At 64.3% G+C, this 57,671-nt stretch carries 44 protein-coding genes, 2 tRNA genes and 2 pseudogenes (1 of these 48 running past the window's edge); 24 read left to right on the top strand and 24 right to left on the bottom strand.

Features of this window, described 5'->3' with window-relative positions; genetic code table 11:
* The 4 genes in view from ACIPPQ_RS19690 to ACIPPQ_RS19675 are tightly spaced (at most 37 nt apart) and all read left to right on the top strand, a layout consistent with a single transcriptional unit that may run on beyond the window.
* Positions 1–430, top strand: the end of a protein-coding gene (locus ACIPPQ_RS19690) for a hypothetical protein (protein ID WP_446545750.1). 722 nt of this gene lie to the left of the window's left edge; 430 of the gene's 1,152 nt are visible here — the last part of the coding sequence; the start codon falls outside the window, past its left edge; its stop codon occupies positions 428–430.
* Between the two features lie 26 nt (positions 431–456).
* Entirely contained in the window at positions 457–1,311 is an 855-nt protein-coding gene (locus tag ACIPPQ_RS19685) for a hypothetical protein (RefSeq protein WP_446545749.1), read from the top strand.
* Positions 1,311–3,230 carry a TonB-dependent receptor domain-containing protein gene (locus ACIPPQ_RS19680; protein WP_446545748.1) on the top strand — a complete coding sequence of 640 codons (1,920 nt, stop codon included), beginning with the start codon at positions 1,311–1,313 and terminating at the stop codon, positions 3,228–3,230. The genes ACIPPQ_RS19685 and ACIPPQ_RS19680 overlap by 1 nt, the downstream gene beginning before the upstream one ends.
* Positions 3,231–3,267: 37 nt before the next feature.
* Positions 3,268–3,930, top strand: coding sequence for a hypothetical protein (locus ACIPPQ_RS19675; protein WP_446545747.1), 663 nt, complete (start codon positions 3,268–3,270; stop codon positions 3,928–3,930).
* 68 nt (positions 3,931–3,998) lie between these two features.
* On the opposite strand, the gene ACIPPQ_RS19670 is transcribed toward ACIPPQ_RS19675, so the two are convergent.
* Entirely contained in the window at positions 3,999–5,411 is a 1,413-nt protein-coding gene (locus ACIPPQ_RS19670) for a sulfotransferase (RefSeq protein WP_446545746.1), read from the bottom strand.
* Between the two features lie 542 nt (positions 5,412–5,953).
* Here ACIPPQ_RS19670 and ACIPPQ_RS19665 point away from each other — a divergent pair.
* Positions 5,954–19,924, top strand: coding sequence for an autotransporter-associated beta strand repeat-containing protein (locus tag ACIPPQ_RS19665; RefSeq protein WP_446545745.1), 13,971 nt, complete (start codon positions 5,954–5,956; stop codon positions 19,922–19,924).
* A gap of 76 nt (positions 19,925–20,000) precedes the next feature.
* On the opposite strand, the gene ACIPPQ_RS19660 is transcribed toward ACIPPQ_RS19665, so the two are convergent.
* Positions 20,001–20,657, bottom strand: a complete 657-nt coding sequence (locus ACIPPQ_RS19660; RefSeq protein WP_446545744.1) for an autotransporter outer membrane beta-barrel domain-containing protein — start codon at positions 20,655–20,657, stop codon at positions 20,001–20,003.
* A gap of 35 nt (positions 20,658–20,692) precedes the next feature.
* Here ACIPPQ_RS19660 and ACIPPQ_RS19655 point away from each other — a divergent pair, with 35 nt between their 5' ends.
* Positions 20,693–21,208: a hypothetical protein gene (locus ACIPPQ_RS19655; RefSeq protein ID WP_446545743.1), complete on the top strand. Its 516-nt coding sequence runs from the start codon at positions 20,693–20,695 to the stop codon at positions 21,206–21,208.
* Between the two features lie 47 nt (positions 21,209–21,255).
* On the opposite strand, the pseudogene ACIPPQ_RS19650 reads toward ACIPPQ_RS19655, so the two are convergent.
* Both ACIPPQ_RS19650 and ACIPPQ_RS19645 read right to left on the bottom strand, forming a co-directional pair.
* Positions 21,256–21,489: pseudogene (locus ACIPPQ_RS19650) on the bottom strand (DUF4087 domain-containing protein); the annotation flags it as partial.
* A 242-nt stretch (positions 21,490–21,731) separates the two neighbouring features.
* Positions 21,732–22,358 (bottom strand): hypothetical protein, encoded by a 627-nt coding sequence (locus ACIPPQ_RS19645; protein WP_446545742.1) that lies wholly within the window; start codon positions 22,356–22,358, stop codon positions 21,732–21,734.
* A gap of 63 nt (positions 22,359–22,421) precedes the next feature.
* Between ACIPPQ_RS19645 and ACIPPQ_RS19640 the strand changes: the two genes are divergently transcribed.
* The 4 genes from ACIPPQ_RS19640 to ACIPPQ_RS19625 all read left to right on the top strand — a co-directional run bounded on the left by ACIPPQ_RS19640 (position 22,422) and on the right by ACIPPQ_RS19625 (position 29,644).
* Positions 22,422–22,883, top strand: a complete 462-nt coding sequence (locus ACIPPQ_RS19640; protein ID WP_446545741.1) for a hypothetical protein — start codon at positions 22,422–22,424, stop codon at positions 22,881–22,883.
* Positions 22,884–23,202: 319 nt separating this feature from the next.
* Positions 23,203–26,256, top strand: a complete 3,054-nt coding sequence (locus tag ACIPPQ_RS19635; protein WP_446545740.1) for a CHAT domain-containing protein — start codon at positions 23,203–23,205, stop codon at positions 26,254–26,256.
* A gap of 268 nt (positions 26,257–26,524) precedes the next feature.
* Positions 26,525–28,009 (top strand): GGDEF domain-containing protein, encoded by a 1,485-nt coding sequence (locus tag ACIPPQ_RS19630; protein ID WP_446545739.1) that lies wholly within the window; start codon positions 26,525–26,527, stop codon positions 28,007–28,009.
* A gap of 375 nt (positions 28,010–28,384) precedes the next feature.
* A complete protein-coding gene (locus ACIPPQ_RS19625; protein ID WP_446545738.1) occupies positions 28,385–29,644 on the top strand; it encodes a sel1 repeat family protein in 1,260 nt (419 codons plus the stop codon).
* Positions 29,645–29,705: 61 nt separating this feature from the next.
* Here ACIPPQ_RS19625 and ACIPPQ_RS19620 read toward each other — a convergent pair whose 3' ends face one another.
* On the bottom strand, positions 29,706–30,185 hold the full coding sequence (locus ACIPPQ_RS19620) for a hypothetical protein (RefSeq protein WP_446545737.1): 480 nt from the start codon (positions 30,183–30,185) through the stop codon (positions 29,706–29,708).
* A 65-nt stretch (positions 30,186–30,250) separates the two neighbouring features.
* Between ACIPPQ_RS19620 and ACIPPQ_RS19615 the strand changes: the two genes are divergently transcribed.
* A complete protein-coding gene (locus ACIPPQ_RS19615) occupies positions 30,251–30,613 on the top strand; it encodes a hypothetical protein (RefSeq protein ID WP_446545736.1) in 363 nt (120 codons plus the stop codon).
* 227 nt (positions 30,614–30,840) lie between these two features.
* Here ACIPPQ_RS19615 and ACIPPQ_RS19610 read toward each other — a convergent pair whose 3' ends face one another.
* The 5 genes from ACIPPQ_RS19610 to ACIPPQ_RS19590 all read right to left on the bottom strand — a co-directional run bounded on the left by ACIPPQ_RS19610 (position 30,841) and on the right by ACIPPQ_RS19590 (position 35,696).
* Positions 30,841–31,875: a DUF6882 domain-containing protein gene (locus tag ACIPPQ_RS19610; RefSeq protein ID WP_446545735.1), complete on the bottom strand. Its 1,035-nt coding sequence runs from the start codon at positions 31,873–31,875 to the stop codon at positions 30,841–30,843.
* A gap of 114 nt (positions 31,876–31,989) precedes the next feature.
* On the bottom strand, positions 31,990–32,544 hold the full coding sequence (locus ACIPPQ_RS19605) for a hypothetical protein (protein ID WP_446545734.1): 555 nt from the start codon (positions 32,542–32,544) through the stop codon (positions 31,990–31,992).
* Positions 32,545–33,031: 487 nt separating this feature from the next.
* Entirely contained in the window at positions 33,032–33,238 is a 207-nt protein-coding gene (locus ACIPPQ_RS19600; protein WP_446545733.1) for a hypothetical protein, read from the bottom strand.
* Between the two features lie 154 nt (positions 33,239–33,392).
* Positions 33,393–34,319 (bottom strand): hypothetical protein, encoded by a 927-nt coding sequence (locus ACIPPQ_RS19595; RefSeq protein ID WP_446545732.1) that lies wholly within the window; start codon positions 34,317–34,319, stop codon positions 33,393–33,395.
* A 102-nt stretch (positions 34,320–34,421) separates the two neighbouring features.
* Positions 34,422–35,696 (bottom strand): S8 family serine peptidase, encoded by a 1,275-nt coding sequence (locus tag ACIPPQ_RS19590; RefSeq protein WP_446545731.1) that lies wholly within the window; start codon positions 35,694–35,696, stop codon positions 34,422–34,424.
* A 98-nt stretch (positions 35,697–35,794) separates the two neighbouring features.
* Here ACIPPQ_RS19590 and ACIPPQ_RS19585 point away from each other — a divergent pair, with 98 nt between their 5' ends.
* Genes ACIPPQ_RS19585 through ACIPPQ_RS19575 form a run of 3 tightly spaced genes read left to right on the top strand, consistent with a single transcriptional unit; the run spans position 35,795 to position 37,172 of the window.
* Positions 35,795–36,283, top strand: a complete 489-nt coding sequence (locus ACIPPQ_RS19585) for an RNA polymerase sigma factor (protein WP_446545730.1) — start codon at positions 35,795–35,797, stop codon at positions 36,281–36,283.
* Positions 36,280–36,975, top strand: a complete 696-nt coding sequence (locus ACIPPQ_RS19580) for an anti-sigma factor family protein (RefSeq protein WP_446545729.1) — start codon at positions 36,280–36,282, stop codon at positions 36,973–36,975. Before ACIPPQ_RS19585 ends, ACIPPQ_RS19580 begins: the two co-directional genes overlap by 4 nt.
* 11 nt (positions 36,976–36,986) lie before the next feature.
* On the top strand, positions 36,987–37,172 hold the full coding sequence (locus tag ACIPPQ_RS19575; protein WP_446545728.1) for a MaoC/PaaZ C-terminal domain-containing protein: 186 nt from the start codon (positions 36,987–36,989) through the stop codon (positions 37,170–37,172).
* Here the strand turns inward: ACIPPQ_RS19575 and ACIPPQ_RS19570 are convergent.
* Both ACIPPQ_RS19570 and ACIPPQ_RS19565 read right to left on the bottom strand, forming a co-directional pair.
* Positions 37,099–37,347, bottom strand: coding sequence for an Arm DNA-binding domain-containing protein (locus ACIPPQ_RS19570; protein ID WP_446545727.1), 249 nt, complete (start codon positions 37,345–37,347; stop codon positions 37,099–37,101). The two genes, ACIPPQ_RS19575 and ACIPPQ_RS19570, sit on opposite strands and share 74 nt — an antisense overlap.
* 160 nt (positions 37,348–37,507) lie before the next feature.
* Positions 37,508–37,598, bottom strand: a tRNA-Ser gene (locus ACIPPQ_RS19565).
* Positions 37,599–37,728: 130 nt separating this feature from the next.
* Between ACIPPQ_RS19565 and ACIPPQ_RS19560 the strand changes: the two genes are divergently transcribed.
* Complete coding sequence (locus ACIPPQ_RS19560; RefSeq protein WP_446545726.1) at positions 37,729–38,676, top strand: peptidylprolyl isomerase; 948 nt, start codon at positions 37,729–37,731, stop codon at positions 38,674–38,676.
* A 3-nt stretch (positions 38,677–38,679) separates the two neighbouring features.
* On the top strand, positions 38,680–38,994 hold the full coding sequence (locus ACIPPQ_RS19555; protein ID WP_446545725.1) for a DUF1905 domain-containing protein: 315 nt from the start codon (positions 38,680–38,682) through the stop codon (positions 38,992–38,994).
* Here the strand turns inward: ACIPPQ_RS19555 and ACIPPQ_RS19550 are convergent.
* Positions 38,984–39,112, bottom strand: coding sequence for a hypothetical protein (locus ACIPPQ_RS19550; protein ID WP_446545724.1), 129 nt, complete (start codon positions 39,110–39,112; stop codon positions 38,984–38,986). The genes ACIPPQ_RS19555 and ACIPPQ_RS19550 overlap by 11 nt on opposite strands.
* Before the next feature lie 116 nt (positions 39,113–39,228).
* Between ACIPPQ_RS19550 and ACIPPQ_RS19545 the strand changes: the two genes are divergently transcribed.
* Together ACIPPQ_RS19545 and ACIPPQ_RS19540 are read left to right on the top strand one after the other, a co-directional pair.
* Positions 39,229–39,303, top strand: a tRNA-Thr gene (locus tag ACIPPQ_RS19545).
* Between the two features lie 112 nt (positions 39,304–39,415).
* Entirely contained in the window at positions 39,416–40,501 is a 1,086-nt protein-coding gene (locus ACIPPQ_RS19540; protein WP_446545723.1) for an AI-2E family transporter, read from the top strand.
* 7 nt (positions 40,502–40,508) lie between these two features.
* On the opposite strand, the gene ACIPPQ_RS19535 is transcribed toward ACIPPQ_RS19540, so the two are convergent.
* Positions 40,509–41,387 (bottom strand): LysR substrate-binding domain-containing protein, encoded by an 879-nt coding sequence (locus ACIPPQ_RS19535; RefSeq protein ID WP_327452810.1) that lies wholly within the window; start codon positions 41,385–41,387, stop codon positions 40,509–40,511.
* A 144-nt stretch (positions 41,388–41,531) separates the two neighbouring features.
* Here ACIPPQ_RS19535 and ACIPPQ_RS19530 point away from each other — a divergent pair, with 144 nt between their 5' ends.
* Positions 41,532–43,853, top strand: a complete 2,322-nt coding sequence (locus ACIPPQ_RS19530) for a CDC48 family AAA ATPase (protein ID WP_446545722.1) — start codon at positions 41,532–41,534, stop codon at positions 43,851–43,853.
* Positions 43,854–43,865: 12 nt separating this feature from the next.
* Here the strand turns inward: ACIPPQ_RS19530 and ACIPPQ_RS19525 are convergent, their stop codons facing one another.
* Complete coding sequence (locus tag ACIPPQ_RS19525) at positions 43,866–45,167, bottom strand: MFS transporter (RefSeq protein ID WP_446545721.1); 1,302 nt, start codon at positions 45,165–45,167, stop codon at positions 43,866–43,868.
* Between the two features lie 148 nt (positions 45,168–45,315).
* On the opposite strand from ACIPPQ_RS19525, the gene ACIPPQ_RS19520 reads away from it, so the two are divergent.
* A complete protein-coding gene (locus tag ACIPPQ_RS19520; protein WP_446545720.1) occupies positions 45,316–45,954 on the top strand; it encodes a class I SAM-dependent methyltransferase in 639 nt (212 codons plus the stop codon).
* Here the strand turns inward: ACIPPQ_RS19520 and ACIPPQ_RS19515 are convergent.
* Positions 45,951–47,141, bottom strand: a complete 1,191-nt coding sequence (locus tag ACIPPQ_RS19515; protein ID WP_446545719.1) for a phospholipase D-like domain-containing protein — start codon at positions 47,139–47,141, stop codon at positions 45,951–45,953. The genes ACIPPQ_RS19520 and ACIPPQ_RS19515 overlap by 4 nt on opposite strands.
* A 155-nt stretch (positions 47,142–47,296) precedes the next feature.
* Between ACIPPQ_RS19515 and rpoZ the strand changes: the two genes are divergently transcribed.
* On the top strand, positions 47,297–47,641 hold the full coding sequence (rpoZ, locus tag ACIPPQ_RS19510; RefSeq protein ID WP_446545718.1) for a DNA-directed RNA polymerase subunit omega: 345 nt from the start codon (positions 47,297–47,299) through the stop codon (positions 47,639–47,641).
* A gap of 53 nt (positions 47,642–47,694) precedes the next feature.
* Here rpoZ and ACIPPQ_RS19505 read toward each other — a convergent pair whose 3' ends face one another.
* From ACIPPQ_RS19505 to ACIPPQ_RS19470, 8 genes are all read right to left on the bottom strand, one after another.
* Positions 47,695–48,300, bottom strand: a complete 606-nt coding sequence (locus tag ACIPPQ_RS19505) for a DUF3800 domain-containing protein (protein ID WP_446545717.1) — start codon at positions 48,298–48,300, stop codon at positions 47,695–47,697.
* A 9-nt stretch (positions 48,301–48,309) separates the two neighbouring features.
* Positions 48,310–48,795 carry a hypothetical protein gene (locus ACIPPQ_RS19500; RefSeq protein ID WP_446545716.1) on the bottom strand — a complete coding sequence of 162 codons (486 nt, stop codon included), beginning with the start codon at positions 48,793–48,795 and terminating at the stop codon, positions 48,310–48,312.
* A 38-nt stretch (positions 48,796–48,833) separates the two neighbouring features.
* Positions 48,834–49,220, bottom strand: a complete 387-nt coding sequence (locus ACIPPQ_RS19495; RefSeq protein ID WP_446545715.1) for a hypothetical protein — start codon at positions 49,218–49,220, stop codon at positions 48,834–48,836.
* Between the two features lie 61 nt (positions 49,221–49,281).
* The gene (ftsH, locus tag ACIPPQ_RS19490) at positions 49,282–51,225 is read right to left on the bottom strand and encodes an ATP-dependent zinc metalloprotease FtsH (protein WP_446545714.1); all 1,944 of its coding nucleotides are present in this window, start codon (positions 51,223–51,225) and stop codon (positions 49,282–49,284) included.
* 81 nt (positions 51,226–51,306) lie between these two features.
* The gene (tilS, locus tag ACIPPQ_RS19485) at positions 51,307–52,311 is read right to left on the bottom strand and encodes a tRNA lysidine(34) synthetase TilS (RefSeq protein ID WP_446545713.1); all 1,005 of its coding nucleotides are present in this window, start codon (positions 52,309–52,311) and stop codon (positions 51,307–51,309) included.
* The gene (locus tag ACIPPQ_RS19480; RefSeq protein WP_446545712.1) at positions 52,265–53,212 is read right to left on the bottom strand and encodes a tetratricopeptide repeat protein; all 948 of its coding nucleotides are present in this window, start codon (positions 53,210–53,212) and stop codon (positions 52,265–52,267) included. The genes tilS and ACIPPQ_RS19480 overlap by 47 nt, the downstream gene beginning before the upstream one ends.
* Positions 53,213–53,326: 114 nt before the next feature.
* Entirely contained in the window at positions 53,327–54,199 is an 873-nt protein-coding gene (locus ACIPPQ_RS19475) for a helix-turn-helix domain-containing protein (protein WP_446545711.1), read from the bottom strand.
* Positions 54,200–54,414: 215 nt separating this feature from the next.
* On the bottom strand, positions 54,415–55,794 hold the full coding sequence (locus ACIPPQ_RS19470) for an ISL3 family transposase (RefSeq protein WP_446545710.1): 1,380 nt from the start codon (positions 55,792–55,794) through the stop codon (positions 54,415–54,417).
* A gap of 106 nt (positions 55,795–55,900) precedes the next feature.
* Here ACIPPQ_RS19470 and ACIPPQ_RS19465 point away from each other — a divergent pair.
* From ACIPPQ_RS19465 to ACIPPQ_RS19455, 3 genes and pseudogenes are all read left to right on the top strand, one after another.
* Positions 55,901–56,117: pseudogene (locus tag ACIPPQ_RS19465) on the top strand (transposase); the annotation flags it as partial.
* A gap of 202 nt (positions 56,118–56,319) precedes the next feature.
* Positions 56,320–57,021 (top strand): hypothetical protein, encoded by a 702-nt coding sequence (locus ACIPPQ_RS19460; RefSeq protein ID WP_446545709.1) that lies wholly within the window; start codon positions 56,320–56,322, stop codon positions 57,019–57,021.
* Positions 57,022–57,102: 81 nt separating this feature from the next.
* The gene (locus ACIPPQ_RS19455; RefSeq protein ID WP_446545708.1) at positions 57,103–57,243 is read left to right on the top strand and encodes a hypothetical protein; all 141 of its coding nucleotides are present in this window, start codon (positions 57,103–57,105) and stop codon (positions 57,241–57,243) included.
* Positions 57,244–57,671 lie beyond the last annotated feature (428 nt).

Here is a 57,671-nt window from a genome sequence, read left to right as displayed (position 1 = left end):
GACCGGTGCGCGCGAAAACGGCACCATCGTGATGTGGACGTCGAGCGCGGTGCGTATGCCCGGCATGGCGCTCCCCGACTATCTCGAACAATCCGACATCGCACGGCTCGTCCAGCAGCGCATCCTTCTCGCCCCGGAAACCACCGAATGCGTCATCCCGGCGGCGGTCGGCAAAGCCTCGGAATCGGCAATGCTGATGATGACCGCCTATGGCCCAGAGGCCAACTATGGATCGCCGCGCGACGTGCCTGCGGGCTGGGCCGTCAAGCTGCGCACCAAGGCGACGCACATGGGGATGCTCGGCGTCGACCTCGCGTCGCTGACGGGCGGAGTCACCGCCGATGACGACGCACCCGCCGATGCCAAGCCGAAAAAGAAGCGCGGCCTGCTGCGCGGAATCGTCGGCGGCGCACTCGGCGCGCCCGGCTGATAGCTCCTTACGGAAAGCCAGATATCATGAAAAAATCCCTGTCGAAGCTTGCCATGCTCGGGCTCTTATTCGCCGCGCCCGCGATCCCCGCGGCGATGGCCGCACCCGGCGACAGTCGCGCGCCGAAGAAGCTGATGGCGCGTTGGACCGCCGGCACGCCGGATCCGGGTGCCGGTCTTCCCGGCTGGTATTCCAAGTCGCCCGACGTCCATGTCCACCAGCCGAACAATCTTGCGCGGATCCCGGTTGCCGAAATCGATTTGCTCCGTCGCCGCGCGATGGTCGCATTCGATGCGCTGATGCAGCAGCCGTCGCTGCGCGACGTGCGCGGGACGAGCCTTCAGGCCGATATCAATATTTCGGTGGTGCCGACGCTCGATGGCGTGCGGCTGGTCGGCGCGACCTTCAGCATCAGGGCCAAGAGCGTCGTCGAGGGCAGGCCGAAAACGGTCTTGCGCGATGGGCGCTATATCGACCCGTCCGAGGAAGGCGCCGTGCTGAATGTCTTTCTCAACCCCTATGACATGATGGCGCGCCGCCGGGTGCAGGCCGAGGGCGTCCAGGGCGGCGGGCTCCAGATCCGCACCGGTTCGGCCTATGGCCTCTATGTCGCTGATCGCCTCCCGGCATATGACGCCAATTCCGAACATGCCTGGGGCCCGCGGCCGCTCGCGCTGGAACTGCAACATGATCGCAGCTGGTATCAGCCGGGCGCGGCGGGGGTACATCCGCTCCTCGTCCATATGTCGAGCTACTCGCACGAAAATGACGACCTGCGCAGCGACCGCTTGGACCCCGAACGCCCGGCCGCGCGTCTTGCCGCGGCGATGTTCATGACCGACTGGGAAGATGTCCGGCGCCGTATGAAGGCGGTGGTATGATGCGGCGCTTTTCCTGCACCGTGATCGCGTTGGCGTTCGCCGCTATGCCGGCTGCCGCCCTTGCCCAGCGCGCCGACGACAATGCGACGACGAGCGCCGAGGATGCCTTCGGCACGTCGATCGGCGGCGAACAGATCGGCATCTATAACCCCAATTATGTCCGCGGCTTCTCGGCAGCCGAGGCGGGCAATATCCGCCTCGACGGTCTCTATATCGACCAGCAGGCAAGCTTCACCGACCGGGTGATCGCGGGCCTCCAGATGCGCGTCGGATTGTCGGCGCAGGGTTATCCCTTTCCGGCGCCCACCGGCATTGCCGATTACGACCTGCGCAAACCCGGCATGAAGCGGCTGCTGAGCGTCAGCGGGCGCGTCGGTCCGTTCGGGACCAAGGTGCTCGAACTCGACGGACAGCTGCCCGTCACCGACCGGCTTTCGATCGGTGCGGGCTACGGCATCTTTTCTGATCGCAACCATACGGGCGGCAGCGCCGACTTTCGCACCATGGCGCTCATCGCGCGCTGGGAGCCCGTCGACGGCGTCGAGATTACGCCCTTCTGGAGCCGCATCGGTATCCATGACGAAGAACTGCCGCCGCTGTTGCTCACCGCCGGCGACCATCTGCCACCGCGGATCGAGCGCGTGAAGCGGCTCGGCCAGAAATGGGCGGCCAACGAGGGCGAAACGATTAATGCCGGGATCGCGACGACGACAAGGCACGGCGACTGGACGCTGAAGGCCGGGGCGTTCCGTTCGATCCTCGACCTTGACCGCCAGCATACGCAGCTGTTCCTCAACGTGCGGCCCGATGGCGCCGCTGACGAGGTGGTGATCGCCGAACCGGGCCGGCGATCTGCATCGACCAGCGGCGAGGTTCGCCTGTCGCGCCGGATCGAAGACGGGCCGCGCCTGCACATGCTGCACCTGTCGTTGAAAGGGCGCGACCGGTCGCGCACCTATGGCGGCGGCCGCGAAATATTCGTCGGCAATCATCCGATCGAGGACCCGGTGATTTTTCCCGAACCCGTGTCGGTCTTTGGCCCCAAAACGCGCGACACCGTCCGTCAATGGACAGTGGGGGTCGCTTATGAAGGGCGCTGGAAGAATGTCGGCGAGGTCAGCGTCGGATTGCAGAAGACCGATTACCGCAAGCGTGTGTTCGGTCCGGGCGTGCCGGTCGTCACGACGAAGGACGCGCCGCTGCTGCTGAATGCGACCGCTGCCGTCCACGCCTCGCCGTCGCTCGCTTTCTATGGCGGCTATACACAGGGACTGGAAGAGAGCCCGGTCGCCCCCGGACACGCGGTGAACCGCGACGAGGCGCCGCCCGCGATCCGGACACGGCAGGTCGATGCCGGCCTTCGCTGGTCGATCACGCCCGCCATCCGCCTCGTCGCGGGCGTGTTCGAAGTGCGCAAGCCCTTTTACTCGCTCGACACGGCGCGGGTCTTTCGCCAGCTCGGCAACGTCCGCCATCGCGGCGCCGAATTCTCGCTTTCGGGCCAGGTCGCACCGGGGCTGACGGCGATCGCGGGCACTGCATTGATCGACGCCACCCTGTCGGGCGATGCGGTCGACAGCGGCCTCGTCGGCAAGAAGCCAGTCGCAAGCTTTGGCCGCCTGTCGACCGCGGTGCTCGATTACCGGCCCACTTTCGCGCCCGCCGTCTCGGTCGACGTCGTTGTCGAGAGCACGTCGGATCGGGTCGCGAGTGTCGACGGCAAGCTCGTCATCCCCGCGCGCGCGATCGCGTCGGTCGGCGGCCGCTATCGGTTCAAGCTTGGCAAGGCACCCGCGACGCTCCGCGTGCAACTTGCGAATATCGCCAACAAATTCGGTTGGGCCAATGGGTCATCGGGAATTTACCTCTACAATTTCCCGCGCCGGCTGACCGCGACGCTCACCACCGATTTCGGCTGACCGGCCGCGATCAAGGCCATCAGTATCAGGAGCTTTTATGCGACATGCGTTTCGTACGGCCGCTGCCGTCATCGCGCTGCTGGGCGTCGCCCATGAAGCGCACGCCCAGGGGCTTTTCAAGCGACTGGCCGACCGCGCGATCGAGGAGGCCGAACAGCAGACGCAGACAATCGTCAGGGAAACGATCGCCGACGGCCTCCGCGGAGGGAACCGCAAGGAATCCGAAGCCGACGAAACGCCGTCTCGAGAGGAAAGCGATGGGACCCCCGACGCCGAGGTATCGCCAGCGGCGGCCCCGCCGAAGGCGCCGGCTTACATCGACGGCCTGAAAGCGCCCGCGGAGGTCGAAGCGAAAAAGGCGGCCTACAACAAGTTCGGCGAAGTCAGCTGCAGCGATTGCGAAGGCGGGATCGACTTCGATGGCCGTCCCAAATTCCCTTACGACCAGTTCAGCGGGCAATATGGCGAGCGGGCGAAACGCGCCGGCAGCTGGTCTATCGGGCATGTGCATCGCTGGCAGGGCAAGGCGTCGACCGGCACGCTGACGGTCTTGCGCGAAGAAAATGTCGACGGGTTCCGTTGCCGCAGACTCGAATATCGGCTGATGAAAGGCTCCGCCTCGGCGAGCCGCCCCGGCCTCATCTGCTGGGGACTGGCGAACCGGTCGTCGGAGATCGAGAACTGGCACGAGATCTATTGAACTCGCAAACTATTCGGATGCCGTGCCGTCCAAAGGCGGGCGGACAGCTTTCCGCCGGAGGCGGCGATTCATTTTCCGGCGTCGAGCGCGGCTTCTAACGGCCCCAGCCACCGCCGATAGGCATGCGAGCGGTCCTTCTCGTGCTGAATGGGGCGCCGAACCTGCTGGGCGCTCGGGGTGTAGATGGCACGCGAATTCTCTTCGGGCCTGAAGCAGGAGGGCGAGAAAGACAGCTGCAAGAAGCCGAGCAGGGTCCGGATTTCCTCCTCTGCATCCGCGACAAGCCGCGCATGGTCGAGGCGGTGCAAGCTGCCGGGCGCCACGCCCTGTACCATTTGCATCATCTCCAGATAGTGTCGATGATATCGACCCAATTCCTCGAGCGTGTTCGGAAAGTCGGTGTGGCGATTGAAATAGGTCGCGTAAGCCGAAAAACAGCAGGCCAGCGGGTCGCGCCGTACATCGATGATCCGCGCGCCCGGAAGGATTCGCCGGATAAGCGCGACAAAGCGCCAGTTGGCCGGCATTTTATCGGTGAAATAGGAGCGATCGGTGCGGCGATAGCGCTTCGCTCTCCCTAGATAGTCGGCACCGAGCTGCGCGGCTTCGGCGTGCGTCAGTGTCTCCAGCCGGCGGACAAAGGCTTCGGGGGAAGCGAAGGCACCGATCGAGGCGGCGACTTCCGGCAAGGCGAACAATTCGCCCGCGCCCTCGACTTCGGGATGGCTGGCGAGGATTTGTTCGACAAGCGTCGACCCGGAGCGCGGCATGCCCACGATGAAGATTGCGTTATCCGCTTGCGGGGAAGCGGCAGCCGTTGCGGCGAACAAGGACGGCCGCGCTGCGCAGTGAGCCTCGACGAATGCCGCGAGCCCCGCTCCGTCGTGGGGGGCGAGCGCGCCACGCAGGGTGTTGGCTTCGGAAAATTTCTCGAAGGACTTGTCGAACGCAGCGCGCGCGCCGTGGGCGCGACCGAGCGCGAACAGCAGCTGGACCTTGTGATAGGGGTCGCCCGCGATGGTGAGGCCGGCTTCCATCGCCGCGATATCGGCCTCGTCGAACGGTCCGATCGGCAAATTGGCAAGCCCCAGCCACGCGGGGCCGAAGCCGGGTGCGAGATCGACGGTCTTCCGAAAGGCGGTCGCGGCATCGCCCACATCGCCGACGGCGGCGAGGTCGCTGGCGAAATTCGCCCACAGGAGCGGCACATCGGGGGCCATGGCGACGAGTGTCCGGTGGAGCTCGATCGCTTCGGCCGCGCGGCGCTCGGCGGACAAGATGCCGGCCTTGATCGATAGCGGCCAGACCTTCGCCGGCTGACGGCCCATTTCATGGTCGAGATGGGCCAGCGCTTCGTCGACACGGCCGGTGGCGCAGAGGAACGACGCAAGCGCGGCATGGGCATGGGCTGCTTCGGGATGCTCGACCACCGCGATACGGAGGTCCCTTTCATTTGGCGGGGAAGCGGAATTTGCGCTCATCGACGGAATGCGGGTCAACATGGTGTCGGGTTTCTACCGATGGGCATGCGGGCTGTGCAAGCGTCGCGCGTCCGGCGAAGGGTTCGGGACGGGGGGGGCGCCGATGTTACCCCAATCTCAGCTTTCCGTATCGATACCGTAACATGCCTCCCTTTACTGGTATCCGGTAACTGTTTGATAATAATTCATTCCGTAGTCGACGGCCCGCGCCATCTTTTCCGGCCTTGCCGGGCGGCTGGGTTGGCTTGGTCTTCCGCAGGGACGCGCTTCGGCGACGGAAGGTCGGTGGTGGGACACGGGGTGCGGGCGTTCCTATTCGGCGCCGGGCACACCGAAAGGAAAGGCGAGGCGCGCGTCCTGCGGGCCATGCCGTAACCGCCGGGGGGGCGTATGATCAGCGATGGTGCGTTTCATTCTGTGCTCCGCGCGCCCGACTTCGCAGCCGTTGCATCCGGCCCCGGATGGGCAGCGGCCTTTACCATCAGACAATCCGTCCTCCGTGACCCGCTCACGAACCCCGAACCGTGCCCGAAGGAAATATCATGACGATCGACCGCGCCTCTGCCGCCCGTACCAGCAAGGGCCCGTCGCTGTCGCGCCGCCTGTTGTGCGGAGCTTCACTTGCCGCGGTGCTCGCGTGCGCGCCGATGCCTGCGCAGGCCGACGATCGTTACTGGGATGCGAACGGCACTGCTGTCGGGTCGGGCGGTACCGGCACCTGGAACCTTGGCAACCTCAACTGGAGTCCCAATGGCGACGGCGTAAGCGGTCCCTTCGTCGAGCCGTGGAACAATGGCGATATCGACAATGCGACCTTCGGCGGCACCCCGGGCACGGTGACCGTCGCGGTTCCGGTCACGGTCGGTAACATCACTTTCAATTCGGCGGGTTATGTCCTGAACGGCAGCACGCTGACGCTGAGCGGACCGGCGCCGACGATCACGACCAATTTCAACAACGCCAACGCTACGATCAATTCGGCGATTACCGGTTCCGCAGGCCTGATCAAGGCGGGCAACGGCGGGTTGATACTGAACGGCACCAACAGTTTCACAGGCGGCATCACGATCAACGCCGGCAGCATCTACGCGGCCAGCGACGCTGCGCTCGGTGCATCGAGCAACAATATCGTTACCGCCGCGGGCGCGACGGTCCGACTGTCGATAGCGGGCGCTTCGACGAGCCGCGCGGTTGCGATCGGCGATGGCGGCACGCTGATTCTCGAGGGGAGCGGCGCGGGTTCGGCGCTGATCTCGGGCAACGGCAGGGTTTCGGTGGCGGCCAGCGGCGTCACGATGAGCAACGACCTCAGCACTTACACCGGCCAGACCATCTTTACGGGTTGCAACGGCACCTGCTCGGCGCGCTTCACCTCGCTCCGCAACCTTGGAGAGGCGAGCGCGCTTGGCGCCCCCGTCACGGTGGCCGACGGCACGATCATCTTCAACCAGCAGAGCCAGTACAGCGACAGCCTGATATACCTTGGCGACGGCGACAGCTCGAACCGCAACTGGGACATCAATGGCAATGGTGCGATCATCCGCAACCAAGGCACGGGCACGCTTTCGATCACCGGCGATATCGATGTTTCGGCCGGCGCCACTTTCATTGCCGATACCGCCAATGTGGAACTGCTGGGCGTCCTGAGTGGTGGTGCTTACGGTTTCAACGGGGCGGCCGGAAGTAGCGTCACGTTGGGCAACGCCAACACATTTACCGGACAGGCGACGATCGCCGGGCTGGTGAAGGCGGCGGTCCTCGCCGACACGGGCGCCGTCAGCTCGCTCGGCGCGGGATCGACCATCGGTCTCAGCATCGGCGCGCTGAACTATGTCGGAACGGGCAACAGCAGCAACCGCAGCTGGGTGGTCCACGGCACGTCGGGTATCCAGAACGACGGGACCGGGGCACTTGATTTAAGCGGCAATGCATCGTTCGTCGCGGGTGGTATCGCCGACAGCCTGACGCTCGGCGGCAGCTTTACCGGCGAGAGCCGGTTCTCGGGGGTGATTTCGGGCGCCGGAAACCTCAACTCGAACGGCAGCGGCACTTGGATCATGGGTGGCGCCAATAGTTTTACGGGCAATGTCACCGTTACGTCGGGCACGTTGAAAGTGGGGAATGCCGCGGCCTTTGGACCCGCGAACGGCCTGATCGTCAATGGCGGCACGCTCGACCTTGGCGGTTTCGACCTCGTCGCGCCGTCGCTGACCGGCACGGGCGGTACGGTCGCACTCGGTGCGCAGACCCTGACCGTCGATGCAAAGACCGCGCAGGTCTTTGGCGGCAGCATCACCGGAACCGGCGGATTGCGCAAAAACGGCGTGGGATCGCTGACGCTGACGGGGGCGAACAGCTATACCGGCGCCACCACGATCGGCGGCGGCCGGCTGACGCTCGATTTCTCGGGTGCCGGCGGTCCCGTGGGCGACATCATCTCGGCATCGTCGCCGCTCGTTCTGTCAGGCGGCACGCTGGAGGTCACAGGCGCGGCGGGCGAGACCAACAGTCAGGGTTTCAGCGGCCTGACGGTCAATGCCGGCAGCAACACCGTTCGCGCCGTCAGCGGCGCAGGCGGGATCGTCAACCTCAATCTCGGCGCGATCACGCGCGCGGGTGGGCTGGTCAATTTCGTCCTCCCGACGGACGGCGCGATCACGACGAGCAATGCCGACGGCGTGCTTGGCGGCTGGGCGACAATAAACGGGTCCGACTATGCCAAGGTTGTCGGCGGCGGCATTCTCGCCTTCGACGACAGCGATTATACGACCAAGGATGACGCCTCGACCTGGGCGGACGGCGATATCATCAGCGATACCGCCAATGCGGCGAATACCCCCTTCTTCGGCACCGTGAACGGCAATGTCCAGCTCGGTGGCTTGCGTTATACTGCCGCCGCCGGATCGAACGTCGCGATCGGCGCTGCAAATACGCTGGGCATCGACGGCACGATCATCGTCGGGCCCAGCACGCTTGCCACGAACCAGAGCATCACCGGCGGTTCGCTGACCGGAAGCACAGGCGGTGGCACGCTTGGCGTCCAGCATAATGGCACGGGCATGCTCACGATCGGCTCGACGATCGTCAATAACGGCGGGGCGACGGCTTTTGCCAAGAGCGGCGGCGGTACCGTCCGCCTGACCGGCGCCAACAACTATACCGGCGGAACGACGCTGAGCGGCGGCCGGCTGGAGGTCACGCAACTCGCCAGCGGCGGCGCCGCGAGCAGCATCGGCGCGTCGAGCGCCGACGCCGCGAACCTCGTCCTCGAAAGCGGCACGCTGGCCTATACGGGCGGCGTCGACGCCGCCACCGATCGCGGCATTACGCTCGTCAACGGCGGTGCCGAGCGCGCGATCCAGGTCGACGCCGGACGAACCGTCGAATTTTCGGGGTTGGTGACCAGCCCCGACGATGCGGGGCTGACCAAGACCGGCGCGGGCACATTGGTCCTGTCGAACGCCGCGAACGATTATACCGGCGTCACGACGATCACCCAATCGTCGGCCGCCGGCAACAGCACGCTGTCGGTCAACACGCTATCCGACGGCGGCATCGCGAGCGGGATCGGCGCGGCGAGCAGCGATTCGGCGAATCTCGTCATGGGCAATGGTGCGCGGCTGCAATATACCGGCGGGACGGTCGCCATCGACCGCGGCTTTACGCTGGCGGCCGGGCAGGGTGGCATCGATGTCGCCAATGCGGGCACGACGCTGACGATCGGCGGCATCGCGACAGGCGCGGGGTCCTTCTTCAAGGATGGTGCGGGAACGCTCGTCCTCAGCGGCACGAACAACTATGCCGGCGATACGACCGTCAATGCCGGCACCCTGCGCGCGGGGTCGGCGCGAGCCTTTGGCGCCGGCGGCCGCTTCATGACCGTGAACAGCGGCGCCACGCTCGACCTCGGCGGGTTCAACATCGGGGTAGCGGCGGTTATCGGCGGCGGGCTGATCGATCTGGGAGGGCGGACGCTGACGACGGGCGGCGGCGGCGGTCTCTTCACGGGCCGGATTACCGGCACCGGCGGCTATACGCGGACCGGAGGTTTCACCCAAACGTTCAGCGGCTGCAACAACGACTATACCGGTGTCACGACGATCGGCGGCGCACTTTCGATCGACTGCATCGCCAATGGCGGGCAGGTGAGCGGTATCGGTGCGTCCTCGGCAGCGGCGTCGAACCTCGCCTTCGCTAACGGCACGCTTGTCTATACGGGCGCCAGCGTTTCGACCGATCGCGGCTTCGCGATGTCGGGCAACGGCAACCTCAACGTCTTCAACGCGGGGACGACGCTTGAATTTTCGGGCAATATTACCGGTGCCGGGCAGCTCAACAAGGATGGCGCGGGAACGCTGCTTTTGTCGGGGATCAACAGCTCGACCAACCTGCTGCGTGTCATAAACGGCACGGTGCGGGTGGGGTCGACGACCGCTTTGGGCAGCGGCGGGGTGTCGCTCGACAACACCGCCGGGGTTCTGCTCGACCTCGACGGCTATAACAACAATGTCCTCTATCTGACCGGCGGCGGCGCGTCGGGCGGAAACATCGCGCTCGACGGCGCGACGCTGACGCTCAATGCCGGCGGCAGCGCGGCGGCCAATTACGGCGGCGCAATCTCGGGAAGCGGCGGCCTGATCAAGAACGGCGCCAACTTCCAGCAGCTGTCGGGCTGTGCGAGCAGCTACGGCGGGCCGACCGTCATCAATGGCGGCACGCTCGCGGTCGACTGCCTCGGCGACGGTGGCGGGAATAGTTCGATCGGTTCCTCCTCCTCGGCGGCGAGCAACCTCGTGCTGAGCGGCGGGACGTTGCGATATGTCGGGGCAGGCGGGGCCACGAACCGAGAATTCACGCTCGGCGCCTCGGCCGCGAGCAAGCTCGATGCCTCGGGCACGGGCGCGATCGCCTTCACCCATGCCGGCCCCCTGACCTTTGCGAGCGCGAATACGGCGCAGACGCTGACGCTGGGCGGCACGAGCACGGCGAACAACATTCTCGCCGCACAGGTCACCAACAACGGCACCGGGGTCACGCGCCTGACCAAGACCGACGCCGGCACATGGATTCTCACCAATCCGGGCAGCACCTATACGGGCATCACGACGATCAGCGGCGGTGTCCTCGGCGTCGACAACCTCGCCGACGGCGGTATCGCGAGCAGCATCGGCGCCTCGTCCGCCGCCGCCGCGAACCTCGTCATCGGCAATGGCTCGACGCTGCGCTACACCGGTGCGGGCGACAGCACGAACCGCCTGTTCACTCTGTCGCAGGGCGTCACCTTCATCGAATCGTCGGGCACGGGCGCGATCGTCTTCACCGACACCGGGCCGGTCACGCTCGCGAACAACAACCAGGCGCGCACGATCGCGCTCGGCGGGACCAATCTGGGTAACAACACGCTGGCGGGCTCGATCGGCAATGCGGGCACGGGCGTCACCACGCTCGCGAAGAACGACAGCGGCAATTGGGTGCTGACCGGCAATAACAGCTATACCGGGTCGACGAACGTCAATGGCGGCACGCTGTTCATCGGCGGCGGCGGCACGACGGGGTCGATTGCCAGCGCGATCGTCAACAATTTCGGCACGCTCGGCTTCAACCGCAGCGACCTTCTTTCCTATGGAGGGCAGATCGGCGGCACCGGATCGGTGCGTCAGGCGGGGACCGGCACGACGGTCCTGACCGGCACGAACCTCTACACCGGCGGTACGACGATCGAAGCGGGCACGCTCCAGCTCGGCGACGGCGGCGCGACGGGCAGCATCGTCGGCGACATCGTCGACAACGGCCTGCTCGTCTTCAATCGCTCGAACCTCGTCACCTTTGCCGGAACCATCTCGGGCAGCGGGGCGGTGCGGCAAATCGGCAGCGGCACCACGGTGCTGAGCGGCATCAACAGCTACGCTGGCGGCACGTCGATTCTTGGCGGCACATTGCAGGTTTCGGCCGATGCGAATCTTGGTGCAGCAGCCGGCGGGCTCGACTTTTCCGGCGGCACGCTGCGCACGACGGCATCCTTTGCAAGCGCACGGAACAGCAGCCTGACCGGCGCCGGGACGATCCTGACCGACACCGGAACGACCTTTTCGCTCAATGGCATGATTTCGGGGGCGGGCGGCCTCACCAAGTCGGGCGCGGGCGTTCTGACGCTGACCGGCGCCAACAGCTATGCCGGCGCGACCGCCGTGAACGCCGGTACCCTGCTGGTCAACGGCAACCAGTCGGCGGCGACGGGCCTTTTGACCGTCGCTTCGGGGGCGACGCTGGGCGGCAGCGGGACGATCGGCGGCAGTGTCAATGTGCTAAGCGGCGGCATCCTTGCGCCGGGCAACAGCCCGGGTACGCTCAATATCGACGGCGACCTGGCGCTAGCGGGCGGTTCGGTCCTGAACTTCGAATTCGGTCAGGCCGATGTCGCGGGCGGTCCGCTCAACGACTTGATCAACGTCGGGGGCGACCTGACGCTCGACGGCACGATCAACGTCAATGTTTCGGCCGGCGGCAACTTCGGCGGCGGCCTTTATCGCGTGTTCAACTATGGCGGCGCGCTCATCGACAACGGGCTCGCGCTGGGTTCGATGCCGCCCGGTAGCAATGTCACCGTGCAGACGTCGGTCGCGGGCCAGGTCAACCTGATCAACTCCGAAGGCCTGTCCTTAAGCTTCTGGGACGGTGCGGCCGGGCCCAAGTTCAACGACGCGGTCGACGGCGGCAGCGGCATCTGGCATCTGGGGGGCGCCGACAATAATTGGACGGGCGCCGATGGCAGCATCAACGCGGCGTTTGCCGACGGCACCTTTGCGATTTTCGCCGGCGCGCCGGGCACGGTCACGGTCGACAACAGCGGCGGCGCGGTTACCGCGACGGGAATGCAGTTCGCGGCGGGCGGTTATGTGATCGACGGCGCGCCGCTGACGTTGGTCGGACCGGAATCGCTGATCCGCGTCGGTGACGGTACCGCCGCGGGCGCGGGTTTCACCGCGACGATCAGCGCCGACCTCATCGGCGCGTCGCAGCTGGTCAAGACCGATGCCGGCACGCTCGTGCTGACCGGCGCCAACAGCTACACCGGCGGCACGCTGATCAGCGGCGGCGTGCTTTCGGTCGCCAACGACAGCTTCCTCGGTGATGCTGCGGGCGCGATCACGCTCGACGGCGGCACCTTGCGTATGACGGGCGCCAATTCGGTTAATGCCCACGCATACATTCTGGGGGCGAACGGCGGTGCGATCGACATTGCAAATGCCGCAACGTCCAACGGCGTCCTCAATGCCATGACAGGTAGCGGGGGATTTACGAAACTCGGCGCCGGTTCGCTCGCGCTCAATGGTGAGAATAGCTATACCGGCGGTACGACGATCGAGGCCGGTACGCTGCAGATCGGCGGTCTTGGCGGCACGACCGGCTCGATCGTCGGCGACGTGGTCAACAATGCCCGCTTGGTCTTCAACCGCTCGAATGCCTACACTTATGCGGGCTCAATCACCGGCACGGGCAGCGTTCAGGTAGCAAGCACTGGCGTAACCACGCTGACCGGCGACAGCAACTATGGCGGCGGAACGCTCATCAACGGCACGGGCGGCGAGCTTCGTATCGTCGGCGGGGCGAATGTCACGTCCGGGGGCGCCACGACGATGGGGCGCTCGACGCTGAGCGTCGACGGCGCGAACTCGGTCTTCAGCACGACCGCCTTCGGCGGGAACAATATTCCCTTTGCGGGTTCGGCTATCGTGAACGTGACGAACGGCGGTACGCTCCGGATCAGGGCGGGCGATCTGGATCTGCGTACCCTTGCTGCCACGACGCAAATCAACATTACGGGTGCGAACTCGCTGGCCGATGTGTCGGGCGGCATTCGGGGCAGCACAAGCTTCAACGCGCCCCTCAGCATGACGATCGGCGCGGGCGGGACGCTGCGCACCGGGGGAGCGAGCCAGATCGGTACCCCGACTAGCAGCACCAATCCCATCGTCGTCGCGATCACCGGCGCGGGCTCCAACTGGACGAGCGCCGGTTCGCTGCTGATGACCGCCGGCGATTTCACGGTCAATCAGAACGGTGCAGCGACCTTCGCGTCTGCGACCTTCGGCACGGCGCCACAGGCGGCCAGCCTGACGGTGTCGGGCGCGGGCTCCCGTTTCGCCACGACGGGCGATCTCGTTATCGGTAGCGGTACCGGCACCGCGGTTCTGACGGTCGCTGATGGTGGCCGGGTGATCGCCGGGTCTAGCCTCCAGATTGCAGCGCAGGGCGGTTCGGCCGGCACCGTCAATATTGGCGGCGTCGAAGGCGGCGCGGCTGCGGCCGTCGGCTTCATTGATGGCAACATTAATTTTGGCCTCGGCGCGAGCGAACTGAACTTCAACCACACCGAGACCGACTATCTCTTCGCCAACAGCATGACAGGCCTTGGTACGATCAACCATGTGGCGGGGACCACTCGCCTTACCGGCGACAGCTCGGCCCTGATCAGCACGACGTCGGTCGCGGGCGGCACGCTGCTCGTCGACGGCATTTTGGGGGCCGGAGTGAGCCTCGTCAGCGTGGCGACGGGCGGTACGCTGGGCGGCACGGGTGCGATCGGCGGCGATGTCGATATCTTTGATGGCAATCTCAATCCCGGCGACGTCGGCGGGGTGCCGGGCAGGCTGACAATCGCAGGCGACCTATACCTCGCACCGGAGGCGACGCTTAACGTCGACTTCGGCCAGGCAAATGTCGTCGGGGGCGCCTTCAACGACCTGATCGACGTGGGCGGGGACCTCGTTCTCGACGGAACGCTCAATGTCCAGGAAACCCCCGGAGGCAGTTTCGAACCGGGCGTTTATCGCATCATCAACTATGGTGGATCGCTGACCGACAACGGATTGACGGTCAATGCGGGCTATTTCGTGCAGACCTCGGTCGCGAACCAGATCAACCTGGTCAACACCACGGGCCTCACCATGCGCTTCTGGGACGGCGCCAACGGGGGCAAGAATGACGGCGTCATCACCGGCGGCGAGGGTTTGTGGCAGGCAAGCGCCGGCAACGACAACTGGACCGAGTTCGACGGATCGGCAAACGCGCCCTTCACCGACGCGGCCTTTGCGGTCTTCTCGGGCGTCGGCGGGACAGTAACCGTCGACGCTTCGCTCGGCGCGGTCACGGCTTCGGGGATGCAGTTCGCCGGCGACGGCTATCTTGTCGCGGGCGACGATATCGCGTTCGTCGATGCGGCGGCGATCATTCGCGTTGGCGACGGCACGATCGGCGGCGCAGGCTATGCCGCAACGATCGCGTCGAACCTGACCGGCATCGGCGATGTCATCAAGACCGACCTTGGCACGCTGGTGTTGACCGGCGCGAACAGCTTTACCGGCGAAACCAATGTCCGCGGCGGCGAACTGCGGCTCGGCGACGGCGGCGCGCTGACCAATGCGGACGGAATGATCGGCCGCGAAAGCGGCGAGCGGGGCATTGTCACCGTTACCGGTACCGATGGAAGCGGTAACGCCTCGACCTGGACCAACATGGGCATCCTTCGCGTCGGCCGCCTGGGCACCGGCACGCTCAACATCCTCGATGGCGGTCTCGTGACCGTCGCTGACATCACCTATGTCGGCGACGTCGAGGGCAGTCAGGGGATTGTCACCGTTTCGGGGCAGGACGCCAATGGCAATGCGTCGACATGGACCGGGGCGAGCGACATCGTTATCGGCGAATTCGGCAGCGGCACGCTGAACATCACGTCCGGTGGTCAGGTCAGCAACCAGTCGGGCTGGATCGGCTCCAGCGCTGGCAGTCAAGGCATCGTCACCGTCTCGGGCATCGGCGCCAACGGCGTCGCCTCGACCTGGACGAACAACGGCGATCTGCTCGTCGGCAATGATAGTAACGGGACGCTGAACATCGCCGATGGCGGTAAGGTCGTCAGCGTCGGGGGCCACATCGGTGCCAATAGCGACGGCGTCGGGCAGATGCTCGTCAGCGGTACCGGCTCGCTGTGGGAAAACAGCGGACGGATCAACGTCGGCCTGTTCGGTACCGGGACGCTGCGCATCGAAAATGGTGCGAGCGTGGCGAGCAATGACGGCGTTGTTGGCGCTTCGGGGCATGGCGATGTTGTCGTATCCGGTGCGGGTTCGACGTGGATCAACACCCAGCAACTGAATATCGGCAGCTTCGGCACCGGCACCTTGCGCATCGAAAACGGCGCGAACGTGATCAGCAATCAGGGCTATATCGGCGCGAACAACACCGGCAGCGCCGTTGTGACCGGCGCCGGATCGAACTGGCTGGTCACCGACTTCACCATGACCGTCGGCAATGACGGCGACGGTTCGCTGACGATCGAAGATGGCGGGCGAGTCCGAGCCGAAGGGGGTTTCTCCCTCGGCGTGGCGGCCGGCGCTACATCGACGGTGACTTTGCTCGGCACCTCCGGCCGCCGTGGCGTTCTGGAAACCAGCCGGATCGTTGGCGGCCTCGGGATCGTCGACTTCTCGCTCGATGGCGGCATACTGCGTGCGACCGCCGACAACGACTTCTTCTTTGTCGATTTTGATACGCGCGACATCGCGCTTGGCGCGAATGGCGGGATCATCGATACCGACGGCCATGACATCGGCATCTCGCCGCGCTTCGTGGGTGCAGGCGGGCTGACCAAGGAAGGCCTCGGCACGCTGACTCTGACCGGTGCCAACAGCTATGCGGGCACAACCCTGGTCAACGCGGGGACCTTGCTGGTCAATGGCGATCAATCCGCGGCGAGGGGGGGGATGACCGTCTTCTCGGGCGCGACGCTCGGCGGCACCGGCACCATTGGCGGTAATGTCGCCTTGCTCGACGGCGCGATCCTTGCGCCGGGCGAAAGCCCCGGCACGCTGACGATCAACGGCAATCTGTCGCTCGCCGGCGGTTCGATCCTGAACTACGAATTCGGGCAGGCCGATGTCCCAGGCGGCGCGCTCAACGATCTGGTCGATGTCGGCGGCGACCTGACGCTCGACGGGACGATCAATGTGACGGTCCCGACGGGGGGCAGCTTCGGCCCCGGCATCTATCGCGTGATCAACTATGGCGGCACGCTGATCGACAATGGATTGACGCTGGGGACGATCCCCGGCGGCACCGGCGGTATTTCGGTCCAGACCGGAATCGCGGGTCAGGTGAACCTTGTCAATTCGTTGGGACTGGCGCTCAGCTTCTGGGACGGCGCGGCCGGCCCCAAGCATGACGGCTCACTCAACGGCGGCGACGGCGTGTGGCGCGTTGCGGGCGCCCTCAACAACTGGACCGACGCCAATGGCTCGATCAACGCCGATTATGCGCAGGACAGTTTTGCGGTCTTCGCCGCGGCTCCCGGCACCGTCACGATCGACAACAGCGGCGGCAATGTCCTCGCCTCGGGCATGCAGTTCGCCAGCGACGGCTATGTCATTACGGGTGACGCGCTGACGCTAACGGGCGCGCAGGCGATCGTTCAGGTCGGCGATGGCAGCGCCGCAGGCGCAGGCTATACTGCGACCATCGATGCGGAGATCGCCGGCACGGCGCAACTGCTGAAGACCGATACGGGCACGCTCGTCCTGACCGGCGTCAACAGCTACAGCGGCGGCACGCTGATCAACGGCGGCACCGTCCGGATCGGCAGCGATGCCAATCTGGGTGATGCGGCCGGGGGCCTGTCGATCGGCGGCGGCGCGCTCCACACCACCACCGATATTGTCTCGGGCCGTACCGTCACGCTGATCGGCGCCGGCGTGTTCCGCAGTGATGCGGGCACAACGCTGACGCTGACCGGGCGGGTCGGCGGCGCGGGCGGTCTGGTCAAAGCGGGCGCGGGCACGCTTGCGCTTGGCGGTACCGGGTCTTTCACGGGTGCGACGACCGTGGAAGCGGGCAGCTTGTTCGTCAACGGCGACTATTCGGCAGCGACGGGCGCGACCAGTGTCGCCGCGGCCGCGACGCTGGGCGGCACGGGGACGATCGGCGGCAATGTCGACTTTGCCAGCGGAGCCAGGCTGGCGCCAGGCGCGGGCGGCACGGGTACACTGACAATCAACGGCAATCTGTCGCTCGCGGCAGGGACGCAGCTCGATTTCGAATTCGGGCAGGCGGGTGTCGCAGGCGGCGCGCTCAACGACCTCGTCAACGTGGGAGGCAACCTTGTCCTCGACGGCGTGCTCAACGTCAGTGTCCCGACGGGTGGCGCGTTCGACGTCGGCATCTATCGCATGTTCAACTATGGCGGCACGCTGACGAACAACGGCGTGACGTTCGGCACCATGCCGACGGGCGCCAACGCTGCCATCCAGACCTCGGTCGCAGGGCAGGTCAATCTGGTCAATTCGGGTGGCCTCACGCTGAACTTCTGGGACGGCGCGGCCGGCCCGAAGGTCGATGGCGTGATCAACGGCGGCAACGGCGTGTGGCAGAGCAGCGCGGGCAACACCAACTGGACCGACGCGACGGGCAATCTTAGTGCGCCCTATGCCAATGGCGCCTTTGCGATCTTCGGCGGCACGGCGGGTACGGTCACGGTCGATAACGCACCGGGCGCCGTAACGGCCACCGGGATGCAGTTCGCGACGAACGGCTATGTCATCACCGGCGACGGCATCACCCTCGACGGGGTGCAAGCGGCGATCCGCGTCGGCGACGGCAGCACGGCGGGCGCGGGCTTTACCGCGACGGTCAATTCGGCGCTCACCGGCACGGCACAGGTGGTCAAGACCGACACGGGGACGCTCGTCCTCGGCGGCACGAACAGCTACACCGGCGGCACCCAGATCGTCGGCGGCGCGCTCCGCATTTCGAACGACGCCAACCTTGGTGCGGCGAGCGGCGACGTGACGCTCGATGGCGGCACACTCGAAACGACCGCAAACCTCGCCAGCGCGCGCGGCTTCGTCGTCTCCGGCGGTGGCACGATTTCGGCCGCGGTCGATACGGTCTTTACCTACAACGGGCTCTTCTCGGGCGTGGGCGGGCTGACTAAGGATGGCGCGGGCACCTTGCTCATTGCCGCCGACAACAGCGGTTTCGGCGGCAGTACGACGGTCGCCGGCGGCACACTGGCGGTGCAGGGAAGTCTTGGCGGTGCAGTCACCGTCGGCGCGGCAGGCCGTCTCGAAGGCGCCGGCCGCGTCGGCAGCCTCGCGAACGCGGGCGTCGTCGCACCGGGCAGCGGGATCGGCTCGCTGACGGTCGCGGGCGACTATGCCGGCAATGGCGGCGTGCTGGAGATCGAAGCCGCACTCGGCGGCGACGCCTCGGCGGCCGACCGTTTGATCGTGAACGGCGCCACGTCTGGCAATACGCGAGTCACGGTGATCAACCGCGGCGGCTTGGGCGACCAGACGGTGGAGGGGATCAAGATTGTCGACGTCGCGGGCGCTTCGAACGGCATCTTTACGCTCGAGGGCGACTATCTGTTCGACGGCGAGCAGGCCGTCGTCCTCGGCGCCTATGGCTATCGTCTCTACAAGAATGGCGTTTCGACGCCGCAGGACGGCGACTGGTATCTCCGTTCCGCGCTTCTTGCCGGCGAAAATCCGCAAGGTCCGCTCTATCAGCCGGGCGTGCCCGTGTACGAAGCCTATGTCGGGGCGTTGCAGTCGCTGAACCGGCTGCCGACCCTGCAACAGCGTGTCGGCAACCGCTCGTGGGCGGCGTCGCCGATTGCCGGTGCGGGTCTGTGGGGCCGGTTCGAATCGGAACGCCAGCGTCCGGCGGCACTTGTTTCGACAAGCGGCGCCGACCGCAATGCCGATCAGTGGCAGGCGCAACTCGGGCTTGATGCGGTGCTGGCAGAGCGGGGCGACGGCGCCACGCTCGTCGGTGGGCTGACCGCGCATTATGGCAAGGCGGACAGCAATATCGCGTCGGTCTTCGGCAATGGCACGATCGACACGCAGGGCTATGGCGTCGGCGCGACGATGACCTGGTACGGGCCGCAGGGCTTTTATGTCGACGGACAGGTCAAGCTTAGCTGGTTCGACAGCGATCTCGAATCGAACATCCTCGGATCGCTCGCGCGCGGCAACAAGGGCGACGGACAGGCGTTCAGCCTTGAACTCGGCAAACAGACCCCGGTCGGCCGCAACCTCAGTATCACGCCGCAGGTCCAGATGAGCTATGCCAAGGTCGATTTCAATCGCTTCGCCGATCAGTCGGCGGCCGCGGTTTCGGTGGCGAAAGGCGAAAGCCTGAAGACGCGCTGGGGGCTGGCGATCGATCATCAGACGAGCTGGAAGGGCCGCGCGGGCGACACCCGCCGTACGCGCCTCTACACCGTGATGAACCTCGGTTACGAATGGCTCGATGGCGCGGTTGCTGATGTGTCGGGAACGCCGATCGCGAATCGCGATCATCGCCTGTCGGCCGAACTCGGACTCGGCGGCAGCTACAGCTGGGGCAACGACCGCTTCACCCTCTATACCGAGCTGTCCGGCGATACCGCCGTCGCCAACTTCGGTGCAGGCTACAACCTCAAGGGCACCGCAGGCTTCCGCGTGCGGTTCTAAGCTGCGTCGGACACAAGCGAGCGCTCCGGATATTCCGGAGCGCTCGCCTTATGGTGGTTGATGCCGGGAAGACGGCCTAGAAGTGCAATCGCACCCCGGCCGTGCCCTTGAGGTCGTAGCTGCTCCCCAGGTCCTTCAATGAGGATCCGGCCAAAACCTGACTGTAAAGCGTCAGCCGGTCGCTGAATTCCAGGCTGCCGCCAAGTGCGGCATCGCCGCGCAGCCGATCGTTCGCATTGCGGATCGATGCACCCGATACGCTGACGCGCGCGCCGTCGAGCCACTCATGATCGAGACGAAGCAGCCCGTAGAGATGGGCGCGGCGGTTCGACCCGCCGTCGTTCCACGCCCGGTCATGCGCGATCGCAACGCCCCAGTGCGTCGTCAGGCTGTCGCCGTTGCGCGAGGATACCGACGCACCGGCAGGATCATCGAACCCGTCGAACGCGATCGCCTGGTAGGACATCCGGATATGCGGTGTGATCGTCACGTCGCCGCCCTCGGGCACGCGCTTGCCCGCCTCCAGGCTGACGGCGCGCCCGCGTCCCTCATTGCCGTCGGCCAGCGTGCCGAGCACGGCGGAACGGAGCCGCGTGTCGAACCAGCTCTGTTGCGCCTGCGCGTTGGCATAGAAGCCATCGGTCGTGGTGAAGGTCAGCGCCGCGCCGACGCCATAGCCCTTCGCATCGATCCGGTCGTCGCCGAAGGTCGAGCGTCGCCGCGGCATCGTCATACGATCCGGTCCTCGACGCGATGGTGCGCGATATCATGGCGCGGCAGAAGTTGCTCGCGGCCGAGCAGGCACGCGCCGCCGCGATCGACGAGAAGATGGCGCGCGACCCCGCGTTCGGGCGAATGCATCTCGGTGCATGGGATTTCTTTCAGGCTGACCCAGGAGCGAAACCGGGTGAAACCTGCACGGCGGTCTGGATGAAACAGGGCGAGTTGGTCACCATCTCGGGCCCTGGACCCGATTATGACGGAGGCATGCTGACCTTCTCGAGCAACGATATCCCGCACCCCGCCGACATGCAGACGATCACGGTCACGATGAAACAATCGCGCTATCCCGCCCAGACGGTGAAGGCGGTCAACTATACGACGCCCGGTCAGGCATTCGGTGCCATTTCGCTGACCGTGCGCGACATCGACAAGGCGATCGATACGATGCTCGATGTCGAGCAGTTCGAGATACTGATCGACGGCAAGCGCCTTTCCGATATCGGGTGGAGCGGTGGAAACGGCGCGCGCGATCGGCTGCGCGAATGCGTTCATCCCGGTTAGCAAGACCAGCCTGTCGCCGGAGTGAAGCCGGCACAGGCAGCACAGGCCTACATCTTGGGCAACTGCTTGTCGGCCCGGCACGTCTTGAGCGGTAGCGGGGACCCCGAGGCTATGCGGACGACCCGCCGGCTTTTCTTGTCCACCTGCATGTCGAGGCAGGTACAGGAGTAACCGTATCGGCGGCGATCGGCGACCGAGCTTCCACGCCCTATGGCCGGCAGCCGTGCCTCATCCGCGTCCGATATCTGGTAACCACCTTGCTCGCCAACTATCCATCGCCCGTCGCGATCGAAAAATAGCTATTGCCCGGCGACGGATTGGAGAGCCAGCCGCATCGCTTCTGGGTAGTTTCCGGCCGCGCCGCTGCCGGCAAAACGGGGCCGAGGCAGAGGACAGAGACTATGCAGGCGGTCAAGGGGAGTGTGATTTTCATAACGACGGTCTTTCGTATGCGGGTTCGTCCTGCGTGAATTATCGGTTCATTCCGCGGCCGAAAAGGCAATGCGTTCAATCGGCGCCTTAGTTACCGCTGACTTTCCGCCGTTTCGCCAGCTTCCATCGGCTGGTAGCTTTCGAGCGTATAGCCTTGGGACGTGTTGATGATGAGCATCCGCCCGCGGCATTTATAGTCATGTTCTTCCCAACTCGCCCGCCATTCGATTTGGCCGAGATCCGGGCGTGGCCTGCCGTTCGAATACCACACCCGCGCTCCATAGTGCGCACTGGCCTTGCCCGATCGCTCGATGCCATCCGTCCTCCGTTCGATCGTGACGATACGACGATTGCCTTCGGCATCTCTGCTGAGCGGTGCTTCACTCTTGCTGTCTTGGGCGGCGCTGTCCTCGAGATAGGCGAGGCAGGCGTCGAAGCTCTCCATCGTCTGCTGCCGTTCGGGCGACGAGACGGTGCCGCTCGCCGCAACCATTGAAGCGCTGCACAGCAGCATGGCCGCGAAGCTACCGGTCAGCATATGGGTCTTGGGCATAATTATTTCCTCATCGGGCCGGCCGATCAGAATCACCGGTAGGCCGTGCTTTTTTCCGGAATACCGGTAAGAGAATGCTATCCCAGCCTTTCTGGATGCAATGTGATGACCGTCACTGAGCCCGCGCTCGAGACCGTTCATGGCTATGGAGAAGGTATGTGGCATCGCTCGCCGGCGTTTCGCAGGACCCTGAAACCCGTCGCCGGTCAAGGCAAAGAAGTTGTCCCGATGATCTGGAATCTTGCATCGTTCACCGCAATCGCTCTGGCAGGCCTTGCCGGTCCGCAAGACCCGGTCCCGGGCGTTTCGGGCGCTGACACGCCCGACCGGATTTCCTATGCGGGAACCGGCAATGGCTGGACCGGCGGACGCACCGAATGGTGGATCGATCGGTCGGGGCGCGGATCCTATCGAACGACGATCCGACAGCCGATGGATGGCAGTTTTGACGCCGGACCGCGGGGTTTCGAGCGCATCCGGGCGATATTGCAGCCGCTCGAGAGCATGCGCGAACTGCCTTGCGACGGCGCAGTCACCGACCAGGGGGGCGGCGTGCTCAACTGGCGACGAGCCGGTAGGGAAACGATATTACGCTTCGATTTCGGCTGCAATTTCAGGCAGCCTGACGCCGCTCGCGAGCGACTCGGCGAGGCGAGCGAACAGGTGAAGGATTGGGCACGGTCGAAATGACGGGTGGTTCACCGTGCTAGCGGTTTGACGGGCACAATCTGACTTTTTTCTTCTGGGCATCGTCGCAGTTTGGCTTGGCACTGCCTCGCAAAACAATGTCCGCTTATGCCGACGCGAAGCCGAAAGCCGTCAGGCAGCAAGCGGCCAGTATCGGATACGGGCAGTGCTGGGCCGCAATCGGCCACTTTCAGCTAAGCCTCAGCGGCCTGCGGAGCGATTCCAAAATTTGACCGGTGCATGTTCGCAGATTATTCCGCCATTAGGGCAGCGGGGGAAAATCTTGCTCGTACTTCGACATAACCGATGTTTGGCGGTTCTCTTGGTCGGCATCGTGACAATGCTTTTCAGCGAGGCTGCGCTCGCAGCACTCTCTGATCCGGTCCCTAGTGATCATTCCCGCTCACCGCTGCTGTCCCATGCGATCGTTGTGGAGAGCGTGAACGCGCGCGTCGCAGCCGCTGAATCAGCCCTGCGTGACGCGCGCTTCGAGGATTGCGTGGTCGCGGCATCGGAAGCGCAGGAACTGGCCCATTCCTACACCGGCTTCCTCAGCGATGGATCGCAGCGTGCCCTTGCCCTGATCGCCGATTGCGCCGAGCGTCGCGGCAACAAGGAAGAGCTTTCCCAAGCCCTTACACGGCGGCTCGTCGCCGAGGGCGGCGAGTTCGGAGAAACCGGACCCCGAGCGCTGCAAGACCTGCGCGTACTGGCCCTTTTTCACACCCTGCACGGCAATAAAGCCGAGGCGCCGCAGTGGCAGGCATTGTACGTCGAGCGCCTGGAAAAGAGTGTCGGCTCCTATGATCCACGCTACCCCACGGCGCTGTTCTTCCTCGATCTGGCTCAGCCGCAGCCGCAGGCCGCAAATGACCGCCTTGCGATAGCGGCGGCCAGTGTCGAGCGCGCCCGCGAGGCGCTGCGCATCGAGAAAGCCATATTCGGTTCGCGTCATCCGGTTTTCGCCGACGGCCTTGCATGGCTTGCCAGTCGGCACGAAGAATGGCTTCAGGCGCGCGGCCGGGCCGAGGATCTTACACCGGGCGAAGAGAAACGGCTTGGGAGGCAAGCGGACAGCTTGTACCGCGACGCGTTCCAGGCAACCCGGCGTGCGCGAGGCGATCAGGCCGCCGAAACGCTCGCGCTCGCCTCGACCCTCTCCGAACGAGCGGCTCCCGCCAAGCGGGTGAAGCTGCTGGAGTATGTTGCGGTTCATGCAGCGCGCAAAGACGGTCCGAACCATCCCGCCGCGCTGGTGGCGGCGTTCGATCACGCAATGGCACGTAAGGAGGAAGCCCAGAAACGCGACGCCCTGGAAGCGATAGCCGAGCGGGCGATCGGGCTCGAAGATACCGGGTCGCCGAACGGATTTTACATGTTCAAGGTCCTCGTCTCCAGATTCGAACTGTGGGACATGGACCAGAAGGAACGCGCACCCGAATGGACGGATCGGATGGACCGGTTGTTCACCGCCGTCTCGCGCCTCTCGGCTAAGGCAGAGGGGTATTCGAACATTCCCTTTCTGCAGCGGCAGCTGCGTTATCGATTGCGGAACGACAGGCTGAAACCCACGGCTGGCGAAACGGCGCGGCAGCTCTATGAGGCGGCTGAGACGAAACGCCGGCAGGAGGGTGAACTGACAGGCACCGAGGGCCAGGAGAACGACGCGGAACTCGCTCCAACCTATCGACTCGTTGCCCAATCCCTCCTGAAGAACCGAGGACAGGCGGATCCGGTCAAAGCCGATGCCGATCTTGCCTTCGCCGCGCTTCAGGCGTCGCTCGTCAGCTCCGCCAGTAAAGCGCAGGCTATCGCCGCGGGGCGAAATGCCGCCGGATCGATGTCCGACGATCTCGGACAACTGGTTCGCCGACGCGAACTTCTTCGCGAGGAAATCCAGACGCTGAGCCGACGCTTTGCCGAAAGCGCGAGATTGCCAGGCGGGCCCGCGTTCGACAGTGATCGCTTCATCATCGTGCGGGCCGAGCTCGAGGCTATAAACCAAAGGCTGCGAAGCGAGTTTCCCGCCTATTTTTCGTTCATCCAGCCGGCGGCACTGCCGATCGCCGATACGATGCGGCTGCTGGCGCCCGACGAGGCTTTGGTGATGTTGGTGCCCGACGGGCGGCAGACTCATGTTTTCGCGGTCAACCACGAGGGCTATGAGTGGGTGGCGGCGACCCACACTTCGCCGGGACTGGAACTTCAGATACAGCGGCTCCTCTGGGACCTGGGCGCCGGGGTCGCCGTCGATCCGCAAACCGAAATTCACTGGGCCAATGAAGACGGCGATCGCTTTCCCTATCATCGGGGCATCGCCTGGCAACTCTATCGCGAGCTCATTGAGCCGGTGTCCACCATTCTGCAGAACCGCAAGCATATTTTCTTCGTTCAGGGCGGTGAGCTCAGCAGCCTGCCGATGTCCGTGCTCGTGACACGCGCGCCCGCAGGCGATGACGCCGACCCCGAGGCACTTCGAAACACCGCTTGGCTTGTCGACGACTATGCGATCAGCATCCTGCCGTCGGTTCAATCGCTCGCCCTGATCCGCGACGCTGCGCCGGGTGCGGATAGTACCAAACGGCAAAGGTTCATCGGCTTCGGCGATCCCCTGTTGCAGGGGCGGTCACTGGCGCGGGGCAAGGAGCGTATGCGATCCCCGCCGGCGCAGGCCGTCTTCCGTACACCGACGCATGGCTCATTTCGCTCCCAAGACGCCGAGGTCGACATCACGCGTCTGCGCTCGATGAATCGCCTCCCGGGAACGGCTCGCGAGCTGAATGACATTTCGAAGATATTCGGTCCTCGCGCGTCTGAACTGTTTCTCGCCGGCGCTGCGACCGAAGCCAAGGTGAAGCAGACCGCATTCAACGATGCGTCGGTGATCGCATTTGCAACGCACGGCATCCTCGCGGGGGAAATTCGCGGGGCGACCGAGCCGGGGCTCGTAATGACACCCCCCGCAGAGCCGTCGATTGCCGATGACGGCTATTTGTCGTCTTCGGAGATCTCGGCGCTACGAATGAAGGCGGACTGGGTCATTTTGTCCGCCTGCAATACCGCCGGGAGCGATGGTCTGGAAGGTGCGCCGGGTCTCTCCGGCTTGGCGCGGTCGTTCCTTTATGCCGGTGCCAGCTCGCTGCTGGTTTCGCATTGGCCGGTAAGGGATGATGTAGCTGCGCGGCTGACGGTGGACGCCATCCGGCGCCAACGGGAGACACCCTCCGGCAGCGCGGCCGACGCGGTGAGGGCGTCCATGCTGACGATCAGAAACGACCGGAGCCGCGATGCCAACCCGGACACCTTCGCCCACCCTAATGCCTGGGCGCCATTTTCGCTCGTCGGCGATTTGCGAATCTCCTCCAAACAGCACTAGCCCGATCGGGATATGTTCCACGGTGCTCTGACTTGCGTTCAGTCATCGCCGCGCAGCGCCGGATTGTCCGCTTTCGACAGATATGTCCCGTAAGCGGACCGTCCGAGACCGGCCATATCGAGCCGCGGGCGGCTGAATGATGGAACCACGGCGCCGAGTTTTAACCTTCTTGCTTCTAGATTGCAGCCACCGCTTATGCATGTGGCGGATATTGATCTATAAACGGCGGCCTCAATCGGGCGCGGTTTGAAAGCAGCGACGCAGGTCTATGGTGGACGATACCGATTCATTGTACGGAGCGCAGCGAAGAATCTGGCGGGCATATCCGGAAATTCTTCTGCCGCTTTCCTTCGTTGCCCTGCATGCGCTCGCCATTGCCGTCAGCGGCAACAAGGCTTGGCTGGCGTCGCTGCTTATCTTGATACTTGCGCCCCTACTGGCGGCCTCCGCCTGCTTCTACCGTGCCCGGCGCGGCGCCTTTGCGGATGGCTGGATTGCGCTGGGCGTCGCGATGCTGCTCTGGGCCGGAGGAATGGTCGGCAACTTGATCGCGGGCTTTCTTCTCGATAGCTGGTCGGGAGCCGCTGGCGTCAGCATGCTCTTCTTCATCCTCTACGGCGTGCCGATAATCTTCATCGTAGCCACCCCGGATCATGAAACTTGGCAAATCCGGCTGATGGATGGCGCGCTCGCGGTAGCTCTCGGTTATCTTTTCTTCCGTCACACATTCGCTTTTGCAACGCTGGCGGACACGAGCGACACCAACCTGCTCGCGTTGCGCCTGATGTTCGACATCGAGAATATATTCATCGCGCTATTCGCCGCGATCCGCTTCCTGGCAAGTGCGGAACCGGACAGGCTCGTCTTCTTTCGCAGCCTGATGATCTTCGCCTGCGTCTATCTGGCCACGGCAGCCTTCATTAATCATCTTTACTCCGACGTCTATTATGGCTCGGCGTCCGACTTGGTGATCGGGATGCCCTTCATTTCGCTTGCTGGTCTGGCTGTCGGCCGCCGGATGCCCGGCAAGGGCAGCCTTCGAACCTCGCAGGTCTTTCCGCATGTCGTGCAGGCAGGAGCACCGCTAATGCTTCCCGCTACTCTGCTGGTGGTATCCGCCTCTTTAGTACGGATTGATCCCGTGCACGCTGTCGCGGGATGCGCGATTGCAATCCTCGGTTATGGTCTTCGCACCATTCTCGTCCAGTTGCGCAGTCTCGATACCCAGACGAGGCTCGATCGTCTGTCCCGGATCGATCCGCTGACGGGGCTTGCGAACCGGCGGCAGTTCGATGAAAGCCTGCGCCGCGAATGGGATCGCGCAGCGCGAACGGGAGCGGGCATGGCGCTGCTGATGATCGATGTCGACCATTTCAAGATGCTCAACGACGAGTTCGGCCATCCGGTCGGTGACGAACGGCTGCGTGCCATTGCGAAGGCGCTGGCCGGATGCGCGACACATGATTCCATCCTCGTTGTGCGATACGGCGGCGAGGAGTTTGCCGCCATCCTGCCTGCTGCCACGCCGGTTCAGGCGATGGACTTCGCGGAAACGATGCGAAATGCCGTCGAACGGCTGTCCCTGCCGTCGCCCGCTGTCGGCGGACGAGTTACCGTTAGCATCGGCGTCGGCCATGTGGGCCGGTCCAACGGCGGGGGCGCCACGGCGCTGATCGCCGATGCTGATGCCGCGCTTTATCGGGCGAAACGGGGCGGCCGGAACCGGTCGGCAATTTTCGCAGCTATGCCTTGATGAACGGTAAGTTCGAAACAGAGTTTCAACTCGATTGCATGTCCGCGTTGGAGCCCTTCGCCGAAACGCATGCGGCAATCTCGGCCTGATGGTGGGCGGGCCGGCCCAAAGGACCGCCAGCGCGCCCCCGCGCTGTTCGACAAAGCCTGGAGCCTGGGCGAGCCCGAGAGCTGCTTCTCGCTGGGGCGGGCCTATCAGACCGGAAACGACCGCGATCGCCACGCTGCGCGCCATCTGGCTGCTGGAGCAGGTTCTCATGCTCGGCCCGAAGACGCCGTCCGCCGCCGAGGCCGAAAAGCCTTGGCGCTCGCCCGGTCGCCGGCCAAGGATCCGGAGACCACGCCGGAAAGCAAACCATGAGAGATATAGAGCAAGATGATGACGCGCATAGTTGATGGCCTGATGTTGCTGCGCGTCGCCATGATCGCGGCGTGTCTCTGGACCGCGGCGCCGGCCTCGGCTCAATGGCAGGCCGAGGAAACCGTCCTGCACTGCCGGTTCGAGGCGCAGGGCCGGGTGGCGTCCATTTCGCTTGCGGGCACTCGGGCGATCTATCGCTATGGCCGCCCCGGGCGAAAGCCAGAACTGACTTTGTCCAGTCCGCTGGCCGAACTCGACTATCGGCGCGAAGACGGTGCGGGCGACACGATCGACGAGATTGCGACCTTCGCGAACGGTGACACCGCCTACCGCTTTGCCGCCGGCTTCAGGAACGGCGCGCAGCCTGATCCGTCCGCCCTGCACCCGTTCGGGCTGTTGACCGTGAGCCGGGCCGGCAAGGCGCTCGCCAAGCTGGCCTGCGTTCCGGAGAGCATTGAGAGGAATCCAGACCGCCTGCTGGCGCGCATGCGCAACGCCGGCCGCGAGCGCACGTCTGACGGCGCGACCTTTCCGAACTATCCGATCGACCCGCCGGTCCGCGCCGCCGACGCGCCCGCCTGCAAGCCGGAGAACAATGTCGATACCTGCTGGAGCCGCGGCGTCGGCGCTGCACGGCGGGGCGACCTGCGCGGCGCGCTCGAACATTATGATATGTCCTGCGACGCCGGCATCGGCACCATGGGCTGCTATGAGGCAGGCAAGCTCTACCTCCATATTCGACAACTGCGCGATTACACGCGCGCGAAGGAGAGGCTCGCCCGCACCTGCTCCGGCGACGATTCCGGCCAGGGGCCTTATGCCTGCAAATATCTCGGCTGGATGTCCTTCACCGGGACCGGGGTCCCGCGCAATCTTGATGAGGCGTTTGGGAGGCTCGCGAAGGCCTGCTTCTTCCACAACGACGCAATTCTTATCGACGCGGAGGGTTGCCACTTTCTGGGCAGGACGGCGCTCGAACTGCGCGGTCGTTCGCCGCGCGATGCGGCCAGGGCAGACCATCTCGCTTACATCGCGTTCGCACAGGGCTGCACGGATAACGCCAAGACCGTGTGCGATGAAGCTCGCGCGCTATATCGTCGCGAGGCTGCACGTGCCGCCAGCTGGATAAAATTGTGCGACAGCGATGTTGGCGAACATGGCCCGATCGGCACCTGCGCTGAACTTGCCATAAGTGGGGAGGATTATGATGCTGCGCAGGCCGTCCGGCGGCAGCTTGCGTCGATGTTCCGTGCCGTGTCGACATCGTCGGAGTAGGTTACCGACTGGTTCGGCGACGCATTGCAGGAAAAGGGGTTTGGCCTTTCGCCTATTCCGCTCAGTTTTTCCGCACCCGAAATGTCAAACTGCCGGCTTCGACAGCATCGATTTCGATAGTGATATCGCGTAATTCGATCACCGTTTGATCGACCGGAAAGCTGAAGCGCTGACTGCTTGCCGGTCGCTCCGGATCTTCGGTTGCATAACCACGAACGTCAAACTGCATCCTTCCACCTTCGATACCTCCAAAAAGAATATCGTAGACGCGGCCCGTTTCGATGGGGCCATGCGCCTCCTCGCGTGGATATCCGGCTTTTTTGGAATAATCGCTCGGCGGAATGACCGGATCGCCGCTCAAGACGAATTGCGTTTTACCGAAGCTTTCGATTCCGGGCGCTGGATTTGTGGCGACCTGAGCGTCGTCAGCGGAGGCCTCGGCATCTGCGGCAGCCTGCCCATCGTCGGCCCGGCCGTTAGTCGCGGCGGCGTAGAGGGCGAGCGCGGCGCCGGATGCGAGCAAAAGCCCGAGCCTTTTCATATCATTCCCTTTCCAGCGGGATTCGGCCGGTTTGCACGGCCCGCTAAACCAATTTTCGCAGGCACTTGATCGCCGATACCCACATCAGCAACATGAATAAATATCTTCGTTCAGTCATCATCGGCGCGGTGACCAGGTCTGTTAAGCCAGAAGGAACTCGCTCGCAGTTCGGGCGTCATCGCCGCATAGCGCAACCCAAATTGGAGGGCAGCAAGGCATGGCCTTGTCGCCCCTTCTGTCATGGGACTCCCGAGCAGCTTATCGCACGACTAGAAGACCATCTTCATCTCCATGCAGGTGTGCACAATAAAATGACCTGCCTGATGGATCGTATCGTCCATCAGGTTTGCGCCGACAAGATCGACGAGCTCGCAGAAGCTGCGCGAGTAGATGTTCCGGCCAGGGTTTCCGCGACGCAGGCTGATTAATCAGAGCGGCAAACTATGGGTGGCTTGTCGCCTGATCGCGACGCGAATAGGCGCCTGCATTGCGTCAGGCGCCGTTGATTGCGTGAAAAGGACGGCGAAAAATGTGATCTGGTCGATGCGCTACTCGGATTAGAGGAGCAGAGGTCCTGAGCCGCCACTGTTGGGGCTCCCTTGCGCTACCATATGCCATTAGGGACAGGACAAGTGAGCCCAGTGACGATCGGATCTCAACCATCTACTCTTGGCCAGATGAAGCCTCCGCCCCAGTCGAGCAGCTGATCCGTGATCTTCAGCGCATCGTCTACCGGCTCGATCCGGTAGACGGTCTCGCCGACATCCCTGCCGATGGCGACGTCGAGAGCGCCGCCCTGAGGGTGGGGAACGGTGAAGTGAACCGCCTTCGGGGCCGGGTCGTGATCGGACGGCCAGCCGAGCGAGCTCGGTTCCCAATAGCTGTCGGTGCGCGACCAGTAGCGGTGGTAGATGGCGAGCTTGCGGTCGATCAGCGTGCGCAGGATGCTGTCCTCGCCGTCATGTTCGTGGTGCTCGCGGTCGATCGGCAGCATTTCAGCATCATAGGCCGTCACCAGCGCATGGGCCGCTTCCAGCATGGCTTCGTCGACCGGCGCCGCGGCGCGAGGCTTGCGGGCGGGCTCGTCGAGGCGGAAGGAGAGGAACACCGACGTCGTGCCGTTGACCATGCCGCGATAAACGCCATCGGCACCGCCCGTCTGGGCAGCCAAGGCGAGCAGCGGCTTCAGATTGTCGAAGGCGACGGTTTGGGTCGGCGTGGTCAGGGCGGCGAGACCGAGCCGTTCTCCTTCGGCCTTCGCGCGTTCGGCATCCTCGCAGATTGCGGGCAAGAGGGAGGGATTGGCCCAGGCCCATAGGAAGCTACGATCGCTTGGATCGAAGCTGCCGAGGATCTGGGCGCGGGCGGCGACTGTGCGGCCGCGCGCGAACTTGAGGGTGAGCTGGCCGGTGTCCTGGTCGAAATCATAATTGCGCTCAAGACCGAGCCCGCGATCGCGGGCAAGGCGGATGTTCTGCCCGATGAGCCAGTCGCAAGCTTCGCGCAGACGGGGCGCCAGGCTGTCATCGGGTGCAAGCACGGGGTGGGCGGGGCCATCCGCGCGGTCCTCGGCAAGCGACAGCGTCTGCGTTACCCGAGTGATGCGTCCTTGCTCGTCGCGCTCCACTTCACCTTGGGACGGCTCCGCGCCCTGGTCCCCCGCCATCAATTTTCGCAGCCATTCCAGCATGCCCATCTCCATTATCCGGGTGGTTGCCGATCCGAAAGCGGTCCCAATGACGCCGCGATGACGATCGGGAAAGGCAGTTGTCCTGCATCTCGGCGTCGGCAACCTGGTTGGCAGTCAACTTCCATTATTGTGCGTGTTCGCGATTTCATCACTGCCATCGTCTGAAGTTAGATGGTCGAGGAGGTTCTCGAGGGTATCGAACTCGACGGTCTCGATGCCGTCCTTTTCATCCACACTGACCCCCTCAACCTCAAGGGCCACACCGAGCTGCGCGCGAATCCAGCTGTCGGGAAACTGTTTCGGCGCGGCAAAGGAGAGAAGGATGGCATCGGCGAAGATGACCACCGAGCATATGCTCAGATCGTCGCGCAGGTCCGTCTTTTCGATCACTTCTTGGTCGCCAACGGCATCCTCTACTTCCTCGGCGATTCCGTCGACAATCTGCCTCCATGCCTCGGTCGGCATTTCGAGAACCTGTTCGATGGCGGCGATCAGCATGTCGGCATCGATGTCGACCTGATCTTCGAGTTCCGGATCCACATTGACATTTACGTCGACGTTGGCGGCCGACAGATGGGCTTTCCCGAAGACGAACCCGTCTCCAACCTGCGGATCGGTCAGAACCGCGCTTGCCGCGATCGCGTCCCGAAGCTGTTCGATCTGTGTCATCCGTACCTTTCCTCATCGATCCAGCCAGACGGTCCGATAACACACCGGATATGGGGATGATCTGGAGCTGTCCAGCATCTCGTCAGACGCTATCACTCGGAAATATGGGGCTAAACACGAGGGCGGCCGTTGACGTGGGTAATTGCCAGTGTGCCTTACCGGTCGTTGTCGTAGCGGACCAACCAAATGTCCGGTTTTCGCGATTTTCGTTCAAGAACCGACAGGCAGCTACCGGCCACGTTACGCCAATGAGCTTCGGTCTACCTCGTCAACGGCCCGCGCTGGCTAAATGTCGCCATAGGGTAAAAACGGCCATTCAGTCCCAAGGGTGATCATCCCTGACGTCTCTCGAATCTAAAGGGCCGATCTTCGTTTTCGCGAACCCGCATATAAACCCTCCAAAGGCCGCCATCGTCCCCGCCCAGCGAGAAATGCATCGCATATGTGAGTGTGCCATCGTGTCGGCCTTCGCGAAAATCGATCTCGTCTAGCCACCATTCTTCATTACCGCTGCTGCTGGTCGGGACCAATCAACGAAAATATCTAGATAGTCCGCCGCCTTCGTTTGAACGATCGGTAAGCTGTCAGCGATCCGCGGTGCGACTTCAAGTTGGGCACCATTCACTGCGCCTTCTTCGTCAGAGAGCCACATGTTCACCTCCGCGCCTGCGGACCCGCCGGTAATTGGCGTCATGTTACCTCTATCCTGCGCGTTCCTTCGCGGCGTGTGTGATAGCAGGCAACGGCTGCGTTTCGGAAGCTCCGTTAAGAGTTCGTACAGCCAGCCTAGGTCAAAAGAATGCGCCGGCACGATGGCCGGCGCATTGCCCCTTCGGGACTCGTAATGCTCAGTCGTTGCGGTCGTTGACGCGATCGGCGCGCTCGCCGCTCTGTGCGGTCTGCGGAGCGGTTTCGCCCTGCGGCTGGCCGCCCGCATCTTCCTGCCGCTCGGCCGTCTTCTTGAGTTCGCCCTTGGTCATACCGGTGACGAGAAAGTCGCCGGATCCGGCAAAGCTCGCGGCGGGAAGCGTCGCGACACGGTTGCCTACCTCGACCGTCACCGCCTGCACGACGCCGCGGCCGGTCTGGCGAACATCCTGGACATATCCGATCACCTTGCCGCGTGCGTCGGTCACCGCCATGCCAGGTTCGATCGCGAACATGCCCGTACCCGAGGCGGCGGCGCTGCCCGCAACGGCCAGCTGGTCAAGGCTGCCCTGAAAACCGCCCGCTGCCGAGCCCGCGCCGTTCGCGGCACCCGAAAGGCCCGAAGCCGCGCCGCCCGCCTGATCGCGAACATTACCGACAGCGCCGCGCGCCGTGTCGGTGACGGTCGAGGCGGTGCCCTGGGCGGTGCCGGCAGCGCCGCGCGCGGTCTGACCGACGAAATCGGTTCCGACCGCCTGCGCGTCGAGGCTGCCGTTGCCCGAGGCATTGCCTGAGCCATTGGCTGCGCCGCCGATCGGATTGCCAAGCAGGTTGACGTTACCGTTCGCCGAGCCCTTGCCGTTCGCATCGGCATTGCCCTTGCCCTGCACGCGGCCCGAGCGGCGGTCGATGTTGGCTTCGCCGCGGCCGGTACCGCCAAGCTCGCCTGCGCTGCCAAGCGTCCCGCCGATGGGGCCCATCGGATTGCCGAGCGTGCCGCCCAGCGAACCGCCAAGGCCACCGGTCAGTCCGCCGCTGCCACCAAGCAGCTGCGCCGAAGCGGGGGCCGAAAATGCCATGGCCGACGCGGCAAGCGCGATAGCCGGGATGAAAATGCGATGTGCCATTGTCCTGCTCCTGAATGTGCGACCCGGGGTGTGTTGAGGGGGGTGGGTCTGCGGAGGGAACGATGGCGCGTCTGACTTTCTTCCAAAATATCGAATAAAGAGTCAGCGGCCCCCGCAGGTGCCGCAAATCAGGCCATGGCCATAGATATTGTCGCGGCCCTTCTTGCCGATGTCGCGCGCCTCCATCACCAGCCCGGCGACAGCCGGACCGATCCCGTCGATCGATGGCGCCGGATAGCGAAGCGCCAGCCGCCCCGCGACGACCGGCGCAGCAAATGACGTGCCGCGCAGCCGGTCGGTGCTGGCGGCACCCGTCGCCGCCAGCACGGCATCGCCGGGTGCGGCAAAATCGACATGCAGCGCGCGGCCGGCCTCGGGCAGCACACGCCCCTTCGCGTCGACCCCGGTCACCGCGAACACGCCGCGATAGGAGGCCGGATAGGCGGGCGGCGCGGCGGGCCCGTCGTTGCCGACCGCCGCGACGATCAGCATCCCGCGCTGCTGCGCGCGCAGCACCGCCGCCGACAGCAGCTTGTTGTCGGGACCGACGAGGCTGATCGTCGTCACCGCGACGCCGCTTTGCGCAAGCCAGCCGAGCGCGCGGGCAATCGCGCTGGCGTTCCCCCCGACGGGATCGGTGCCATAGACATCGGCGGCCAACAGACGCTGCCCGGGCGCGGCGCCCTCTATCGCGCCGCTGCCGACAAGCAGCGAAGCGACGGCGGTACCGTGACGGCTTGCCGACGGGGCACCTTTAGCAAATCCGCGCTGCTCGACACGCCCCGCCAGCGAAGGATGCGCCGCGACCCCGCCATCGATCAGGCCGAGGCTGGCCTTGCCGCCGCCCGCTGCCGTCGCGAGCGCCGATCCGGGCAGCGCGCCGCCGGGGCCGCTCGTGAAATAGAGATTGTCGGCATCGACCGCAGCATCGAGCAGCAGTTTTGCCAATTGCTTGCGCGCGCGGGCAAGGCTGCGCCCCTCGGGCACAGAAAACCGCGCTAGATCGAGATCGAGCCCCTCGATGCGCTCCCGATGGATCAGCGCGAAGCCTGCCTTCGCGGCGCGCCCGATCATTGCGTCGTCGACACCGCTGGCAATCAGGACACCGCGTACCGCCGGTTCGCCGCGATCGTCGAGTTCGATGCTCTCGCGGTTGCCGCGCAGAAGCGCGCCGATACGGTCGAGCCGGACCTGCGTCAGCAGCTCGCTCGTCGCGGCCAGCGGTTCGAGGACGCCGGCGTCGGGCAGCGTCGACAGGACGCGCCCGGCATCGGGCAGCTGCGCCGACGGCAAGGCTACCTGTGCCGCCGCGCGCGGACCGGGGCCACCGATCGCGATGCAGATTGCCGCCAGCCCTGTCGTCCAGATTCGCATCATCGCTCTCGTCCAGTTCCTCCTGCCGGAAAAATTTAGCAGGATGCGGAAGAAACGATAGAAGGTCGTCGTTTCTTCCTCGAACAACCGAAAAGAGAGCGATGCGCTTCGAAGAGGAACTGGTCGATCTGCTACCGCGCCTGCGCCGCTTTGCGCGCGGGCTGACGCAGAGCGCCGGCGATGCCGACGACCTGTGTCAGGCGGCGATCGAGCGCGCCTTGAAATCGCGCGAACAATGGCAACAAGGAACAAGACTGGACAGCTGGATGTATCGCATCACCCGCAACCTCTGGATCGACGACCGCCGCGCAGCGGCCCGGCGCGGCGTTCACGCCCCGATTGACGACGCGATCACGCAGGTCGCCGGTGACGGGATCGCCGAGGTCGAGGCGGGCACGCTGCTCGGCGACGTCGACGGCGCGATGGCGCGGCTGCCCGACGAGCAGCGCGAGGTCGTGATGCTCGTGCTGGTCGAAGGTTATGCCTATCGCGAGGCGGCTGAGATATTGGAGGTGCCGATCGGCACCGTAACATCGCGGCTCGCGCGCGGCCGCGAAACGCTGATGCATCTTTTGGGAGAGGCGGCATGAGTTTCGATCCCGACACCATCGCCGCCTATGTCGACGGCGAACTCGACGATCTGGCCGCGCGCCGGATCGGACGCGAAGCAGAAGGCGACGCCGCCCTCGCTGCCGAGATTGCGCGTCACCGCGCGCTGAGGGCGCAGCTTTCCGCGCACTTCGCACCCGTCGTCGATGAACCGGTGCCCGATCGCCTGCGCGCGCTGCTGATCGGGGATGGCATCGACACCAGCCTGTCTGATCGCCGAAAAGCAAAGCGCGCGCGATTCGCGCCCGCCCATTGGGGCGTGATCGCTGCATCGCTGGTGCTGGGACTGACACTCGGCCTCAGGCCTTGGGCGCCCGCGCCGGACGTGATCAGCGCAAACGGAATCCTGGTCGCGTCGGGAAGCCTGACCTATGCGCTCGACACGCAGCTTGCATCGAGCCAGCCGACCAACGCCGATATCCGCATCGCCCTCAGCTTTCGCGATAAGAAGGGCCGTATCTGCCGTAGCTTCGCGGGACGCGACCTGTCGGGCATCGGCTGCCGCGAAGACGGTCGCTGGGCGCTCGAACGCACCGCAGCCGGGCAGAACCCCGGCGAGTATCGGCAGGCCTCGTCGGGCGATCTTGCGGCCGCTGCGGCGGCAATGATGTCAGGTGATCCGTTCGATGCTGCAGCTGAACGTGCCGCCCGTGACGCTGGCTGGAATCGCTAAAGCGAGTTGTTTTGCAAGGTCAGGGGTCGCTGACCTTCTCCATCATGACCGGCTTGATATTGTGGGGTCCCTCGACGCAGGCGAACTATGGCGTAGATAGGCTTCGGTTCCTCCATCCGGTATTCATCGGCGATACCGTCTGCGCCTCCGCGGAACTTCGCGCGCATCGGCAAGCGAGACCAGCGGCCAAGCCCTGAAGGCCATGCTCTTCTGCTTGCCATCATAGAGGTAATTCCAGCGCCCTAATTTGCCGCCGCTGGGGGTTACGAGGAGCAGCAAACTGCCGCCATCCAACATCTTATAGGGTTTTGAACGCGGTTTTGCTGCTTGACCTTGATATCGCTCAGCATTTCTCTTCTCCGAAGATACCATGTTTTTGGACCGCTGATACCATGGATCAGTACCCGAATTGGTACTGGATGGCTCCGAACGGTTGCGAACCGCTACGGAAAATCAGGTGAGCTAAGCATCGGAATTCAGAGAGAAAAAGCCGATATATCCGGACTTTTACGGACCCCTGCGGACAGGTGTCTGGCGGAGCGGGAGGGATTCGAACCCTCGATACGCTTTTGACGTATACTCACTTTCCAGGCGAGCGCCTTCGACCACTCGGCCACCGCTCCGCATGCACCCGGTCGTTTCGTGCGAAGCACGGAGCGTGAATCGGGTGCTTAAACCAATTCGCACTGGAACGGGCGCCCTAATCGCTTGGCGGGGCTTTCGCAAGCCGATTGGGCGTGGCAGACATCGGCCATGAAACATCTGCTCGTGACGGCCGTGGCGGCCGCATCGCTCATACTGCCCGCATCGGCCGAAGAGCCTGCGCCCATCCCGTCTCCGGGAGAAATTGCCGCCGCTGCGCCGGCGGGCGACTGGGTCGCCATCGCGCCCTCCGATCTGTTGGTGATGGAGCTCGCCCCCGATGCTAAGGGCAAGCCGCGGCGCGTCGTCATCCAACTGATGCCCGCGCCGTTCAGCCAAGGGTGGATCGGCAACATCCGCAAGCTGGCGGCGGCGCACTGGTGGGACGGGACGAGCGTCAATCGGGTGCAGGACAATTATGTCGCGCAATGGGGCGATGCGACCGAGAAGAAAGTGCTGCCGGCAGATTTGGTGACGGTACCGGAGCAGGATTACACCGTCCCTGCGGGCCAGCTGGTCATCCACGAAACACCGGTTCGCGGTGCAACGCCGTCGCCGCATAAGCCGCGCGGTGACGGCTATGCCGAATTTACCCGATTCTCCGGCGGTTGGCCGGTCGCGTATGATCATGGGCGTGAATGGCCGCTCCATTGCTACGGCGCGGTCGGCGTCGGACGGAATATGTCGCCCGACACCGGCTCGGGCGCCGAGCTCTACGCCGTCATCGGCCACGCCCCACGCCATCTCGATCGCAACATCGCGGTCGTCGGGCGCGTGATCAGCGGGATCGAAAATCTGTCGAGCCTGCCGCGCGGGACCGGTGCGCTCGGTTTCTATGAGGATGAGAAGGAGCGCGTTGCGATCGCGTCGATCCGGATCGCGACCGAGCTGCCGTCCGCCGATCAGCCGAAGTTCGAATATCTTTCGACCGAAAGCGACAGCTTCGTGCGCTACGCCGACGCCCGCGAGAACCGTCGGGATCCCTTCTTCATCAAACCGGCGGGCGGGGCGGATATCTGCAACATCCCCGTACCCGTGCGCCCGGTTGCCGCGAAATAGGGCGTGGAAACTTTCACGACCACCACGCCGCTTTGGCGCTGGCAGTCGGCGACCGCGCCCGCCGCATGGTTCTTCGTGACGATCGCGGGCGACACGGCCGACGGGATTCGGCTTGCCGCCATCTCGGGGCAATGGCTCGACGGCCGCAAGGGATTCGGCTCGGCGCGCGTCGACGTGCAGATCGGCGATACGCGCTGGAAGACCTCGGTCTTCCCGCACAAGGAAAGCGGGGGCTGGCTGCTCCCGGTGAAAGCGGCGGTCCGCAAGGCCGAAGGCCTCGTCGAAGGCGACGCGGTGACGGTGACCGTCAGTCTTTAGGCGGGTTTTCGGCCTTGGTATCGCGCGCTTGCGCCTTGCGTTTGCGCAAATTGGCGCGCAGCGCCTCGGCGAGGCGACGTTCGCGTTCGATGTCGGCGGGGGAGGGCGGCTTGCTCACAGGCGGCCAATCTCGCGAAATCGGTTCGCCGTCAAGCCTCGCACCTTGACAGGCGAAGGACGTCCAGCCATAGGCCGCGCCTGCCCGGCGAACTTGCGTTTGCGGGCGATCCGGTTGCTGCTGTAGCTCAGTGGTAGAGCGCGTCATTGGTAATGACGAGGTCGACAGTTCAATCCTGTCCAGCAGCACCATTTTCCTTCCATCATCGACACCCCGCCGGCGGCCGCGCTGTTTTCGGTGCTTTGCCAAAGCCGTTGTCCGGGCTAGGAAAAAGCGGCTGATCTGGCGCAAGAGGGATGGGGCATGACGGACAAGGAAAATTACCGCGCGGCGGGTGATCGCTGGTCCTTCCTCGCCATCCTGATCGCGATCACGCTGGCGTTCGCGCTGGTTCTCGCGCCCTTTTTTGCAGCGATCCTGTGGGCGGTGATCGCGGCGATCCTGTTCACGCCCGCCTATCAGCGCCTGCTCGACCGGATGCCGCAGCGACCCGGCAGCGCGGCGCTGCTCACCCTGCTGCTGATCATCGCGATCGTGATTCTGCCCGCCGCGATCCTGACCGGTGCGCTGGTGGGCGAGGCGACGACGCTTTACGGCCGGATCCAGTCGGGCGAGATCAACCCGGTCCAGATTCTTGCCGATTTCCGGGCAGGACTGCCGCAATGGGCATCGGCGGCGCTCCAGCGGCTCGGCCTCACCAACTTTGCGGCGGCGCGCGACATGCTGGGCGGCGGCGCGGCCGACGGCGTTCGCGCGATTCTCGGACAGGCGTTCTTGTTCGGGCAAAGCCTGTTCGGCTTGCTGATCAAGCTCGCGGTGATGCTCTACCTCACCTATTTCCTGATCCGTGACGGACACAAGATGCAGCGGCGCATCGCCGAAGCGGTGCCGCTGCGCACCGATCATCTCGAACTGCTCGTCAAACGCTTCATCATCGTCGTGCGCGCGACGATCAAGGGCAGCATCGTCGTCGCGATCCTGCAGGGATTCATCGGCGGGCTGGTGCTGTGGGCCTTGGGCGTCGAGGCGCCTTTGCTCTGGGGTGTGCTGATGGGGGCGGCATCGCTATTGCCCGCGGTCGGCACCGGCCTCGTCTGGGTGCCGATGGCGCTCTATCTATTCGTTACCGGCGCGATCTGGCAGGGCGTCGTACTCGTATTCTGCGGGCTGTTCGTCATCGGCATGGTCGACAATGTCCTCCGCCCGATCCTCGTCGGCCGCGAAACGCGCATACCCGACTATGTCGTGCTGATCACGACGCTGGGCGGGCTTCAGCTCTTCGGGTTTCACGGCATCGTCATCGGCCCGGTGATCGCCGCGATGTTCATCGCCGTCTGGGATATCGCCGCCGACATGCGCCGCGAATCTGCCGCCGCCGCCAAGGCCTGATTCGGGGTCAGATTTTCGCGGCGAGCAGCCAGTCGTGGAACAGTTTGACCGCGGGCTGGCGCAGCGCGCGCGGGCGGCACACGAACCAATAGCTGTACGGGCTGTCGACGTCGAAATCGAACAGCCGGATGAGCCGCGGATCGTGCGCGTCGTCGAGATGGTGCCCGTGCATGAAGGCGACGCCGATCCCCTGCGCCGCAGCCTCGAGCATCAGCGGCCCCGAATCGAAATAATCGATCCCCGCCGGTTCCAGATAGGGCATGCCGATCGCCTTCTTCCACTCGGTGAAGGTCTCGGGCATTTCGCGGTGGAGCAGGATCGTCATCCGCTGCATCTGTTCGGGCACCGTGATCGGCCGGTTACCGTCCATCAGCGTTCGCGAGGCGATCGGGAAGACTTTGTCCTGGTCAAGGCGCGCGGCGTAGAGCGCCGGGTCGATCGACCGTGCGAGCGCGATCGCCGCGTCGATCCCGTCGCCTAGCCGCGCCTCGGCATGCGACATGGTGTCGATGTCGATATGGAGCTCGGGATGCTGGCGCCGCAGTTCGGGAAGGCGCGGGAACAGTCGCTGCTGCGCAAACAGCGGCAGGACGTTGAGGTGGAGCCGCAGCGAGGCGTCGGGGCTGCCGACCTGGCCGATCACCGTGCGCAGTTCATCGAGAATCGGCGAAAGCTGTTCGTGCAGCGCGCGCCCGGCTTCGGTCAGGCTCAGCCCGTGATGGTGGCGATTGAACAGTGGACGGCCGACGGCATGTTCGAGCGTCTGGATCCGGCGCGACAGCGCGGGCATCGACAGGCCGAGCTCGATCGCCGCGGCCTTGACCGTGCCATGGCGGGCAACCTCCAGAAAGGCTTCCATGCTGCTGATAGGGGGTAGGCGTGGCATATCCGTTGCCGATGATGACATGACGGCAGCAGACATGCCAGAATTTTGTGCAGTGCGTCATAAATTGCCGCGACGCGCGGGGGTCGTAAATCGGGAACGACCATCCTATCTTCGGCATTCTGACCTTTTTGACGGAGACGCGCATTGGCCGACGCAGCGGTAAAAGAAAAACAGGTAAAACTGCAGGTAGCGAATGCCCGCGCCGAAGAAAGCGGTGGCGGAATCGCCCGTATCCCGCGCTCGGCGATGGCCGAACTTGGCGTTACCGAGGGCGATATCGTCCAGATCAGCGGCAAGCGCGAGACGGCCTCGCGTGTCGTGCTTCCCTATGCCGAGGACGAGGGGCTGGAGGTCATCCGCCTCGATGGCCTCCAGCGCGCCAATGCCGGCGCGGGCGCGGGCGACATGGTCATGCTGAGCCGCGTCGAAACGCGCCCCGCAACGCGCGTCGTGTTCGCGCCGGCGCAGGAGAATCTGCGGCTGCAAGGCTCGGCCAATGCGCTCAAGCGCAGCTTTTTTGGTCGCCCGCTCGTCGCGGGCGATACCGTGGCGACCGCCGGGCAGCAGCGGCTGCCGTCGGGCGACATGCCGCCGCAGCTTCGTCAGATGCTCAATGCGCCCGCCTATGCGCTCGCCGAGGTGCGCCTGCTCGTCGTGTCGGCCAGCCCCAAGGGTGTCGTCTTCATCGACGAGAATACCGAAATCGAGTTGTTGCCCGAATATCAGGAGCCGCAGGACGCGCGCCGCACCGACGTCACCTATGACGATCTTGGCGGGCTGGGCGAGACGATCGACCAGCTTCGCGAGATGGTCGAGCTGCCGCTGCGCTACCCCGAACTCTTCCGCCGCCTCGGCGTCGATCCGCCGCGCGGCGTGCTGCTTCACGGGCCGCCGGGAACCGGCAAGACGCGCCTTGCGCGCGCGGTCGCGAACGAAAGCGAAGCGCAATTCTTCCTGATCAACGGTCCCGAGATCATGGGCAGCGCCTATGGCGAGTCCGAAAAACGGCTGCGCGACATCTTCGAACAGGCGGCGAAATCCGCGCCGTCGATCCTGTTCATCGACGAAATCGATTCGATCGCCCCGAAGCGCGGGCAGGTGCAGGGCGAGGCCGAAAAGCGGCTTGTCGCTCAATTGCTCACGCTGATGGACGGCCTTGAACCGCGCACCAACCTGGTCGTGATCGCGGCGACCAATCGTCCCGACGCGATCGACGAGGCGCTGCGGCGTCCGGGCCGGTTCGACCGCGAAATCGTGATCGGCGTTCCCGACGAAAAGGGGCGGCGCGAGATACTGGGCATTCACACGCGCGGCATGCCGCTCGGCGAGGATGTCGATCTGGACGAACTCGCGCGCACGACCTTTGGCTTCGTCGGCGCCGACATGGCGGCGCTGACGCGTGAAGCCGCGATCGAAGCGGTGCGGCGGATCATGCCCAAGCTGAACCTCGAGGAAGGGACGATCCCCGCCGAGGTGCTGGAGGAGTTGCGCGTCACGCGCGACGATTTCAACAACGCCCTGAAACGCGTCCAGCCGTCGGCGATGCGCGAAGTGATGGTGCAGGCGCCCAAGACGCGCTGGAGCGACATCGGCGGGCTCGACGCCGCGCGCGACAAGCTGATCGAGGGGATCGAACTGCCGCTCAAGAACCCCGAGGCGTTCCGGCGGCTCGGCATCCGTGCAGCGAAGGGCTTCCTGCTCTATGGCCCGCCCGGAACCGGCAAGACCTTGCTAGCGAAAGCGGCAGCGCGTGAGTCCGATGCCAACTTCATTTCGATCAAATCGTCGGACCTGCTCTCCAAATGGTATGGCGAGAGCGAGCAACAGATTGCGCGCCTGTTCCAGCGCGCGCGCGCCGTTGCGCCGACGATCATCTTCATCGACGAACTCGACAGCCTCGTGCCCGCGCGCGGCAGCGGGACGTCGGGCGAGCCGCAGGTGACCGAACGCGTCGTCAACACGATCCTCGCCGAGATGGACGGGATCGAGGAGATGCAGTCGGTTGTCGTGATCGGCGCGACGAACCGCCCGAACCTGATCGACCCCGCGCTGCTGCGTCCGGGGCGGCTCGACGAGCTGATCTATGTTTCGGTGCCCAATGCCGAAGGCCGCAAGCGCATCCTTGAAATCCAGACGGGCAAGATGCCGCTGGCGCAGGATGTCGACCTTGGCGTGCTCGCCGAAAAATCGGATCGCTTCACCGGCGCCGACCTCGAGGACCTGACGCGCCGCGCCGGGCTTGCCGCGCTCAAGCGTTCGATGGACAGCGACACGGTGACGATGGAGGATTTCGAGACCGCGCTGAAGGACACGCGCGCTTCGGTCACCGAGGCGATGGAAAAGGATTATGAAAAGATCCAGGGCGAGATCAAGCAGGCCGCGATGAGCGTCGACCCGATCGGCTTCTTCGCGCCGGGGATGCTCAAGCCCGTTCGCGAGCGCAAGCACGAGGAACCGACAGACTGAGCTGCAAGGATCCTAGGGCTGGTTCGGCTTCAACGCCGACCAGCCCCACAGGACCAGCCAGCCGCAAAAACCGGCCATCAGGCCGTAGGCGACCATCGGGTGCCAGTTATAGAGCAGCACACCGATCGCGGGCGACACGATATAAGCCGACCCGTTGATCGATGCGGTCATCCCCGCGACGCTGCCCTGATCACGCCGTGGCACGGACAGCGATGCGCCGGCTGTAAAACCGGGGCGGAACAGGCCGAAGCCGAGCGAGGCAAGCGCGAAGCCGATCACGATACCGTGGAAATCGAAGGAAAGCCCGGTCATCACGGTGCCGAGTCCGCCGAGGCTCGCGCCGCTGAGCACCGCGGCACGCGGCGACATTTTCAGGAGCGGGATCAGGCCCCATTGCGAGAGCAAAGTCGCGAAGGCACCCGCCATCAGCACGATTCCGGTCATCGCGGCACCCTCGTCGGGACGAAGGCGGAGGTGCAGCCGGTCGAGGATCAGGAAGCCGATCACGCCGAGCATCATCGCCTGTGCCTGGCCGCCGAACAAACCGGCCAGCAGCCACGGGCGCACGCGCGTGTCGGTCCAGCGCAGGGCAGGGGTGTCCGCGCCCTGATCGAGAATCTGATCCTCGGCCTCTTCGGCAGCGGTTTGCGGTGAGCCGCCGGTCGTGGGGTAGGAAACGATCGCACCGCGCGCAGCAAAGCGCGGCACATCGTCTGGCAGGCGCCAGCGCAGCGCGATGAGAACAGCCAGTCCGATAGCCGCGAAAACGAGCAACGGCCCGGCGAGGCCGACGATCGGCAGGATGAAGAAAGGCGCGATTGCGGGGCCGATGACGGTGCCGAGCCCGAATGACGAGGATACGAGCGATAACGCCTGCGTGCGCTGGTCGGGGTCGGTGCGCGCGGCGACATAGGCTTGCACCGCAGGCGGCGCCGCCGAGCCGAGTCCGCCATAGAGGCTGCGGAACAGCGCGAAGAGGATGAAGGTCGTGCCCGCGGCGAGCCAGCCGGCGAGGCCCGACCACAGCACGAGCCCGCACAGCGCCATCGACGACAGGAAGCCGACGACGCCGAGCGCCATCAGCGCCTTGCGCCCGCGCTTGTCCGATTGGCGCGCCCAGTGCGGCGCGGTGAGCACCCAGAGCAGCGCCGACCAGCTGAAGGCCAGGCTGACCCAGACGTCGGGAATGTGCAGTTTTGCGCCGATCGCGGGAAGGATCGACTGCATCGCGGTGTTGCCCGCGGCGGCGACGAGCATCACCGCAAAGAGCACCGCCATGCGGTCAGAGGGGATCGAATGCGATGTGGTCGCCATGTTCGCCCCCCTCCTTGGCTTTGGTCGGTAACGCCGCCTCTCCCTACACGCGAGCGCTCCACTGTCCAGAGTCAAGACAGACTCTTTCCTTGCGCCCCGGCCTCGATTTTGCCACGCCTTTGGTAACCGCAACAACGCGAAAGCCATCATGACCAATCCGCGGGCGCAGGCCCAAGAAACAAAAGCTCCGCTGGCCCGCCGGGTTCGCGAGGGGCTTCAGCGCTTTTTCGGGCCGTGGGGCATGTTCGTCCGCGGTTTCATCAAGCATCCGGTCATGGTGGGATCGATCGTGCCGTCGTCGCCGACGCTGATCCGCCACATGCTGCGCCCCGTCGACTGGAAGAACACGAAGCTGTTCGTGGAATATGGCCCGGGCGTCGGCACTTTCTGCCGCCCCGTGCTCGAACGGATGGCGGGCGACGCGACGCTGATCGCGATCGATACGAACGAAGATTTCATCGACTATCTGCGCAAGGATATCCGGGACAGCCGCTTTATCGCAGTTCACGGATCGGCCGCCGATGTCGAGGACATCGTCCGCGCGCACGGGTTCGAGCACGCCGACTATGTCCTCTCGGGCCTGCCTTTCTCGACGCTGCCCGCCGGCGTCGGCCCAGCGATCGCTGCGGCGACGCACCGCGTGCTGCGCCCCGGCGGTGCATTCCTCGTCTATCAGTTCCGGGCCCGCGCGCGCGATTTCCTCGCCGCGCATTTCAACCGCATCGACAATGCGTTCGAATGGGTCAACGTCCCGCCCTGTTTCCTGTTTTGGGGCTGGAAAGACTAGACTTCCGGGTCGGGATCGCCGAGCCCGAAGTTCAGTTTTCGCGACACCGTATAATCGACGAAGCCGACGACGAACCAGGCGAGCGTCCAGCGTATGCGCGTCAGCCAGTTCCCGCGCGCCTTGTGCGAATTCGGGGTGACGATGTCGCAATCGGGCTTCAGGCTGCCGAGGAAATTGCGCATCTTTTGGGCAAAGCCCGCATCGGCGACGCGCACCATGATCTCGACGTTCACGAACAGGCTGCGCACGTCGAAATTCGCCGACCCGATATAGACGACATCGTCGATGACGATCAGCTTCATATGCAGCCGGCACGGCTGATATTCCCAGACGTCGGCGGTCTTGCGCAGCAGATAGCCATAGAGCAGTCGTGACGCGCCGATCGTCGCCGGATTGTCCGACTTGCCCGCCATCACGAAGCGCGCCCGCCCGCGCTGCGCCACTCGGCCGAGCCGGCGGAGCATGCCCTGTCCGGGCGAGAAATAGGCCATCGCCATATCGAGCTGGCGCGCGTTGGCGAGATCGGCGCGCACCGCGCGTGCCCACGGCGACAGCCGCTGGGTCGGGCCGCCGACGAGCCATGACACCGTCCCGCCGTCGACGGGCCATTCGCGGATCATCCGCCGCAGCATCAACAGCTTGCCGTCGTCGTTGACCGCATAATCGTGGATTTCGTCGAACCATCGCGCCGCGCGCGCCACGGTCGGTCCCTTGACGATCATCCCGATGTCGAACCAGCAATCGCCGCGCGGCGGGCTCAGATAATCGTCGGCGATATTGAAGCCGCCGGTGACCGCGACATTGTCGTCGATCAGGATCAGTTTCTGGTGGTTGCGGATCAGATAGGTCGACCGCCAGCGGCGCGAGAAGAAGGTGACGCTGCCGCCCGCTGCGCGCAGCGGCGTGAACAGGCTGTCGGGCGTGTCGCCCGACCCGAAGCTGTCGATGACGGCGCGCACGCGGACGCCGCGTTTCGCCGCAATCAGCAGCGCGTCGACGATGCGCGTGCCCGCCGCGTCGCCCTCGAAGATATACATGATGATGTCGATGCTGTGCGCCGCGCCGTTGATCAGGTCGAGCAGCCGTATCAGCCGCTCGCTGCCATCGAAGATCAGTTCGAGCCGATGGCCGGCGACATCTGCCGTCAGCCTTGGCGACAGGTCGACGGGGGCGCAGGCTGCGGTCATCGCCCGCTCATAGGCTGGCCGCCGTGCGCGCTGCAAGGGGAGGGCGACGCGAAAGCGGCACTTTGATTGACATCGGCACGCCGGGCTGCTAGCGCGCAGCGCTTGCCGCCACGCCTCCAAAAAGGGCTGGCCTCTCCTATATCTAAGGAAACAACATGGCCCGCGTTACCGTCGAGGATTGCGTCGACAAAGTTCCCAACCGTTTCGACCTGGTTCTGCTGTCGGCGCACCGCGCCCGTGAAATCTCGGGTGGTTCGGAACTGACCGTCGACCGCGACCGCGACAAGAACCCCGTCGTCGCGCTGCGCGAGATCGCCGAACAGACCGTGCGTCCGAAGGACCTCAAGGAAACGCTGGTCGGTTCGATGCAGAAGGTCGTCGTCGACGATGACGATACGCCCGATGAAATCAGCTCGATCAGCCGTTCGGCCGAAGCGCTGCGCCTGACCGCAGCGGCCCCGCCGCGGAGCCCCGCGGGCGGCGGCGGCGACTTCGAATAAGCGCTGTTTCGACGATATCACCAAGGGGGCCGCAGGAAACTGCGGCCCTTTTGTTATGGAACGTGCGTCAGTTCGGCGATGCGGATCGCTTTCGACGCGAACATCGGATCGAGGATCCGCTGGATGCGATGCGCGCGCGGCGAACCGATCGTGATGTTGAACAGGCTGTTCGCGATGACGTCGGCGATCTGGACGCCGTCGCTGCGGCGGCTGTCGGCGAGCGATGCGCGGCCCCACTGGCCGAGTCCGACCTGAATCTCTTCGCGCACATGCGCGAGGATCTTGGGGTCGTAGCGCCCGTCGTCGATCACCACGTCGGTGCACACGCCGCCCGTTTCGGGAAGCCAGCGCCCGATCGCGAGATTGAGCAGCGCGGCATAGAGCGCGAGGTCGCTGGGAAGGGTGCCGCCGGGAATCTGCGCGAGCTTGTCGCGTGTCGCGACGGCGATCCATGCGCGGCCGCCGGCCCGGTCGAACAGCTCGAGCAGGTAGGCGCGCTCCACGAGGCTGATACGGCTGCCCTTCAATTCGCCGCGCAGCCCGGTGACGCCGCGAAAGCGGGCATGGATGTCGGCCGCCGCTTTGGGGGTCAGCATCACGGCGGAAAAGGTCATCGCACCCGCGTTGAGGCCGCCCGATTCATCGCAATAGATCGTCATTGCAGCGGGTTACCGCACGCGCCCGAAAAAAGCGACCCTCCGGCTCTGCCCGGGCGCGATCGCATCGGGCCACAGCCAGCGGACATGCGTGACGTCGGTGACCGTCGCAGGGCGTGGGGCCGCGTTCGCGACCGGCACCGTCAGCGCAGCCAACGCACCGAAATTCTTTCCGCCATCGATCGAGACGCCGAAGCTGGCGGTGTCCGCCGTGTCGTCGTAGACAAGACCGTCGGGTATCGGGTTGACTAGGTTGACCCCGGCGGCGGGGGCACTGCCCTTGTTCGTGAAGATGAGGGTTACGCGAACGCGGTCGCCGGGGACAACGACATCGGGGGTGACATAGGTCTTTCGCGCCGATTGCCCTTCGCCGGCGGGCAGCGATTTTTCGAGTTCGATCTTGCTCGTGAGCGCGCCGGTCTCCTGTGCTGCTACCGGCTGGGCGGCAGCAGCGAGAAGCGCCGCCAGTATCAGGGCATTCCGCATCTTGCCGATCATCACCGTCTCCCCTTGGTCCTGTTCGCACCTTTGGCGCATCAGGCGGGGCAGGGATAGCGTTTCTTCATCAGCGCATCGAACGCCGAATAGACGCTGACCTTGCTGCGTACGGGAGCCGGGTAGCTGCGAAGATGGGCGAGCCATTGATCGGGGCTCAGGCTCCCCGATTCGGGCGGGCAGCTCGTCGTCTTACGGCCGGCGCGGCGTTCGGCATCGATACGCGCCTTGTAACGCTTGCCCGCGGCGACGACTTCGCCCTTGAGCTGGTTGCCCTGCGGGGTTGCGAGTGCGAGCGGACCCAACCGTTCGAGCGATGCCGCGCGCGCGAGGAATGCGGCGACGCTCATGTCGCCCGGCGCCATCGCGCACAGCAAGGGACCGGCGAGGAGGGCGGGCAAGAGGCGTGCATATGTCCGGTTGGTCATATGCCGCAACTTGCCTCTACCCAATGAATAGTCCCTGAATCGAAGGAGCTAGGCGCGAGGCCTAGGCGCCTTGCGGATTGGCGTCGCCGAATGGGCGCGGCTTGCGCTTGATCTGCGGGATGCCGCCGGCATGGCCCGAAACGGGCTTGCCGCGCTTGTCGGCATCGTCCTCGCGGCCGATGTCTTCGCCCTTGATCGCGCGCTTGGCTTCCTCGCCCGACAGCGTCTCATACTCGAGCAGCGCGCCGGCGAGCAGGTGGAGTTCGTCGATATTGTCGGTGAGCACCTTGCGCGCGACCTTTTCGCCTTCCTCGACGAGGCGGCGCACTTCGGCGTCGATCAGCTTGGCGGTCTCTTCCGACATATTCTGCGCGCGCGACACGCTGTGGCCGAGGAAAACCTCGTCCTGATTGTCGCGATAGCGCAGCCAGCCGAGCTTTTCGGACATGCCATATTCCATGACCATCGCGCGGGCCATGTCGGTCGCCTGCTGGATGTCGTTCGACGCGCCGGTGTTGAGCTCGTCCTTGCCGTAGATGAGCTGTTCGGCGATGCGGCCGCCGAAGCAGAGCGCAAGGCGCGCCTTCATCTGCTTCATATTCTGCGAATAGCGGTCGCGTTCGGGCAGATTCCACGTCACGCCCAGCGCGCGGCCGCGCGGGATGATCGTCACCTTGTGGAGCGGGTCGTTGTGTTCGACATGCAGCGAGACGAGCGCGTGACCTGCTTCGTGATAGGCGGTCGCCTTCTTTTCGTCCTCGGTCATGACCATTGAGCGGCGCTCGGCGCCCATCATGACCTTGTCCTTGGCTTCCTCGAACTCGTCGTTGGCGATCAGGCGCTTGCCCTTGCGCGCCGCGAGCAGAGCGGCTTCGTTGCAAAGATTAGCCAGATCAGCGCCCGAGAAGCCCGGGGTGCCGCGGGCAACGCGGCGCAGGTCGACGTCGGGGGCCAGCGGCTTCTTGCGCGTGTGGACCTCGAGGATCTTCTGGCGGCCCTCGATGTCGGGGCGCGGCACGACGACCTGACGGTCGAAGCGGCCCGGGCGGAGGAGGGCAGGGTCGAGCACGTCGGGGCGGTTGGTCGCGGCGACGATGATGATGCCTTCGTTCGCCTCGAAGCCGTCCATTTCGACGAGCAGCTGGTTCAGCGTCTGCTCGCGCTCGTCATTGCCGTTGCCGAGGCCGGCGCCGCGATGGCGGCCGACCGCGTCGATTTCGTCAATGAAGACGATGCACGGCGCGTTGCGCTTCGCCTGTTCGAACATGTCGCGGACGCGGCTCGCGCCCACGCCGACGAACATTTCGACGAAGTCCGAACCCGAGATCGTGAAGAAGGGTACGCCCGCCTCACCCGCGATCGCGCGGGCGAGCAAGGTCTTGCCGGTGCCCGGCGAGCCGACGAGCAGCGCGCCCTTCGGGATCTGGCCGCCGAGCTTCGAAAATTTGGTCGGATCGCGCAGGAACTCGACGATTTCCTCCAGCTCTTCGCGCGCTTCGTCGATTCCGGCGACGTCGTCGAAGGTAACGCGGCCCTGCTTTTCGGTGAGCATCTTGGCGCGCGACTTGCCGAAGCCCATCGCGCCCGAACCATTGTTCTTCTGCACCTGGCGGAAGACGAAGAAGGCGATGCCGAGGATCAGCAGGAAGGGCAGCGACTGGACGAGCATATACATCCAAAAATTCGGCACCTCGGCCGGCTTGCCGTCATATTTGACGCCATTGTCGTTGAGCATCTTCAAGAGCTCGGGATCGCGCACGACGTTCGCGGTGAAGCGATCGCCGTTCGACAGCGTACCCGCGACCTTGTCTTCGGAGAGGACGACTTCCTTGACGGCGCCTTCCTCGACCTTCTGGCGGAACTCCGAATAGGCGAGCGGATTGCCCGCGGGCTGCGATGCGCCGCCGAACATCGAGGCGACGAGGAGCATGGCAAGCAGGATGCCGCTCCAGATCATCACACTCTTCATCCAGGGGTTGCCCTGCGGTTCCTTGTCGTCCTGCATTCGGAATCTTTCCTCAACGGCGCGGCAATGCGCTCCTATCCGCACAAGATAGGATAATCGGGTTAAATGACAATGAGGCAATCAGCCCTTTTTAGGGACTTTCCGGCGCGGCGCCGCGGAAATACGCCAAATCGTCCCTTCGAGACCGCGCACCGCGTCGATCAGCAGCGCCCCGACCATCGCGCGCCGCCCTTCGTGCATCGCGGCGATCACACCGTCGAGCGAGGCGCCGCGCAGCACAAGTTGCGGTGCGTTTGCGCGCAGCCGCTGTGCGACGATGCGGCGAAACATCTCGGGCGGATAGCCGTCGTCGCGGATGACCGCGACGTCCGACGCATCGGGCCAGGACGCGATCAGCCGCTCGACCGCCCAGTCGAGCGCCTCGTCCGCCTCGGCAAGCCATGCGGCGGAGCGCGCCGCCGCCACGGGATCGAGCGCGGTTTGTGACCGGAGCGCATGGCGCAGCCGCGCGCGGTCGAAGCGATTGTCGCTGTTCGATGGATCGTCGACGAAGGGCAGGTCGTTGTCGAGCGCCAGATGGACGAGTTCGCTGCGCCGCCAGTGCAGCAGCGGGCGCAGGATGGCCCCGTTACGCGCGCGGATCGCGGCAAGCCCGCCGACGCCGCTGCTACGGTTGAGCCGCATGACGATCGTCTCGAGTTGATCGTCGGCGTGGTGCGCCGTCACGATATGTTTGAGCGCCTTGGCATCGCGCCATTGTTCGAGCAGGCGGTAGCGCTCGGTGCGCGCCGCCGCTTGCTGCGACCCCTTGATCGGAGTCGGCGGACGCAGCGTCGAGTGCGGAATATGCTCGCGTTCGCAAAAGCCCGCGACCATGCGCGCCTCGTCGTCCGAGCCCTTTCGCAGGCCATGGTCGACCGTCGCTGCCCAGACCTGTCCGGGCAACAAAGATGCCATCAGCCAGAGCAGCGCCATGCTGTCGGGCCCGCCCGAAACGGCGACACCATAATGTAGGCGGTGCCAGTCGGATCCGACGAGCGCGGCGAGATCGCCGGCAAGCCGGTCCGCGGCGTCGCGGTCAGCAACCTGCTTTTGTTTTTGCGGCGGCAGCATCGGTCCGGACATCCTGCGGCGCCTTGTCGCCATAAACTTCGTCGAGTTCGCGGAACGCCTTGCAGGCGTCGGCCTTGCGGCCGAGCTTGTCGAGTGCGACACCCATATACATCAGGCTGTGCGGCGCGCGCGCGCCGCTCGGGCGATCCTTGTAATTATTATAGAAGGCGACGGCGGCGAGGCTGGGTTTGCCTTCGTCGAGATAGGCACGGCCGAGGAGGTTCTGCGCAAAGCTCGCCTGGCTGCTCTTCGGCCATTTGGTGACGACCTGCTTCAGCTGGGCCTGCGCTTCGGGGTAAAGCTTGGCTTCCCACAAGCGGTAGCCATAGTCGTACGCGTCCTTGGTCTCGTTGCCGCTCGCCGGAACCTCGACCTTCTTAACGAGCGCGAGGCGCGCCGCGTCGGAGGTCGCGGGTTTTGCAGCGGGCGTCGTAGCGGGCTTCTTCACCGGGGTTGCGGCGACGGTGGTCGCGGCCGCGGGCGGCTTCACGACCGGCGCGAGGCTGGCTGGCGTTGCGGTCGGAACGGCGACCGCAGCGGGATCGGCGAAGCGCTTGTCCATTTCGGCCTTGTACGCGGTAAACTGCTTTTCGAGTTCGCGGAGCTGGAAGGCATTTTGCTCGGTCTGGCCGGTGAGCGTCTGGAGCTGCGATTCGAGCGCATCGACGCGCGCGGTCAGGTCGATCACCGGGGCGTTGGTGCGCGCGCGCTCGCCGGGTGTGTTGTCGGGCGCGATCTCGCCCTCGAAGAAGGTCGGGCTGCCGCCCGGGAACACCGAACGCTGGACCGCGCGCATTTCCTTTTCGAGCCGTTCCACGCGCTTGCCGATCGTGTTGTCCTGCGCCGCGGCGGGCATTGTCGCTGCGAGGGCCAGCGTTGCCGCTCCGAGGAAGGTAATCTGACGCATCATCATCTGCCGTAAGGTCCCCACAAATTAACCATTTTGCTGTCCATAACGCGGCAAAGCGCAGCAGCGCAAACCCATTTCGGTGCGCTGCCGCTCGAACCGGCCCGAATGATCGGCGTTTCAGCCCTTGGGCTGCGCCCGTGCCGCCGGTGTTGTCGCCGGTGCCGCAGCGCCGGTGCTTCCATTGCCTTCAGCGCGCGCGACAAGGTCGGCGGGCTTCAGCGAGACATTCTTGACCAGCGTGTCGGCGGCGCCGATCGCGCCGACGTCGCGGCCACCGACGGTGACCTTCAAGGCCTGCGGGATGCTCGTGCGCAATGTGAACTTCTCGATATAGTCCGGCGGCACCTGATAGGTTTCGCCGGCATCGAGCGTCCGCCAGTTTTCGGTCTTGCCCTGCGCGTCGTCGAAGCCGATCCAGACCTCCGACAAGCCCGTCAGCACGACGGGTGCGTTCGCTGCGATGGCGGCCGCCCCGGCCTTTGTCGCGGGCGCCGCGGCGGCATCATTCTGCGGCGCCTCGGACGCATCGGCGTCGCGATTCTGTGCGGCGATCAGGGCTTCGTCGGGTTCGACCGAGAGGAAACGCCATACACCGTAAGCCGACGCCAGCAGCAAGGTGACGATCACCAGCGTCCAGGTCAGCCGCGCGGTGGGCAGGCGCGCCGGATCGGTCGGCTCATAGGCTTCGTAGAGCGGCCGCGAACCATAGGCGTCCTCTTCGAGCTCGCGGCGAACCGCAGCGCCGATCTCGGCCTCTGGAAGGTCGACGGCGCGGGCGTAGGCGCGCGCGAAACCGGTGACATAGGTCCGGCCGGGAAGCTCCGAAAAATCCGATTTTTCGATCGCGGCCAGATGGCGCTGGGTGATGCGCGTGCGCGTCGCAACATCGGCAAGCGACAGCCCCGCGGCCTCCCGCGCCAGCCGAAGCCGATCGCCGGTGCGCGTGATCGCCAACTCGCCCTGTTCCGGGGCGACGTCCTCATCCGTCATTGCTGTCTCCGTGCCGGCCGTTTGACCCAGATCGACCGTGTCGCTCGTTCATCGCATTGCCGGCGCGAGAAAGTCAAATGAAGTTCGGTAAACGGACGGTTTGAAAAGACGCGGATTTTGGAGTTGGGGAAACTGGTTCTGGATCGAACTGGACCCGCAGTGAGAGTTGCCCGAGCAGGCGCGCTGGCCAAATGGGGTCAGCCTCGCACGTCTGCTTACGACCATGCGTCTGGTTTCGAGCATTCCTCGCACAGGGCGTGTTCGTGAACGCGGGGCGGCGGCTCCATGAGCGGCGCGACATAGGACTTCCAATCTTCCATCAGCGCAGCCGCGTCTATAGGTTGTCTACATCTGATGCAGACGGGTTTTCTCGCGCGCCACGCCTCATCCTTTGCGTCCGCTTCCTTTTTGAGCCTGCCCGGGCGCTTCCCAAAAAGCGCGCGTGCTCGGATCGACTCAAAATCATAGCCCGCGCCATAATTGTATATCCGCTTTATCGCCCCGTTCCTGGCTTCGGTCGGGCCATTTGTAAGTCGCCCATGGTCGAAGAAGTTCAATATTTCTGTCCGCCAATTGTCGATCACACCCGCGACGCCCGCGAAAACATGCTTTTTATCGTCCGGTACGCGAGCGCGCCACTCGTCGAGGGCCGTTTCTGCGGCGGCGCGGTCATGTAAATCCCAAATACTAAGCAGCGCCTCTTTTGCCTCGTACGCGGCATAGAGCTCCTCTGAATTTGCGAGCCAGCCTCCGAGTTTGATTTCCTCGCTTCCACTGAGTTCTGACCTTCGTTTTAGAAAAATCCCATTCACGCCTTTGAGAGCCCTCACGCGACCGCGGTGGATCTTTCGCTGATAGCGACGGCGCGCCTCATCCATAGCGGCATTAATTTTGTCGGCCATGTGCCATCGGTCGACGATGATGGCAGCCTGCGGCATCGTTCTCTTTACAGCCGTCCTATAGTAATCACACATGTCCATCGTAACCACCTCGACATCTCCGCGGTTCGGTAGCTTCATAAGAAAGTTCTGCACGGACTTCAGAGTTCGGTTGCGAAGTAACTCGAACGGCCAACTATCCTCAAGATTGATGAAGATCGCCCGCATCTGTTTATTAACCAGCGCCAGTTCGTCGATTCCGATGTGGCGGGGCGCGCGTAATTTGCGCGCATGATGTTCGGATAATCTGGCGAAATACGCCTTGCTGATCTCCCCGACCGTTGTCTCAGACACGCCAGTGTCTTCGGCCACGTGAGCAATCGGCTTTAACAGAGAATGTTTCTCGATATATTCTACCAAGCGCTTGGTCATCCGGCGGGTGTGATGCATTCCTGGCAAGATCTGCCCGAACGTCGCATCGCATGTGCGACAAGTATATTTGTTGTGTCGGACATGGATGAAGGTGTGCCTGCCATGAACCGGTGCATCTACAAAAATCCTGGTTGTTGCGCCCCGCTTGACCAGTCGGGCAGGGGCTTCACATCGTGCGCACTCGTCGGGTGCGAGGTCATAGGTTGCGGTGATTTGGTAAGTGTCATCCTCGTCAACAAAAACGTCGGAAACTGACCAGTCTGGCATTAAAATAGCATTTGTCATGCTCGAATTAGTGGTTTGAAATTACTTAATAATCTATTTATTGACACGAGAAATTGCTGCCGATTTGGTTGCATTGATGTGTTGTCGCGCAGGGGCGGTTGCCGGATTGTTCATTTTGCATCATGATGACGTCTATTCCAGTAGACCAAGGCCGCTTGCTGGTAATCTGACCGATGCCGAATGCGAGGGTTGGCTTCCTTTTATCCGCCACCCTCGTCTGTGGGCCGTCCGCGCAAGTGGCCGCTGCGGCGGATTGTCGAGGCAGTGCTTTACCTGCTGTGCGGCGGGTGCCGTGGCGGATGCTACCACGAAATTTCCCGCCGTCTCGACCTCCTGTGCTGGTTTCATCTATGCGCGACAAAGGGCTCAGGTTCTCACCTAGCCATGAGTTCCGCTGGCATCGCGCGCTGCCATCGGATGACGAGTTGACTGCCTCGTACCGCCTTGCGGAGCGCCACCTAATCCGCTGCTAATAGATAAAAAATTTACTTCCGAGGTTCAGGGACCGGATCGAATGGAGGCCGAATGACAGCTCTTAATTTTTCGATCACCCACGAGGGCATTTTTCTTGCGACCGATACGCTCGTCACCCGCGATGGCCGGCCATTAACGTTTACGGCCAAGGTCTTGATGCTGCCTCACATGGACGGTTTTGTAACTGGGACCGGTTCGATAGCTCTGTTTCAACGCTGGTCGCATGAAATCCTTAGCGAGGGCATGGCCCATATGCGCGTGCTCGATGTTTCTACGCCTGACCGACTTCGGAAAATTTGGGCAGAAATGTCGGACGCGGAGCGTGACAACGGCACCTCGGACATTTACCACCTGTACTATGATCCCAACAATGATCGGTTTGGAGGTTTCGCTTACCGCTGTTCGAACGACTTCGAAAGCGAGCCGCTCGGCTACGGGGATTACTCCAAACCAGACTTCGGTGACGCATTCCCCATCATAGACTTTCCGGGCGATCTCATAAGAGCATGTCGCCTTCAGCGGTTCGCGCAGGAAAAGTTGGATCCCGATCAACGTCGACAAATTGGCGGCCAGGTCATCGCGTATATGATGCAGCGCCATGAGGCTGAAGGGCAACCCATGTCTACGCTGATGACGGCGCAGGTCGCTTACGAATTCGAAGATTTCGACGATATATTTCTCGAGTGCGCCGAACGAATTGAGCCCGACGACGTCTGGGGCAGTGACCCTAAGACCTGTCGATCGCCCATTTGATTATAAAGTGGAACGCGAATCATCTGCAGAATAGCTTTTCGGATGCGGCTCAATTGAGTCGTATTCTGAAAGGAAAATGCGATGAAAACCCTGAGCAATGAGGAAATGATCGATCTCGGCGCCATCAGCGTCGAGACACGCGGCATCAAGCAACTCGGCGAGCCCGATTTCGAGGATGGCGATCATTATGGCCTTGTTGGCGCGATTAGCACCGACGATTGAATGCGATCGGCGTGCCGCCGAACGGTGGCACGCCGGCCGTAGCCGCCATCGTGCCATTGCCGACCATGCCACTTCAATTGCGCCCAGGCCTCTATCATCGTCGGATCGGAGGGGATCATATCTTCTTCGATTTGTCAGCCGACCGCTATTTCCTCCTTCCGCCCCATTTGCGCGCTGCCTTCGACAGCTATTTGAACGGAACGCCAAGTGCCCCCGCGCTTTCCGAACTCCTTGCCGCGGGTTTGATCGGTCCGGGGCAAGCCGAAGACTCGCCAACGCCGATCGCCTTTACGCACGCTGTTGTCAAACGGCGTTCAAAAGGGACCCCCGATCGGCGTCGAAGAGGGACCCCCTTTGAGGATATGCTGAGGGTTTGTTGAGGATGGCCTTGCGCTGCGTGCGGCGGAGGGCGGGCGTAGCCCGACCGG

The organism is Sphingopyxis sp. LARHCG72, assembly GCF_052871675.1.
The sequence above is the reverse complement of the archived record's forward strand: the minus strand, read 5'-3'. Positions and strand labels throughout refer to the sequence as shown.

Coding starts and splice junctions, on each gene's coding strand:
- ACIPPQ_RS19670 (WP_446545746.1), bottom strand. CDS start 5,411: ATGAGCGCAAATTCCGCTTCCCCGCCAAATGAAAGGGACCTCCGTATC.
- ACIPPQ_RS19675 (WP_446545747.1), top strand. CDS start 3,268: ATGCGACATGCGTTTCGTACGGCCGCTGCCGTCATCGCGCTGCTGGGC.
- ACIPPQ_RS19455 (WP_446545708.1), top strand. CDS start 57,103: ATGAAAACCCTGAGCAATGAGGAAATGATCGATCTCGGCGCCATCAGC.
- ACIPPQ_RS19680 (WP_446545748.1), top strand. CDS start 1,311: ATGCGGCGCTTTTCCTGCACCGTGATCGCGTTGGCGTTCGCCGCTATG.
- ACIPPQ_RS19540 (WP_446545723.1), top strand. CDS start 39,416: ATGACGGACAAGGAAAATTACCGCGCGGCGGGTGATCGCTGGTCCTTC.
- ACIPPQ_RS19515 (WP_446545719.1), bottom strand. CDS start 47,141: ATGACCGCAGCCTGCGCCCCCGTCGACCTGTCGCCAAGGCTGACGGCA.
- ACIPPQ_RS19585 (WP_446545730.1), top strand. CDS start 35,795: ATGCGCTTCGAAGAGGAACTGGTCGATCTGCTACCGCGCCTGCGCCGC.
- ACIPPQ_RS19600 (WP_446545733.1), bottom strand. CDS start 33,238: ATGACGCCAATTACCGGCGGGTCCGCAGGCGCGGAGGTGAACATGTGG.
- rpoZ (WP_446545718.1), top strand. CDS start 47,297: ATGGCCCGCGTTACCGTCGAGGATTGCGTCGACAAAGTTCCCAACCGT.
- ACIPPQ_RS19645 (WP_446545742.1), bottom strand. CDS start 22,358: ATGCCACATACCTTCTCCATAGCCATGAACGGTCTCGAGCGCGGGCTC.
- ACIPPQ_RS19610 (WP_446545735.1), bottom strand. CDS start 31,875: ATGCTGGAATGGCTGCGAAAATTGATGGCGGGGGACCAGGGCGCGGAG.
- ACIPPQ_RS19590 (WP_446545731.1), bottom strand. CDS start 35,696: ATGATGCGAATCTGGACGACAGGGCTGGCGGCAATCTGCATCGCGATC.
- ACIPPQ_RS19625 (WP_446545738.1), top strand. CDS start 28,385: ATGATGACGCGCATAGTTGATGGCCTGATGTTGCTGCGCGTCGCCATG.
- ACIPPQ_RS19470 (WP_446545710.1), bottom strand. CDS start 55,794: ATGACAAATGCTATTTTAATGCCAGACTGGTCAGTTTCCGACGTTTTT.
- ACIPPQ_RS19505 (WP_446545717.1), bottom strand. CDS start 48,300: ATGACGATCTATTGCGATGAATCGGGCGGCCTCAACGCGGGTGCGATG.
- ACIPPQ_RS19685 (WP_446545749.1), top strand. CDS start 457: ATGAAAAAATCCCTGTCGAAGCTTGCCATGCTCGGGCTCTTATTCGCC.
- ACIPPQ_RS19535 (WP_327452810.1), bottom strand. CDS start 41,387: ATGCCACGCCTACCCCCTATCAGCAGCATGGAAGCCTTTCTGGAGGTT.
- ACIPPQ_RS19655 (WP_446545743.1), top strand. CDS start 20,693: ATGGCGCGGCAGAAGTTGCTCGCGGCCGAGCAGGCACGCGCCGCCGCG.
- ACIPPQ_RS19630 (WP_446545739.1), top strand. CDS start 26,525: ATGGTGGACGATACCGATTCATTGTACGGAGCGCAGCGAAGAATCTGG.
- ACIPPQ_RS19620 (WP_446545737.1), bottom strand. CDS start 30,185: ATGAAAAGGCTCGGGCTTTTGCTCGCATCCGGCGCCGCGCTCGCCCTC.
- ACIPPQ_RS19605 (WP_446545734.1), bottom strand. CDS start 32,544: ATGACACAGATCGAACAGCTTCGGGACGCGATCGCGGCAAGCGCGGTT.
- ACIPPQ_RS19660 (WP_446545744.1), bottom strand. CDS start 20,657: ATGACGATGCCGCGGCGACGCTCGACCTTCGGCGACGACCGGATCGAT.
- ACIPPQ_RS19580 (WP_446545729.1), top strand. CDS start 36,280: ATGAGTTTCGATCCCGACACCATCGCCGCCTATGTCGACGGCGAACTC.
- ACIPPQ_RS19560 (WP_446545726.1), top strand. CDS start 37,729: ATGAAACATCTGCTCGTGACGGCCGTGGCGGCCGCATCGCTCATACTG.
- ACIPPQ_RS19500 (WP_446545716.1), bottom strand. CDS start 48,795: ATGATCGGCAAGATGCGGAATGCCCTGATACTGGCGGCGCTTCTCGCT.
- ACIPPQ_RS19525 (WP_446545721.1), bottom strand. CDS start 45,167: ATGGCGACCACATCGCATTCGATCCCCTCTGACCGCATGGCGGTGCTC.
- tilS (WP_446545713.1), bottom strand. CDS start 52,311: ATGTCCGGACCGATGCTGCCGCCGCAAAAACAAAAGCAGGTTGCTGAC.
- ACIPPQ_RS19570 (WP_446545727.1), bottom strand. CDS start 37,347: ATGGTATCTTCGGAGAAGAGAAATGCTGAGCGATATCAAGGTCAAGCA.
- ACIPPQ_RS19640 (WP_446545741.1), top strand. CDS start 22,422: ATGATCTGGAATCTTGCATCGTTCACCGCAATCGCTCTGGCAGGCCTT.
- ftsH (WP_446545714.1), bottom strand. CDS start 51,225: ATGCAGGACGACAAGGAACCGCAGGGCAACCCCTGGATGAAGAGTGTG.
- ACIPPQ_RS19665 (WP_446545745.1), top strand. CDS start 5,954: ATGACGATCGACCGCGCCTCTGCCGCCCGTACCAGCAAGGGCCCGTCG.
- ACIPPQ_RS19475 (WP_446545711.1), bottom strand. CDS start 54,199: ATGACGGATGAGGACGTCGCCCCGGAACAGGGCGAGTTGGCGATCACG.
- ACIPPQ_RS19460 (WP_446545709.1), top strand. CDS start 56,320: ATGACAGCTCTTAATTTTTCGATCACCCACGAGGGCATTTTTCTTGCG.
- ACIPPQ_RS19495 (WP_446545715.1), bottom strand. CDS start 49,220: ATGACCAACCGGACATATGCACGCCTCTTGCCCGCCCTCCTCGCCGGT.
- ACIPPQ_RS19520 (WP_446545720.1), top strand. CDS start 45,316: ATGACCAATCCGCGGGCGCAGGCCCAAGAAACAAAAGCTCCGCTGGCC.
- ACIPPQ_RS19595 (WP_446545732.1), bottom strand. CDS start 34,319: ATGGCACATCGCATTTTCATCCCGGCTATCGCGCTTGCCGCGTCGGCC.
- ACIPPQ_RS19480 (WP_446545712.1), bottom strand. CDS start 53,212: ATGATGATGCGTCAGATTACCTTCCTCGGAGCGGCAACGCTGGCCCTC.